At 64.1% G+C, this 55,634-nt stretch carries 55 protein-coding genes and 1 tRNA gene (1 of these 56 running past the window's edge); 21 read left to right on the top strand and 35 right to left on the bottom strand.

Features of this window, described 5'->3' with window-relative positions:
- Both AAC071_RS05505 and AAC071_RS05500 read left to right on the top strand, forming a co-directional pair.
- Positions 1-661, top strand: partial view of a sulfotransferase domain-containing protein gene (locus AAC071_RS05505; RefSeq protein ID WP_339830759.1) — the 3' portion only. It extends 209 nt beyond the left edge of the window; 661 of the gene's 870 nt are visible here — the last part of the coding sequence; its start codon lies off the left edge, out of view; the stop codon is at positions 659-661.
- An 8-nt stretch (positions 662-669) separates the two neighbouring features.
- The gene (locus tag AAC071_RS05500) at positions 670-1,509 is read left to right on the top strand and encodes a sulfotransferase domain-containing protein (RefSeq protein WP_339830758.1); all 840 of its coding nucleotides are present in this window, start codon (positions 670-672) and stop codon (positions 1,507-1,509) included.
- A 3-nt stretch (positions 1,510-1,512) separates the two neighbouring features.
- Here AAC071_RS05500 and AAC071_RS05495 read toward each other — a convergent pair whose 3' ends face one another.
- Positions 1,513-2,160 (bottom strand): thiamine phosphate synthase, encoded by a 648-nt coding sequence (locus AAC071_RS05495; RefSeq protein WP_339830757.1) that lies wholly within the window; start codon positions 2,158-2,160, stop codon positions 1,513-1,515.
- Positions 2,161-2,192: 32 nt separating this feature from the next.
- Here AAC071_RS05495 and AAC071_RS05490 point away from each other — a divergent pair, with 32 nt between their 5' ends.
- Positions 2,193-2,879 carry a YggS family pyridoxal phosphate-dependent enzyme gene (locus tag AAC071_RS05490; protein WP_339830756.1) on the top strand — a complete coding sequence of 229 codons (687 nt, stop codon included), beginning with the start codon at positions 2,193-2,195 and terminating at the stop codon, positions 2,877-2,879.
- Here AAC071_RS05490 and AAC071_RS05485 read toward each other — a convergent pair.
- Both AAC071_RS05485 and AAC071_RS05480 read right to left on the bottom strand, forming a co-directional pair.
- Positions 2,876-3,412 carry a L,D-transpeptidase family protein gene (locus AAC071_RS05485; RefSeq protein ID WP_339830754.1) on the bottom strand — a complete coding sequence of 179 codons (537 nt, stop codon included), beginning with the start codon at positions 3,410-3,412 and terminating at the stop codon, positions 2,876-2,878. The two genes, AAC071_RS05490 and AAC071_RS05485, sit on opposite strands and share 4 nt — an antisense overlap.
- A 45-nt stretch (positions 3,413-3,457) precedes the next feature.
- Positions 3,458-4,186 carry a hypothetical protein gene (locus tag AAC071_RS05480; RefSeq protein WP_339830753.1) on the bottom strand — a complete coding sequence of 243 codons (729 nt, stop codon included), beginning with the start codon at positions 4,184-4,186 and terminating at the stop codon, positions 3,458-3,460.
- Here AAC071_RS05480 and AAC071_RS05475 point away from each other — a divergent pair.
- Genes AAC071_RS05475 through AAC071_RS05465 form a run of 3 tightly spaced genes read left to right on the top strand, consistent with a single transcriptional unit; the run spans position 4,185 to position 7,410 of the window.
- The gene (locus AAC071_RS05475; protein WP_339830752.1) at positions 4,185-6,317 is read left to right on the top strand and encodes a sulfotransferase; all 2,133 of its coding nucleotides are present in this window, start codon (positions 4,185-4,187) and stop codon (positions 6,315-6,317) included. The genes AAC071_RS05480 and AAC071_RS05475 overlap by 2 nt on opposite strands.
- Positions 6,318-6,324: 7 nt before the next feature.
- Positions 6,325-7,011 carry a response regulator transcription factor gene (locus tag AAC071_RS05470; RefSeq protein WP_339830751.1) on the top strand — a complete coding sequence of 229 codons (687 nt, stop codon included), beginning with the start codon at positions 6,325-6,327 and terminating at the stop codon, positions 7,009-7,011.
- A gap of 24 nt (positions 7,012-7,035) precedes the next feature.
- Positions 7,036-7,410 (top strand): nuclear transport factor 2 family protein, encoded by a 375-nt coding sequence (locus tag AAC071_RS05465; RefSeq protein ID WP_339830750.1) that lies wholly within the window; start codon positions 7,036-7,038, stop codon positions 7,408-7,410.
- On the opposite strand, the gene AAC071_RS05460 is transcribed toward AAC071_RS05465, so the two are convergent.
- Positions 7,407-7,868 (bottom strand): thioesterase family protein, encoded by a 462-nt coding sequence (locus tag AAC071_RS05460; protein ID WP_339830748.1) that lies wholly within the window; start codon positions 7,866-7,868, stop codon positions 7,407-7,409. The genes AAC071_RS05465 and AAC071_RS05460 overlap by 4 nt on opposite strands.
- Positions 7,869-7,967: 99 nt before the next feature.
- Between AAC071_RS05460 and AAC071_RS05455 the strand changes: the two genes are divergently transcribed.
- Entirely contained in the window at positions 7,968-8,462 is a 495-nt protein-coding gene (locus AAC071_RS05455) for a cyclic nucleotide-binding domain-containing protein (protein WP_339830747.1), read from the top strand.
- A complete protein-coding gene (locus AAC071_RS05450; protein ID WP_339830745.1) occupies positions 8,455-8,934 on the top strand; it encodes a PaaI family thioesterase in 480 nt (159 codons plus the stop codon). The genes AAC071_RS05455 and AAC071_RS05450 overlap by 8 nt, the downstream gene beginning before the upstream one ends.
- Here AAC071_RS05450 and AAC071_RS05445 read toward each other — a convergent pair.
- The 5 genes from AAC071_RS05445 to AAC071_RS05425 form a co-directional block, all read right to left on the bottom strand.
- Complete coding sequence (locus tag AAC071_RS05445; protein WP_339830744.1) at positions 8,925-9,548, bottom strand: TetR/AcrR family transcriptional regulator; 624 nt, start codon at positions 9,546-9,548, stop codon at positions 8,925-8,927. The two genes, AAC071_RS05450 and AAC071_RS05445, sit on opposite strands and share 10 nt — an antisense overlap.
- Before the next feature lie 248 nt (positions 9,549-9,796).
- Positions 9,797-10,603: an exodeoxyribonuclease III gene (locus tag AAC071_RS05440; protein WP_339830743.1), complete on the bottom strand. Its 807-nt coding sequence runs from the start codon at positions 10,601-10,603 to the stop codon at positions 9,797-9,799.
- A gap of 31 nt (positions 10,604-10,634) precedes the next feature.
- On the bottom strand, positions 10,635-11,273 hold the full coding sequence (locus tag AAC071_RS05435) for a hypothetical protein (protein ID WP_339830741.1): 639 nt from the start codon (positions 11,271-11,273) through the stop codon (positions 10,635-10,637).
- A gap of 453 nt (positions 11,274-11,726) precedes the next feature.
- Positions 11,727-13,109 (bottom strand): aspartate aminotransferase family protein, encoded by a 1,383-nt coding sequence (locus AAC071_RS05430; protein ID WP_339830739.1) that lies wholly within the window; start codon positions 13,107-13,109, stop codon positions 11,727-11,729.
- A 204-nt stretch (positions 13,110-13,313) separates the two neighbouring features.
- A complete protein-coding gene (locus tag AAC071_RS05425; RefSeq protein ID WP_339830737.1) occupies positions 13,314-13,892 on the bottom strand; it encodes a TetR/AcrR family transcriptional regulator in 579 nt (192 codons plus the stop codon).
- 90 nt (positions 13,893-13,982) lie between these two features.
- Here AAC071_RS05425 and AAC071_RS05420 point away from each other — a divergent pair, with 90 nt between their 5' ends.
- Positions 13,983-14,897 carry a sterol desaturase family protein gene (locus AAC071_RS05420; RefSeq protein ID WP_339830735.1) on the top strand — a complete coding sequence of 305 codons (915 nt, stop codon included), beginning with the start codon at positions 13,983-13,985 and terminating at the stop codon, positions 14,895-14,897.
- A gap of 232 nt (positions 14,898-15,129) precedes the next feature.
- Here the strand turns inward: AAC071_RS05420 and AAC071_RS05415 are convergent, their stop codons facing one another.
- The 10 genes from AAC071_RS05415 to AAC071_RS05370 all read right to left on the bottom strand — a co-directional run bounded on the left by AAC071_RS05415 (position 15,130) and on the right by AAC071_RS05370 (position 27,615).
- A complete protein-coding gene (locus tag AAC071_RS05415; protein WP_339830734.1) occupies positions 15,130-15,258 on the bottom strand; it encodes a hypothetical protein in 129 nt (42 codons plus the stop codon).
- 5 nt (positions 15,259-15,263) lie between these two features.
- Positions 15,264-16,646 (bottom strand): glutamine synthetase family protein, encoded by a 1,383-nt coding sequence (locus tag AAC071_RS05410; RefSeq protein ID WP_339830732.1) that lies wholly within the window; start codon positions 16,644-16,646, stop codon positions 15,264-15,266.
- Positions 16,582-17,439 carry a gamma-glutamyl-gamma-aminobutyrate hydrolase family protein gene (locus AAC071_RS05405; RefSeq protein ID WP_339830731.1) on the bottom strand — a complete coding sequence of 286 codons (858 nt, stop codon included), beginning with the start codon at positions 17,437-17,439 and terminating at the stop codon, positions 16,582-16,584. The genes AAC071_RS05410 and AAC071_RS05405 overlap by 65 nt, the downstream gene beginning before the upstream one ends.
- Positions 17,440-17,560: 121 nt before the next feature.
- Positions 17,561-18,253, bottom strand: coding sequence for an outer-membrane lipoprotein carrier protein LolA (locus tag AAC071_RS05400; RefSeq protein WP_339830729.1), 693 nt, complete (start codon positions 18,251-18,253; stop codon positions 17,561-17,563).
- 110 nt (positions 18,254-18,363) lie between these two features.
- Entirely contained in the window at positions 18,364-20,928 is a 2,565-nt protein-coding gene (locus AAC071_RS05395; protein WP_339830727.1) for a DNA translocase FtsK 4TM domain-containing protein, read from the bottom strand.
- A gap of 113 nt (positions 20,929-21,041) precedes the next feature.
- Entirely contained in the window at positions 21,042-22,271 is a 1,230-nt protein-coding gene (locus AAC071_RS05390; RefSeq protein ID WP_339830726.1) for an aminotransferase class I/II-fold pyridoxal phosphate-dependent enzyme, read from the bottom strand.
- A 234-nt stretch (positions 22,272-22,505) separates the two neighbouring features.
- Positions 22,506-23,756, bottom strand: a complete 1,251-nt coding sequence (locus tag AAC071_RS05385) for an ammonium transporter (RefSeq protein ID WP_339830725.1) — start codon at positions 23,754-23,756, stop codon at positions 22,506-22,508.
- 420 nt (positions 23,757-24,176) lie between these two features.
- Positions 24,177-25,520: an ammonium transporter gene (locus AAC071_RS05380; RefSeq protein WP_339830723.1), complete on the bottom strand. Its 1,344-nt coding sequence runs from the start codon at positions 25,518-25,520 to the stop codon at positions 24,177-24,179.
- Positions 25,521-25,585: 65 nt separating this feature from the next.
- A complete protein-coding gene (locus tag AAC071_RS05375; RefSeq protein WP_339830722.1) occupies positions 25,586-25,924 on the bottom strand; it encodes a P-II family nitrogen regulator in 339 nt (112 codons plus the stop codon).
- Between the two features lie 353 nt (positions 25,925-26,277).
- Positions 26,278-27,615, bottom strand: coding sequence for an ammonium transporter (locus tag AAC071_RS05370; RefSeq protein ID WP_339830721.1), 1,338 nt, complete (start codon positions 27,613-27,615; stop codon positions 26,278-26,280).
- A 445-nt stretch (positions 27,616-28,060) separates the two neighbouring features.
- Between AAC071_RS05370 and AAC071_RS05365 the strand changes: the two genes are divergently transcribed.
- Positions 28,061-30,268 carry a PQQ-dependent dehydrogenase, methanol/ethanol family gene (locus AAC071_RS05365; RefSeq protein WP_339830720.1) on the top strand — a complete coding sequence of 736 codons (2,208 nt, stop codon included), beginning with the start codon at positions 28,061-28,063 and terminating at the stop codon, positions 30,266-30,268.
- Between the two features lie 53 nt (positions 30,269-30,321).
- On the opposite strand, the gene AAC071_RS05360 is transcribed toward AAC071_RS05365, so the two are convergent.
- Complete coding sequence (locus AAC071_RS05360; RefSeq protein ID WP_339830719.1) at positions 30,322-31,710, bottom strand: amidase; 1,389 nt, start codon at positions 31,708-31,710, stop codon at positions 30,322-30,324.
- A 14-nt stretch (positions 31,711-31,724) separates the two neighbouring features.
- The gene (locus AAC071_RS05355; RefSeq protein ID WP_339830718.1) at positions 31,725-32,978 is read right to left on the bottom strand and encodes a cytochrome P450; all 1,254 of its coding nucleotides are present in this window, start codon (positions 32,976-32,978) and stop codon (positions 31,725-31,727) included.
- A gap of 104 nt (positions 32,979-33,082) precedes the next feature.
- On the opposite strand from AAC071_RS05355, the gene AAC071_RS05350 reads away from it, so the two are divergent.
- Positions 33,083-34,312 (top strand): FAD-dependent monooxygenase, encoded by a 1,230-nt coding sequence (locus tag AAC071_RS05350; protein ID WP_339830717.1) that lies wholly within the window; start codon positions 33,083-33,085, stop codon positions 34,310-34,312.
- On the opposite strand, the gene AAC071_RS05345 is transcribed toward AAC071_RS05350, so the two are convergent.
- The 4 genes from AAC071_RS05345 to trxA are packed head-to-tail and all read right to left on the bottom strand — an operon-like array spanning position 34,313 to position 36,511.
- The gene (locus AAC071_RS05345) at positions 34,313-34,690 is read right to left on the bottom strand and encodes a DUF971 domain-containing protein (protein WP_339830716.1); all 378 of its coding nucleotides are present in this window, start codon (positions 34,688-34,690) and stop codon (positions 34,313-34,315) included. It lies immediately after the preceding gene.
- Positions 34,683-34,895 (bottom strand): Trm112 family protein, encoded by a 213-nt coding sequence (locus AAC071_RS05340; RefSeq protein ID WP_339830714.1) that lies wholly within the window; start codon positions 34,893-34,895, stop codon positions 34,683-34,685. Before AAC071_RS05340 ends, AAC071_RS05345 begins: the two co-directional genes overlap by 8 nt.
- Before the next feature lie 19 nt (positions 34,896-34,914).
- On the bottom strand, positions 34,915-35,598 hold the full coding sequence (locus AAC071_RS05335; RefSeq protein WP_339830713.1) for an LON peptidase substrate-binding domain-containing protein: 684 nt from the start codon (positions 35,596-35,598) through the stop codon (positions 34,915-34,917).
- 7 nt (positions 35,599-35,605) lie between these two features.
- A complete protein-coding gene (trxA, locus tag AAC071_RS05330) occupies positions 35,606-36,511 on the bottom strand; it encodes a thioredoxin (protein WP_339830712.1) in 906 nt (301 codons plus the stop codon).
- Between the two features lie 184 nt (positions 36,512-36,695).
- Between trxA and AAC071_RS05325 the strand changes: the two genes are divergently transcribed.
- A complete protein-coding gene (locus AAC071_RS05325) occupies positions 36,696-37,106 on the top strand; it encodes a DUF4345 domain-containing protein (RefSeq protein ID WP_339830710.1) in 411 nt (136 codons plus the stop codon).
- On the opposite strand, the gene AAC071_RS05320 is transcribed toward AAC071_RS05325, so the two are convergent.
- Positions 37,103-37,642, bottom strand: a complete 540-nt coding sequence (locus AAC071_RS05320; RefSeq protein WP_339830709.1) for a prolyl-tRNA synthetase associated domain-containing protein — start codon at positions 37,640-37,642, stop codon at positions 37,103-37,105. The two genes, AAC071_RS05325 and AAC071_RS05320, sit on opposite strands and share 4 nt — an antisense overlap.
- A gap of 154 nt (positions 37,643-37,796) precedes the next feature.
- Between AAC071_RS05320 and AAC071_RS05315 the strand changes: the two genes are divergently transcribed.
- From AAC071_RS05315 to AAC071_RS05295, 5 genes are all read left to right on the top strand, one after another.
- Positions 37,797-37,871, top strand: a tRNA-Gly gene (locus AAC071_RS05315).
- Between the two features lie 66 nt (positions 37,872-37,937).
- On the top strand, positions 37,938-38,435 hold the full coding sequence (locus tag AAC071_RS05310) for a YchJ family protein (protein WP_339830708.1): 498 nt from the start codon (positions 37,938-37,940) through the stop codon (positions 38,433-38,435).
- A 97-nt stretch (positions 38,436-38,532) separates the two neighbouring features.
- Positions 38,533-40,008, top strand: coding sequence for an MFS transporter (locus tag AAC071_RS05305; protein WP_339830707.1), 1,476 nt, complete (start codon positions 38,533-38,535; stop codon positions 40,006-40,008).
- A 5-nt stretch (positions 40,009-40,013) separates the two neighbouring features.
- Entirely contained in the window at positions 40,014-41,429 is a 1,416-nt protein-coding gene (locus AAC071_RS05300) for an MFS transporter (protein ID WP_339830965.1), read from the top strand.
- Positions 41,430-41,504: 75 nt separating this feature from the next.
- The gene (locus AAC071_RS05295; protein ID WP_339830706.1) at positions 41,505-42,188 is read left to right on the top strand and encodes a TylF/MycF/NovP-related O-methyltransferase; all 684 of its coding nucleotides are present in this window, start codon (positions 41,505-41,507) and stop codon (positions 42,186-42,188) included.
- A gap of 12 nt (positions 42,189-42,200) precedes the next feature.
- Here AAC071_RS05295 and purH read toward each other — a convergent pair whose 3' ends face one another.
- Positions 42,201-43,814, bottom strand: coding sequence for a bifunctional phosphoribosylaminoimidazolecarboxamide formyltransferase/IMP cyclohydrolase (purH, locus tag AAC071_RS05290; RefSeq protein WP_339830704.1), 1,614 nt, complete (start codon positions 43,812-43,814; stop codon positions 42,201-42,203).
- A 175-nt stretch (positions 43,815-43,989) separates the two neighbouring features.
- Here purH and AAC071_RS05285 point away from each other — a divergent pair, with 175 nt between their 5' ends.
- On the top strand, positions 43,990-44,397 hold the full coding sequence (locus tag AAC071_RS05285) for a PaaI family thioesterase (RefSeq protein WP_339830703.1): 408 nt from the start codon (positions 43,990-43,992) through the stop codon (positions 44,395-44,397).
- Here AAC071_RS05285 and AAC071_RS05280 read toward each other — a convergent pair.
- Together AAC071_RS05280 and rpe are read right to left on the bottom strand one after the other, a co-directional pair.
- On the bottom strand, positions 44,394-46,271 hold the full coding sequence (locus AAC071_RS05280; RefSeq protein ID WP_339830702.1) for a heparinase II/III family protein: 1,878 nt from the start codon (positions 46,269-46,271) through the stop codon (positions 44,394-44,396). The genes AAC071_RS05285 and AAC071_RS05280 overlap by 4 nt on opposite strands.
- Positions 46,272-46,310: 39 nt before the next feature.
- Positions 46,311-46,973, bottom strand: coding sequence for a ribulose-phosphate 3-epimerase (rpe, locus tag AAC071_RS05275; RefSeq protein ID WP_339830700.1), 663 nt, complete (start codon positions 46,971-46,973; stop codon positions 46,311-46,313).
- Between the two features lie 143 nt (positions 46,974-47,116).
- Between rpe and AAC071_RS05270 the strand changes: the two genes are divergently transcribed.
- Positions 47,117-47,893 (top strand): FkbM family methyltransferase, encoded by a 777-nt coding sequence (locus AAC071_RS05270; protein WP_339830699.1) that lies wholly within the window; start codon positions 47,117-47,119, stop codon positions 47,891-47,893.
- A gap of 4 nt (positions 47,894-47,897) precedes the next feature.
- On the opposite strand, the gene AAC071_RS05265 is transcribed toward AAC071_RS05270, so the two are convergent.
- The 3 genes from AAC071_RS05265 to htpX all read right to left on the bottom strand — a co-directional run bounded on the left by AAC071_RS05265 (position 47,898) and on the right by htpX (position 50,986).
- On the bottom strand, positions 47,898-48,644 hold the full coding sequence (locus AAC071_RS05265; RefSeq protein WP_339830698.1) for a class I SAM-dependent methyltransferase: 747 nt from the start codon (positions 48,642-48,644) through the stop codon (positions 47,898-47,900).
- Between the two features lie 90 nt (positions 48,645-48,734).
- On the bottom strand, positions 48,735-50,072 hold the full coding sequence (locus tag AAC071_RS05260; protein WP_339830697.1) for a transcription antitermination factor NusB: 1,338 nt from the start codon (positions 50,070-50,072) through the stop codon (positions 48,735-48,737).
- 53 nt (positions 50,073-50,125) lie between these two features.
- Positions 50,126-50,986 (bottom strand): zinc metalloprotease HtpX, encoded by an 861-nt coding sequence (htpX, locus tag AAC071_RS05255; protein WP_339830696.1) that lies wholly within the window; start codon positions 50,984-50,986, stop codon positions 50,126-50,128.
- Positions 50,987-51,089: 103 nt separating this feature from the next.
- Between htpX and AAC071_RS05250 the strand changes: the two genes are divergently transcribed.
- The gene (locus AAC071_RS05250; protein ID WP_339830695.1) at positions 51,090-51,296 is read left to right on the top strand and encodes a DUF1674 domain-containing protein; all 207 of its coding nucleotides are present in this window, start codon (positions 51,090-51,092) and stop codon (positions 51,294-51,296) included.
- Between the two features lie 99 nt (positions 51,297-51,395).
- On the top strand, positions 51,396-51,953 hold the full coding sequence (locus tag AAC071_RS05245; protein WP_339830694.1) for a thermonuclease family protein: 558 nt from the start codon (positions 51,396-51,398) through the stop codon (positions 51,951-51,953).
- Positions 51,954-52,118: 165 nt separating this feature from the next.
- On the opposite strand, the gene AAC071_RS05240 is transcribed toward AAC071_RS05245, so the two are convergent.
- The 3 genes from AAC071_RS05240 to acs form a co-directional block, all read right to left on the bottom strand.
- The gene (locus tag AAC071_RS05240) at positions 52,119-52,529 is read right to left on the bottom strand and encodes a hypothetical protein (RefSeq protein ID WP_339830693.1); all 411 of its coding nucleotides are present in this window, start codon (positions 52,527-52,529) and stop codon (positions 52,119-52,121) included.
- Positions 52,526-53,221, bottom strand: a complete 696-nt coding sequence (locus tag AAC071_RS05235; RefSeq protein WP_339830692.1) for a hypothetical protein — start codon at positions 53,219-53,221, stop codon at positions 52,526-52,528. The genes AAC071_RS05240 and AAC071_RS05235 overlap by 4 nt, the downstream gene beginning before the upstream one ends.
- 145 nt (positions 53,222-53,366) lie before the next feature.
- Complete coding sequence (gene acs, locus AAC071_RS05230) at positions 53,367-55,310, bottom strand: acetate--CoA ligase (protein ID WP_339830690.1); 1,944 nt, start codon at positions 55,308-55,310, stop codon at positions 53,367-53,369.
- Between the last annotated feature and the right edge of the window lie 324 nt (positions 55,311-55,634).

Genomic DNA, 55,634 nt, shown 5'->3' with positions numbered 1-55,634 from the left:
GCGGCCGCTGGCCCAGGCGCGCATGGCGGCATCGGTCCGCAATTCGATCTTCGTCAAGAGCCACAATTATTACGGGCCCTGGTTCGATGTCCCGCTTCACAATGCGGCCGTCGCGGCGGGTGCGGTGTATATCCTGCGCAATCCGCTCGATGTTGCGCCCTCGCTTGCCCATCACTATGGCGAATCGCTGGAATGGGCCATCGATTTGATGGCGAAGCCCGGCGCGGGCACCAGGCTGAGCGTCCGGCATGTGCCCGAGGTCTACGACACCTGGTCGAACCATGTACTGAGCTGGACGGCGAAGGCCAATCCGAAACTGCTGGTGCTGCGCTATGAGGATCTGCTGATCAAGCCGGCGGAAAGCTTCGGCACGCTTGCGCGGTTTCTCGGGCTTGCGGCCGGGGAGGAAAAACTCGCACGTGCGATCCGCCATTCCTCCTTCGAGGTCCTGAAATCGCAGGAGGCCGAGCGCGGCTTCCGGGAACGACCTGCAAATGCCAAATCGTTTTTCCGTGAGGGCCGTGCCGAGCAATGGCGCGATGTGCTGACGCCGGATCAGGTTCGCCGCATCGTTGCCGATCATCATGTGCAGATGGCGCGCTTCGACTACATTCCCGAGGATTACCGGGACGGTGTGTCGACTGACAAGCGCGACGGATAGGTCATGACATGGGTGCATTGATCTGGCTCGCCTCCTATCCCAAATCGGGCAACACCTGGTTGCGGAGTTTTCTGTGCAATCTGCTGATCGACGCTCCCGAGCCGGCTGACATCAACAAGCTCGCCAATTTCTGCCTCGGCGAATCCCTGCGCCGGTGGTACGAACCCCATGCGACGGCGCCGCTCGAAACGTTGAGCGCTGCCGAGTTGGCGCGGTTGCGTCCGGCCGGGCAGTCCGACATGACCCGGGCTTTCGCCGATTCCGTTTTCGTGAAAACACACAACCATCTCGGATCCTGGGCGGGCACGCCGTTGCACAACATGGCAGTGACGGCCGGAGCAATTTATGTGCTGCGCAACCCGCTCGACGTTGTCGTTTCCGCGCATCACCACTTCAACCTCTCGATCGACGAGACCATTGCGATGATGGGGCGTTCAAGCGCGGGTACGCTGCTTTCCGCGACCAATGTTCCCGAGATCTATACGGACTGGTCCGGACATGTTCGCAGCTGGACGGCGCAGCCGAATCCTCAACTGCTTGTCCTGCGCTACGAGGATCTCGCCGCCGATCCGGTCAGGAATTTCGGAACCGTTGCCTCGTTTCTCGGATTGCGGGTTTCCGGCGAACGGCTGCAGCGCGCCATTGCGCATTCATCGTTTGCGGCATTGAAGAAACAGGAAGAGGAACGCGGTTTTCTCGAACGTCCTGATGCGGCGCCGGCGTTCTTTCGTGAGGGCCGCGCCGAGCAGTGGCGCGATGCGCTGACGTCCGAACAAGTCAAGCGTATCGTTGCCGGTCATCGTGTCCAGATGCAACGCTTCGGCTATATCCCGGTGGACTACGCCTGACGGTCAGTCGAGCAGAAAGCCGATCCCCGCCACGCCGTCTATGCCCGTGCCGGAAAGGCGGCGGACATCGCGCGTGTCGGTGATGCCGCCCAGCGCGTAGCAGGCAAGTCCAAGGGCATGAGCAAGCCGGGCAAGGCGGGCGAGCCGCACCGGACCGAGCGGTCTTGCCCCTCGATGGCTCAGTGTCGGCAGAACCGGCGAGATCAGAACGGCATCGACGCCAATCCGGGCCGCCCGGCGGATGGCTATTTCGGAATGCGCAGCCGCTGTAACGGCCACGTGAACGCTCCGGCGAGAGCGGCCGAGCTGGCGCTCCGGCAGATGCCGTCCGACGGCATCCAACCGAAGTGCGCATGCCGGCTCACCTGCGATCAGCAACAGACAATTTCTTGCCCGGGCGCGTGCGGCGAGCCTGCGCAGATTCGTGGCCGTTGGCTCCGCGCCATAAGCGCGCCAGATCAAGGCCGATCCCTCCGGCAGGGCGTCGAGTGCCCTGTCCGGATCTGGCAGACGCGAAGCGTCGGTCATGCCGATCAACACGATGCCGTTCCTCCGGCCCGATAACCGCCGTGCGGCATCCCGCATCGCGCGCGCCTTCGCTGCTCCGCTCCCCTTGCCGTTGGCGCTGCCTGCCACTAGCTTCGCTCCCATCCGCTGCCTTTCCGACGCGCAGGCCTGAGACTATGACAACGATCGCCTCCGACGCCACCACGCCTGCCGCCCGCCTTGCCGATATTCGTTCGCGGATCGCCGAGGCGGCGCGTGAGGCCGGGCGCGCGCCGCAAGAAGTAACGCTGGTTGCGGTGTCGAAGACGTTCGACCAAGCGGCCATATTGCCGCTTGTCGAGGCCGGCCAGCGTGTCTTCGGCGAGAACCGTGTTCAGGAGGCGGCCGCCAAATGGCCCATGCTAAAGGAACGGTTTGCCGATATCGAACTCCATCTGATCGGGCCGTTGCAAAGCAACAAGCTCGAGGATGCGCTGGCGCTGTTCGATGTCATGCATACGCTCGACCGGGAGAAGCTCGCGCTGGCGCTGGTCAAGGTGCGTGAGCGCGGTGTGCGGCTGCCCCGTCTTTTCGTTCAGGTGAATACCGGCGAAGAGCCGCAGAAGGCCGGCATCAAGCCGGCCGAGGTCGCGTCGTTTCTTGCCCGGTGCCGGAATGAATGGCAGCTCGTCATTGATGGTTTGATGTGCATACCGCCGCTTGACGAAGAGCCGGCGCTTCATTTCGCGCTGCTTGGAAAGCTCGCACGGGAGAATGGCCTCGCAAACCTGTCGATGGGGATGAGTGGCGATTTCGAGAAGGCGATTGCGCTGGGTGCAACGCATGTGCGTGTCGGCAGCGCCCTGTTCGGTGCGCGCACCTAAGGCACACCGATCCGCATTTTCGTCTGCGGTGTACAGCGCGACAGAACTTTCAGCATGTCGGCAAGCCGCAACGCAACGCAGCCTTCCGTCGGTTGCAGGACGCCGTTCTTCTCGTTGGCGATATGAAAGAAGATCGCGCTGCCGGCACCCGGACGCGGCGGGTCGTCATTGTGGCCGAGCACGACGAGGAGATCGTAGAGAGAGTCTTCGCGCCACATCGTTTCGGCGCTTGCCGGATAGGGCAGGCGCACCGGACGGTTGTAGGCCGGATCGCCCGGCGCATCGCACCAGCCGTCACCTTGCGCAATCGGACGGATCGGCAGGCCCGTGGCCGGCGGGGACAAGCGGTCGGGCCGGTACCACAGCTGCCGAAGCGGAAAAAGACCGATCGGCGTGGCGCCGTCGCCCTCGCGCTTGTCGTCACGCAATCCGCTGCGCCCCAGCGCACAGGGAAAATCCCACGCGCCGAAAATCAGGCGGCCGCGTGTTTCGCCCGGATTTGCTGTGACTTCGATATCTGCGGATCGGGTCATTACCGGATCAGGTTAGGCGGCGACCGCGCCGCTGACCAGCCCGGTTCAAGGTGCGTGCTTCAGCGCCTGATACTTGTCGAGTGCCTGGTTCATGGCGCTCAGAATATCGGCAGGTGTGGCCGCAGGCTCTTCGTCGTCGACCGGACCCTCCATGTCGAGGCTCATCTGCGGCGCGATGCTGCTCAGGCCCTTTTCGATGGGCGCGGGATCGTCGAACGAGCCGATCAGAGCGGCGAAGGCCTCCGGGCTCAGTTGCGGCATGCCCGCCGCTGCGGCAACCGAAGCCGGTGCGGGGTTTTCGGCGACGATCGAAGCCGTCTCCTCGGCCTTTGCATTGGCGCGCGCCGCCGCCAGCACAGCCGCGCCGGCGCCATCATCGGTACTGACGGTGCGGAGCGCTGTGTCGCTTGCCGCGTCTTCCGGCGTGAAAAGAGACGCATAGAGGCGATCGCCGACGCCTCGCTCGCCGTTGCCGCCGGCAATTGCCATGCTGGCAAGCGTTGCGGCCAGGCCGATCGGTCCGCCATAAAGCGTGCCACCCGCAATCCGGGCCTGTGGGCTGATCCTGTCGCCGGTCAGGCCCCGATAGATTTCGGAAATGACCGGAATGTGCTGAAGCGGGTTCAGCGTGTCGATAAGGTCGTTGAAGCTCAATCCCTCGCCTTCCGGCGTGTGCCCTTCGCGCCGTGCCGCGCGCAGCTCGGCAAAAGCGGCGGTGGCCATGTTGTGCTTGCCGGCGGTGGGCGGCACATGGTGGGTGAGGGCGTCTGTCATGGCGTTCCCGACGCAAATGACGGGCCAGAATGAAAAGCGCGGAAAGGTGCCGTTTCCAAAGCCTGACCGGACGCTGTGCGCGCCGCGCGACCGGCAAGATTTGCCGGGCCGGCGGCGGCGCGCGCATTGGTTACCGCGCCGAGCTATGGCAAACTCCGGCCCGCGCGCCCCGGTCGTGGGCGCAAGCTGTTTCGGGACGATGCGTATGACGAAAAAGCCCCCCTTTTCCGGGCCGAGCAAGACCCCTACATTCGCGCCGCAGGGCGGTTCGCGGCCGACGGTCGGATTGCCGCGCGCGGCCTTTGGCGGGGGGGCGCCGACCGTCGGGATTCCAGGGGGCGGACAGGCGGGCGGATTCCGGCCCGGTGCCGCAGGTTCCCGGCCCGGCGGACAGCCGGCGGCGGAGGACCTCGTGCGGCTTCTGCAACTGGGTGGCGCACATCTCGCGGCCGGCCGCCTCGATCATGCGGGTCGTGCGGCGGCACATGTGCTGAAGGTCGATCCGAAGAATCCCGATGCGCTTCATCTCCTCGGCCTGGTCGCGCTTGGCAAGGGCGATGCCGCGAATGCCGAGAAGCTGATCGCGGCGGCGGCCGCGATGATGCCCCATCATGTGAATGTCTGGGTCAATCTCGGCAATGCGCAGCGCGATCAGGGCAAGACCGACGAGGCCCTGATCACTTATGCGCAGGCGTTGGCGGTCGATCCTAATTACGCAGAAGTCTATCTTCAGCGCGGCATTCTCTACAAATCCAATTCGGCACTGACCGAAGCTGCTGTGGATTTTGACAAACTGATAGAATTGCGCGGAGATGAACCCGCACCATATCTGAGAGCGGCTGAGACAGCGGCAAATCGGGGTCAGTACAAGACAGCGATCAAATATTGCGAGACGGCGCTGGAAAAACTAAGTCCCGCGCCCGTGGCAATTCTTGTTTTTCTAGCATCGACGCATGAGATGCTTTCAAATCTCGACCAAGCCATTTCCATTGCAGAGCGGGCGCTTGAAATCGAACCTATGAATTTGTCGGCCTTTCATATGCTGACCAAAGCAAAGCGCCGGATGTACAAGGGAAAAAAAGACGTTCTGGCTCAGTTGCGGCAACAGCTCGAATCGCTCGAATTTTCAAGCATGGCGCCGGGCGATGCCCGGTTGTTCTACTCCGAGTTGGCACAGCTCTGCGACGCGCTGGGCGATCTACCCGCCGCTTTTAACTACTTTCGACTTCAAAATGAGAAAACCTCCGAGTTGTCGATGCTTGAGAAAAGGGATCTCGGTAAATTTATGAGGGATGTTGGTACCTTAATCGATATCACTACTGCAGATTCTATAAAGTCATGGCGCACATTGGCGCCACGAAACATTGAACCATGCCACAAGGCGGCACCGGTTTTTCTGGTTGGCTTTCCAAGGTCGGGGACAACGCTGCTTGATCAAATTCTCGACGCGCATCCCGATGTACAAGTGTTTGAAGAACTACCACTTCTCCGTTCGGTCCGTTTGTCGCTCGATGACTATCCGCGCTCCCTTGCCACAATGAATGAGGAGGAACGCGAAAGGGCGCGTCAGGTTTACTGGGCGTCTCTGCGCAAGGAAGGCGCCGACTTGGAAGGCAAGACGGTCGTCAATAAAATGCCGCTAGATATGATTCATGCAGGCTTGATCCATCGTGTATTCCCAGAAGCGCGCATCCTGTTTGCGCTACGCCATCCGGCGGATTGTGTTCTTTCCTGTTTCATGCAGGACTTCGTGCCGAATGGAGCCATGGTCAACTTCTTGACGCTTGACGGTTCGGCCCGGTTTTATGACCAAGTCATGACGCTCTGGGTAAAGTATCGGGCGCTGCTGCCGCTGAATGTGCATGAGGTGCGTTATGAACGTCTCATCGCCGATCTGCGCGGCGAAGTCGGATCTGCGCTCGAATTTCTCGAGTTACCATGGCATGAGGCAGTCAGCGATCCGGCCACGCATGCCTTGGCGCGTGGTACGATCCGGACGCCCTCCTATTCGCAAGTGACGCAGCCTATCTATTCAACTGCGGCCGACCGCTGGCGGCGATATGAAAAGCATATGCAACCCGTCATGCCTTTGCTCGAGGCACATATCAAGCGCTTCGGCTATCCCGTCTGATGGAACCATGAGCACGACAAAGAAGATTCTCGTAGTCGACGACGACGATGCGCTGCGCACGGCGCTGGTCGAGCAACTTGATCTCCATGAAGAGTTTTCCTGCATCATGGCGCCCACCGCGTCCGCGGGGCTTGATCGCATTCGCGCGGACCATGTCGATCTGGTGCTGCTCGATGTCGGGTTGCCCGACATGGATGGCCGCGAGCTCTGCCGGCTGATGCGCAAGGCAGGCGTCAAGGCGCCGATCATCATGCTGACCGGAGCGGATACTGACTCCGACACGATCCTCGGTCTCGATGCCGGCGCCAACGACTATGTCACCAAGCCGTTCCGCTTCGGTGTCCTGCTGGCGCGCATCCGGGCGCATCTGCGCAGCCATGAACAGAGCGAGGATGCCGTCTTCAAGATCGGCCCCTACTCCTTCCGTCCCAGCGCCAAGCTGCTGGTCGACGAACAGGAAAAGAAGGTCCGGTTGACCGAAAAGGAAACCGCCATACTCAAATATCTCTACCGGGCCGGTGCCAAGGTCGTCGGACGCGATGTGCTGCTGGCCGAAGTCTGGGGATACAATTCCGGTGTTACCACGCATACGCTTGAGACGCATATCTATCGCTTGCGGCAGAAGATCGAAAAGGATCCATCGAATGCCGAAATTCTGGTGACGGAAACCGGCGGCTACCGGCTGGTGCCGTGATGCATGAATGGTGAGAGGGCGGGCATGGACGACGACAAGTTCGATGTGGCGGCACGGTTCTTCCATGCGGTCGAAACGGGGAATATCGACGAGGTTGCGCGCATTTATGCACCGCAGGCACGCATCTGGCACAATTTCAGCCGGCGCGTGCAGACGGTCGAAGAGAACCTCAAGGTGCTGCGATGGATGGACCGCAAGCTTCCGGGCCGGCGTTACGAGGTGACGCGGCGGCTTTCCATTCCGGGCGGCTTCATGCAGCAGCATGTCGTGCGCGGGACGCTGGCCGACGGGACGGATTTTGCCATGCCGGCCTGCGTGGTCTGCCTTGTCGAAGACGGCCGCATCACCTCGCTTGAGGAGTATCTCGATCCGGCGCAGGCGGCCGTACTTTCGGCCTAGTCGCCCTCGACGCGGGCGGTCGGCCGGTAGGCGACGATGAATTGCGGCGGCATGCGGGTCGCGCGTCCCGACTCGATGTCGATGCAGACGAAATCCGACAAGCCGCGGAGCAGGGTCTTCCCCGTTTCGGCATTGACCATCTGGAAACGGCGACGCAGGCGAAGCCGCCCGTCATTTCCGGTAATCCAGGTGGCAACGAGAACGCGCTCGCCCGCGTGGCTGGCAACCAGATACTCAAGTTCATGGCGGCGGACCACCATGCCGCGATTGAGGCGCTTGTAGGCTGCGAAGTCGAGACCGAGCGCCTTTGAATGCTCCCATGCCGCTTTTGCCATCCAGGTCAGATAGACGACATTGTTTGTGTGCTGAAAATCGTCAATATGTTGCGGCTCGACGGTCACTTCATGGATGAAGGGGTCGGGCCAGTCCCAGTCGATTTGCGGCATCGGCAGTTCCATGACATGCGCTCCATTGCGGCGTCGGGACTTCTTAACCGTGCCGCGCGCCGAGCGCAAATGGGGTTGGGATTGCGGCGCCGCCTCCATTATGCTCCTGCCATGAGCCTCGAGCCCGCCATTGCCATGCTGAAGCGTACCGGCCTTTTCGCCGGCATCGACGCGGTGCGACTCGAAGTGATGGCCTTTACCTGCGAGCGACGCGAATATGCGCCCGGGGCCACGCTTTTCGAGGCCGGCGACGAGGCCGATTGCGCCCTTCTGATACTCGATGGCGAAGCTGCCATGCTGGCGTACGACGCCCACGGTGCGGCGCAGGCGCTTCGGCTTGAAAGCGGCGACCTTGTCGGCGAGACGGCCTTGTTCGAACCGCAGCAGCGATTGACGACGGTGCGTGCCGTTTCGTCGTTGCAGGTGCTGCGGATCGGCCGCGACATGTTCCAGCGGTTGATGGGCGAGTTTCCCGAGCTCGCGGGGGCGGTTGCCGCGCGGCTGGCCGCGCGGCTCTCGACGCTTGGTGACGAGCTTGTGGCGCTTGGCGTCAGACTTGATGAGATCCGGAACGAGACGAGGAAGGACAGAAACTTCGATGAGTGAGACCAAGGCAGATGTGAAGCGGGACTGGCCGCCCAATATCCAGGCGGTGTTCAAGCGGATGGCGCCTGCCAGCCGTTATCTCGGTCTCGAGATTCTCGATGCCGATCGCGAAGCGCGCGTGGTGAATGTGGCGTTCAATGCCGGGCCGGAGCTCTGCAACATGTGGGGGGGCATCCAGGGCGGCATGGTTGCGGCGATGCTCGACGATGTGATGAGTCTTGCCGTTGGCCTCGATCTCGAATGGGGCCAGATTTCGCCGACGCTGGAGCTCAAGGTTTCGATGCTCACACCGGCGCGGCCAGGACGTATTCTCGGAACCGGCCGCGTCATCAAGCGCGGCAAGTCGGTCGGATTCATCGAGGGCGAGCTGACATCGGAAGACGGCAAGCTGATCGCAACCGCCAGCTCGACCGCAACTTTCGTGACGCTGAAGAAGAAGGAAGCGCCGGCAAGCAAGGATGCTCAGGCATAGGCCTTTCTGGTGAAGAAGGTCCGCGCTTCCGGCGTCAGATGCGTGTCGAAGAGTGCGAAGTGATGACGAATGCCGGCATTGAGCGCGGCCTTGTCGAGCTTGACGACACGGCGGGTCTCGCGCAGGAAGCTCGGCCAGTAGCGGATCACCATCCAGACATTGTCGGCCAACGCCATCAGTTCGTCGGCCGGCATGTCAAGATGGCCGGCTTCGATCATCTGGCGGAAGAAGCGTACCAGCATGGTCGTCGTCATTTCATAGATGCGGTGAACGCGTTCCTCGAGTTCAGGCGAGGTGCGGCCGTATTCGGCCTGGTCGCGATAGAGAAACTGATAGGTCCAGACTTCCTCGAAGACCATGCGATTGAAGAGCGCGTAACTCTCCAGCACCGTCTCGGGTGTCGACTGGATGGCGAGGCGACTGTCGATCAGCACGAACAGCGCCAACTGGTGCGCGCGCACGAGATCGCGCTTGGTGCGGAAGTGATACCAGAGGTTGCCTTCCGAAATGCCGACCTCTTCGGAAATGCGCGCCGTCGTGACGGCATCGTAGCCGTTTTCATTGAAGAGACGCAGGCTTGCGGCAAGGATCCGGTCCTTGGTCTTTGACGCCATCTGGCCGTTCCTCGCTCTTTTTGTCATCGAATTGTCACGTAACTGTCACATATGGACGTAGCGGCGGGCTTGTCCCCGGGGCGAGGCTGCCCTCTTGCCAGAATAGGGTCAATACCCTAATGTAGGGCATCTACCCTAAAAAAAGACCGATGCGAGAGAGTCCCCAATTTTCCTCGCAAGATCGGCAACGGTAGGAACCCCAGGAGCGGGCGGCGGCGAGGCCTTCACCCCGAGGCTGGCCCCCCCAGCTAGAGCCTCAGCGTCGCGATGACCGGCGCATGATCCGACGCCCGCTCCCACCCCCGCGCTTCCTTCAGAACCTTCATCGATGTCGGTGCATCGGCCAGCGCCGGCGTGACCCAAATGTGATCGAGGCGGCGGCCGCGATCGGCGGCAAGCCAGTCCTTGGCACGGTAGCTCCACCAGGAATAGAGCTTCTCGGTGTCGGGCACGAAGCGGCGCATCACGTCGACCCAGTCATGGGAGGCATAGAGCGCGTTCATCAGATCGACCTCGACCGGCGTGTGGCTGACGACCTTCAGCAGCTGCTTGTGCGACCAGACGTCGTGCTCGAGCGGCGCGATATTGAGATCGCCAACCAGCACCATGCGGTTCTTCGACTTGGTCCTGTGGCCTTCATAGAGCCGCGTCATCTCGCGGACGAAGTCGAGCTTGTGGGCGAATTTCTCGTTGATATCGGGATCGGGTTCGTCGCCACCGGCCGGCACGTAATAATTGTGTACGCGCATACCGCCCGGCAGGTCGAGATCTACCGAAAGGTGGCGGCTGTCGCCCTTGCCGCAGAACTCGCGCGCCTCGATCTTCCTGAAGGGGATGCGGCTCGCAATGGCGACGCCGTGATAGCCCTTCTGGCCGTTGATCGCGACATGCTCGTAGCCGGCTTTGCGGATCGCCTTCAACGGAAAGGCGTCGTTGACGCACTTGATTTCCTGCAGGCAGAGCACATCGGGCTTCTCCTGCTTCAACAGGCGTTCGACAAGTTCGATCCGCAGGCGGATGGAGTTGATGTTCCAGGTGGCGATCTTGAAATTCACGTGGGCTTTGTCCGATCTGGCAGGTGGATGTTCAGAAGATGTTGAGCGTCAGGCCGGCGATGCCAATGGGCCAGCGGCCGCGCGCAAAAAGCGAGAACTTGCGCCGGAAGGGATGATCGCTCTCGGCCTCGACGATCAGTGCCAGCGCTGCGCCATGTGCCGCATGAAGGGCGGCACCGGCGGCGGCGTTCAGCAGTTCCTCGTCCTCGACTTCCCAGAAGGCGGCGGCATCGCGGACCGCGCTGCCGATGCGTTCTCCGAGCAGCGCCGAAACATGGGTCATCGCGATCGAAAGTCCATCCTCGCTGAGACGCTCAAGTGCTTCCGCCGACAATGCGGCGCGCAGACCCTCCTCGGCTTCCCAATGCACAGGATCGAAGTCGAGCGTCGCGGCCGCGTCGGCGGCTTCGGCCCAGTCGCGCAGGCGGGCGACCTCGGCATCGGGAAAGCCCAGGCCGTCGAGCCAGGAACGGGCCAGGGCGCGCGTTTCGGCGTCGAGCGGGCGGCCAATCTTCGAGAACCACGGCATGTTGACCGCTTCCTCGGCAAAGGCACGCAAGCCGGCCAGAATCGGAATCTCCGCCTCGAGCCGCGTCAGCTCGGCGTCGGAAATCGTCAGATGCGGTTCGCCGGAATCGTCGAAGGAGCGCGACATGAGATGATCTGCCATGGGTGGGAGCGGCGCGAGTCGCGCCGACCGGGAGCATATCCGGATTGAGAGGCAGGGACAAAAGCTGCTCCCTGATCCTCTGTTACAGGAATGGCGGGGCGCAAAAAAGTTGCGCCCCGCCGGGGGGAGGCAGGGCGCAACCGCGCTGTTCGCGCGTATGGCGCCGGGAGGGGAAGAACCGGCGCTAAAGGGGCTCTGAGCACCGCGCCGGGTGAGCGGGGGCAGTCCACCCGGGCGGCTTTAAAGCTCGGCCCTCATACAAAGCTAAATAGGATCGCGCCGGGCCGGCTTCAATACGGCTTGTCTAGATTCGTAAACCGCAAACCCGGACCGTAGAACGGTTCAAAAGAAGCCTGAAAACAAGGGCTTGGCAGTAAAAGCGTCCGGCCCTGGCAGCGGGCCCGATGCGGCCGTTTGCCGCACCGGGTGTCCCGCCGGGTCTTGCGCGATGCCTCAGACGAGCCCCAGATCGCGCGCCGTCAGATCGATGCAGCGACGGGCGAGGGCGAAGAGTTCGTCCATTTCGCTTTCGGTAATCGTCAGCGGCGGGCTCAGCACCATGGTGTCGCCGATGGCGCGCATGATCAGCCCTTCGGCAAAGCAGTGGTTGCGGCACTGGGCGCCGACGGTGCCGAGATCGGGATATTTCTCGCGGGTCTTCTTGTTCTTGACCAGCTCGATCGCGCCGAGCAGGCCGACGCCCCGTGTCTGGCCGACCAGCGGATGATCGGCCAGCTCGGCGAGTTTCTTCTGGAAATGCGCGCCGGTCGTGCCGCCCGCCTTCTCGACCAGCTTTTCCTTCTGGATGATCTCGAGATTGGCCAGCGCCACCGCGGCGGCGACCGGATGGCCGGAATAGGTGAAGCCGTGCGACCACTCATCGTCGGAATTGAAGACGGTATCGCCAACGCGCTTGCCGAGGCCGACCGCAGCGATCGGCTGGTAGCCGGACGACAGGCCCTTGGCCATGTTGATCATGTCGGGTTCGATGCCGAAAGTATCGGAGCCGAACCATTGTCCGGTGCGGCCAAAGCCGCAGATGACTTCGTCGACATGCAGCAGCACATCGTATTTGCGGCAGATCCGCTGGATCTCGGGCCAGTAATTGGCCGGCGGAATGATCAGGCCACCGGCTCCCTGGATGGGTTCGGCGACGAAGGCCGCAACATTCTCGGCGCCCAGTTCGAGAATCTTCTCCTCAAGACTGCGCGCCGTGATCAGACCGTGTTCCTCGGGCGTGCGTTCGCCGCCTTCGGCAAACCAGTCCGGGCATTCGACATGCACGAAACCCGGCAGCGGCAGATCGGCCTGCGGATGCATATGGGTCAGTCCCGACAGCGAGGCGGCCACCATGGTGACGCCGTGATAGGCCTTCTTGCGGGCGATGAAGATCTTCTTGTTCGGCTTGCCCTGCAGGTTCCAGAAATAGCGGATGATCTTGACCGCGCTGTCATTGCCTTCCGAACCTGAATTGGCGAAGAAGAAACGGTCGATGCCTTTCGGACAGACATCGGCCAGTTTCTGCGACAGCTCGGCGACATAGGGGTTCGTCGTCTGGAAGAAATTGTTGTAGTAGGACAATTCCTTCAGCGCCTTGTAGCCGGCTTCCGCCAGTTCCTCGCGGCCATAACCGACCTGCACGCACCAGAGGCCGGCCATTCCGTCGATCAGGCGCTTGCCTTCCGAGTCGTAGAGATAGACGCCCTCGGCGCGGGTGATGACGCGCGCACCCTTGCCGGCGAGCTCCTTGTGCGTCGTGAAGGGGTGGAGATGATGGGCGGCATCCATCTCCTGCCAGCGTCTGGTCTGGTTTGAAATTGCGGCGGTTTGCGACATGACTTCTGCTCCGTATCCGAACGGTTGAAAAATACCGGTTGGGGCGGGCGGCACAGCCCGCGGGCGGAGCGAATCTAGGGGTTGTACCCGATGCGCGCGCAGAGGATCAGCAGTTCCTGCTTGGTTTTCGGCCAGACGAGAAATTGGACAGGGCTCAACATAGGGAAAAGCTAACCCAATCCGCCGATCCGGCCAAGCAAGGCGCTAGCGCCCGATCAGGCTTTCCAGGTGCCGTATGAGCGTTTCGCGGGCCCGTGCCCGGTTCTGCTTCGTCGGGCTGATGGCGGCCTCGAGACCGAGGCCGTTTACGAGGCCGACAAGGCGCTCGGCCTCGTGGGCGGCATCCGCAGACGGCGCGATGTCGCAGATCAAGGGCCGGATCGAGGCACGCCACTCGTTGTGCCGGGCATCGTTTTCCCGGGCCAGCGTATTGTCCGCCGCCGCCGCTGCCCAGAAGGCGATCCATATCTTCCATTCCCGCAAACGGGCTTCATCGAGGGGCAGCGTTTCCTCCAGCATCCGCAGGAGCCTCTGGCGGGGTGGGCCGTCGGCATCCCGCGCCACGGCCATGCGGGCGGCGGCGGCGGCGTAGACGGCCCGCAACGCCGCCAGGACAAGTTCTTCGCGATCGGCGAAGTAATGGGTCAGGCGCCCGGTCGTGCAGCCCGCGGCAGTGGCGATCTTGCGCATGGTCAGACCGTCGAGACCTTCCCCGGCAATCACTTCCCAGCTTGCTTCCACAATTTCCCGGCGGCGGGCGTCGTGATCGACGATTTTCGGCATGGCGCAAATCTATCCCGGATTTCTTCTTTACACAACGTTTGTTCTGTAATAATTCTTTGCATAACAAGTGTTGGGTGAAAGGTGCGGGTCATGCATGAATTTCTGGAAGGGCTGCTGCATATCCGGGACGTGGACCAGATCTGGTTCCTGCTCGGGCTGATCGGTGTCGATGTCGGTCTGACCTGGCTGCTGCGAAAGAAATATTACGAGGTGGCGGATTCAGCCTGCTCGGTCGTCATGGCGCTTCTCTATGCGGCGACCATCGCGCTTTCGGCCGCGACGGTGCTGGCGGCGCTCTACTGGCTCCACCAGTTTGCCCTGTTCGACATCGACTGGGCGGGCAGCGCGTGGCTCATTCTCGCCGCCTTCGTCTTCATCGATTTTCTCTTCTACTGGTATCACCGCGCGATCCACGAGGTCCGTTTCGGCTGGGCCGCGCATGTCAACCATCACTCCAGCCAGTATTTCAATGTCGGCACGGCGTTGCGTGCGTCCTTCGTCGAAGCCTGGCTCGAACCGCTGCTTTTCATTCCCGTGGTTCTGGCCGGTATCGATCCGGTAATGGCGATCGCGCTGCTGTCGATCAACCATCTCTATCAGTACTGGCTGCACACGCGGCACATCGGCAGGCTCGGTCCGCTCGAATGGGTGATGAACACGCCGTCGCATCATCGCGTTCACCACGGCTCGAACCTGCAATATTGCGACAAGAACTACGCCGGCACCTTCATCGTCTGGGACCGGCTGTTCGGCACGTTCGAAAGGGAAGTCGAAGAGCCGGTGTTCGGCATTCGCCATCAACTCGAAACGCGCAATCCGGCGAAGGCGATCTTCCATGAATGGGTCGCGATCGCGCGCGACCTGCGCAAGGCGCGGAGCTTGCGCGACGCGATGGGCTATCTCTTCGCCGCGCCCGGCTGGGCGCCCGACGGCAAGGGCGAGACGACGCGCGCCATGCAGGCCGAGATGAAGCGGCAGCAACTGGCGGCGAAGGTGGCGGGCTGAGCGGTCAGACGTTCAAGAGCAGGCGCGTGCTTGGCGAGGTGCATTCAGGCCGCGGCCGTGATGCGTCGCTGCTCATGGCGACCGCGTTACCCGAACGCGAGCAAAGAAACCAGAATAACCGCCAGCGCCACAGGAACGAGGATCAACAGGATCGCAAATCCGTGTTGAGACCGGTCGAATTGCTTCCATGCCAAGGCCGGCGCGGCGATGCACAAGACCGGTAAAGTGAGTATCAGGGTACTTTGAACCATGCCGGCTCGCCCGCCATGCCGGATGTGGCCAATGCCGCAGCGACCGCGTACAGGGCCGGCAGGAAGATCGTCAGGTCTATGACAGTGCCGGTCCAGAGTAGCGCACGCATCACTCTCACACATTCAGCAGCAGATGCTCGCGCTCCCAGGCGGAGATCACCTGCTGATAGGCTTCGTGTTCGGTCAGCTTGACGTCCATGTAGACCTGCACGAAATCCTGGCCAAGCACTTCCTTCAGTTCGGACGCCGTGCGCAGATTGTCCAGCGCGTCGAGGAGATGGCGCGGCAGCGCATAGCGTTTGCTGTCATAGGCGTTGCCGGTCATCTCCTTGGTCGGCTTCAGGTCGTTGATCATGCCGATGTAACCGCAGGCCAGCGAGGTGGCGATCGCCAGATAGGGATTGGCGTCGGCGCCCGGCACGCGGTTCTCGATGCGGCGGCCGTTGCGCTTGGCTTCGGGCACGCGCAGGCCGACCGTGCGGTTCTCGTGGCCCCAATGGGTGTTGATGGGGGCGGCGTGGTCGCGGACGATGCGGCGGTAGGAATTGACGTTGGGCGCGATCAGCGCCATCGCGTCGGGCAGGAATTTCTGCAGGCCGGCGATATAGGCGAGGAAGAGCTTCGTGTCCTTGCCGGCCTTGGTCGCGAAGAGATTGTCGCCGGATTCGTTGTCGACGATCGACTGGTGGATATGCATCGCGCTGCCGGGCTCGCCCTCATAGGGCTTGGCCATGAAGGTCGCATAGATGCCGTGACGGAGTGCGGCCTGGCGCATGGTGCGCTTGAAGAGGAAGGCCTGATCGGCGATTTCGAGCGGATCGCCGTGATCGAAATTGATCTCGACCTGGGCGGCGCCCGACTCGTGAATCAGCGTGTCGATGTCGAGATCCTGCGCCTCGCAGAAATCGTACATGTCCTCGAAGATCGGATCGAATTCATTGACCGCGTCGATGCCGTAGGACTGACGTGCCGTTTCCTGCCGGCCATTGGCGCCGACCGGCGGCTCCAGCGGATAGTCGGGGTCGATGTTCTTGGCGGCGAGGTAGAACTCGATTTCGGGCGCGACGACCGGCTGCCAACCCTTCTCGTCGAACAGTTTCAGGACACGCTTCAGCACGTTGCGCGGCGCGATCGGCACCGGACGACCGTCCCGGTAATTGGCATCGCAGATAATCTGCGCCGTTGGCTCGTCATACCAGGGAACGACGCGCACGGTCGCGGGATCGGGGTCGAGAATGATGTCGGGCTCGATATCGCCCAGGAAGTCGCTGTCGACATAATCCCCGGTCACGGTCTGTCCGAAGATCGATTCCGGCAGCTTCAGCGAGCGTTCGTTGAGGCCGGTGACAAACTTCCGTGTCGGGATGATCTTGCCGCGCGCGATGCCGGCCATGTCCGAGACCATGCATTCGACTTCGGTGATGCGGCGGTCCTTAAGCCACTTGATCAGGTCTTCCGTGTTCCCGACCTTCTCCGTCTTCTCCTCGCCCATCGCCATGGGGCACCTTGCTTTCCTGTGTCGCCGTATTGCCTGCGGCTGCTTCGCGCACCGCATCTCCAAATGCCCGGAAGAGTTTCTGCGAGACCGGGTTCTCCCAGTAGCGCCATTCCGGGTGCCATTGCACCCCGAGCGCGAAAGCCTTCGCGCCGGTTACGCGCATCGCCTCGATCGTGCCGTCAGGGGCGCGACCCTCGACGGTCAGGCCGGCGCCGAGCCGCGCGATGCCCTGTCCGTGCAGCGAGTTGACCTCGACCGCCGGCGCTCCGAGCAGGCGTTCGAAGACGCCGCCCGGCGTCAATGTCACCCGGTGCGCCGGGCCATACTGGATTTCAAGCGGATCGTCCTTTGCCTCGCGATGGTCGAGGCGCGGTGCGAAGCCCGGCTCGCCGGGCTCCTCCTGCAGATGCTGATGCAGCGTGCCGCCAAAGGCGACGTTCAATTCCTGGAAGCCGCGACAGACGCAGAAGAGCGGCACGGCGCGCGCGACGCAGGCGCGAATGAGATCGAGCGTCAGGGCGTCGCGCTGGCGGTCGAGCAACACGCCCTCGCGCGGCGGCGAGCCGCCATAAATCTCGGGATGAACATTCGAATGGGAGCCGGTCAGGAAAACGCCGTCGCAGAGCGCGAAGATTTCCTCGAGATCGGCGGCGGTGTCGAGGGGCGCGCGCGGCACCGGCAGCAGCACGGGCTGGCAATCAGCGCCGCCATCCACGGCTGCGATATATTTTTCGCCGACGGCATGGAAGGGATGCGGCCCGAGCATCTTGACGTCGCAAGGCACGCCGATCACAGGGCGCCGCCGCGCAGGGCTGGGAAATTTTCGGGTCATGCCTGTTCAAATTACCATGCTGCCCCCATGCATGGTCAAGGCGCTGCATCCTGCCGCTGTCGAGTATATTCGACGGAAGGCCCTATCGCTTGCCGCCCACGGCCGGGCGTTGCTCGTCGCGCAGGGTAAAGAGCGCATTGTCGGCGCGAATGCCCGACTGGACATTGCGCAAGGCCACTGTCGTTTGCAGGCCCTGGGCATCGGTCACGACCCATTGGCGCAACTGCATGTTGGGCTGGTCGAAAATCAGCGTGATCTGGCCGGGGGCCTCGCCGGCCCGGTCGGCCAGGGTGATCAGCAGGGCGCCGGGCTGGCTCTCGACCTTGAGAACCCGGGCGCTGTTTGCGAGATCGACATCGGCGGCCAGAAAGAGGCTCAGCGGCGTCGAGGCGATCGGGTAGCGCTGTGCCGGCGAGGCACTGTCCTTGACCGCGACCCAGGTGCCGTCGGCCACCACCAGGAGATTGTCCGGCGGCTGATATTCGAAACGCAGACGGCCGGGACGGCGCAGATAGAACTTGCCCTCCGAAACCGAGCCATCGGGCCCGAGCTGCAGGAAGTCGCCCTGCATATTCTCCAGGGCCGCCAGATAGGCGCTTGCGGCGGCCAGTGCGGCCGCGTCGTCCTGCGTCGCGGCTCCCGGCGGCACCGATGTTTCGGCGCGTGCGGTTCCGCCGGCGCTGGCAAAAGCCACGATCAGCATGCCGATACCGATGGCGGCTGCCGCGAACAGCATGCCCTGGCGGCGGCGCCGGTTCTGGTCAAAGTTTCTCATGGCGATCAACATGGGCAACCTTTGTGGCGAAATCTGGAGGCTGGTTGGGCGTTTTGGCGACGTTGTCTTGCCGGAATCCTAACGGCAGGGCCGTGCGCTTGCGTCTGAAATCAACGTTCGCCGACCAGAACCTCGCGCTTTCCCTGATGATTGGGCGGGCTGACCACGCCCTGTTCTTCCATAAGCTCGATCAGGCGCGCGGCACGATTGTAGCCGATCTGCAGGCGGCGCTGGATGTAGCTTGTCGAGGCCCGCTTGTCGCGCGCCACGATGGCAACCGCCTTGTCATAGAGATCGTCGCCCGAGCCGGGACTGTCGAAGGCAAAGGGATCGCCGCTCTCCTCGTCCTCGGCGGTGATGGCCTCCAGGTACTCGGGGACGCCCTGCTTCTTCAGGAAGGTCACGATCTTCTCGACCTCCTCGTCCGACACGAAGGGACCGTGCACGCGGCTGATGCGGCCGCCGCCGGCCATGTAGAGCATGTCGCCCTGACCGAGCAGCTGTTCGGCGCCCTGTTCGCCCAGGATCGTGCGGCTGTCGATCTTCGAGGTGACCTGGAAGGAAATGCGGGTCGGGAAGTTCGCCTTGATGGTGCCGGTGATGACGTCAACGCTCGGACGCTGCGTCGCGGTGATGATGTGGATGCCTGCGGCGCGTGCCATCTGCGCCAGACGCTGCACGGCAGCCTCGATCTCCTTGCCGGCGACCATCATCAGGTCGGCCATTTCGTCGACGATGACGACGATGAAGGGCATGGGCGCGAGGTCCATTTCCTCTTCCTCGTAGATCGCCTCGCCGGTTTCGCGATCGAAGCCGGTCTGCACGGTGCGTACCAGCACCTCGCCGCGGGCATTGGCTTCCGTGACACGGGTGTTGTAGCCGTCGATATTCCGTACACCAACTTTCGACATCTTGCGGTAGCGGTCTTCCATTTCCTTGACGACCCATTTCAGCGCGACGACGGCCTTCTTGGGTTCGGTGACGACGGGCGCAAGGAGATGGGGAATGCCGTCATAGACGCTGAGTTCCAGCATCTTGGGGTCGATCATGATCAGCTTGCACTGATCGGGCGAGAGCCGGTAGAGCAGCGACAGGATCATCGTGTTGATGCCGACCGACTTGCCGGAGCCGGTCGTGCCGGCGATCAGCAGATGCGGCATGCGGGCGAGATCGGACAGGACCGGCTCGCCGCCGATATTCTTGCCGAGCGCCAGCGTCAGCTTCGAACTCGAATTCTCGTAGTCGCGCGTTTCGAGCAGTTCGCGCAGATAGACCATTTCGCGGCGCGCATTGGGCAGTTCGATGCCGATGACATTGCGGCCGGGCACGACGGCGACGCGGGTCGAGACGGCGCTCATCGAGCGGGCGATGTCATCGGCCAGCGAGATCACGCGGGAGGACTTGATGCCGGGTGCGGGTTCGAGTTCGTAGAGCGTGACGACCGGGCCGGGGCGTACCGAGATGATCTCGCCGCGAATACCGAAATCGTCGAGCACGGATTCGAGGAGGCGGGCATTCGCCTGCAGCGCCTCGTCGGTCAGCTTGGCGGTCATGGCCGGCGGCTTCGGTCTTGCGAGCAGGCTGAGCGGGGGCAATTGATAGTCGCCGGCCGGTTCCAGCGGCAGTTTCGGCTGCGCTTCACGCGCGGCGCGGTTCGACGGCCTTGCCGGTTTGACATCGCTGCGCGCCACGCGCGGGCCGGGACGGTTGGCCGGCCGCGGTTCGAGACGTTCCCCGATGGCCTGCGCATCGCGTGTCTGACGGCGGCGGGCGCGCCGCTCGGCAGCCGTTTCGCCGGCATTGCGCTGACCGAAGCCGCCGAGGTGGCCGGCGCGAGCCGCCTCGATTTCTTCCGGCGTCAACGGTGCGTAATCGCCCTGGCGCAACAGACGGTCGCGCCAGTCGGTCAGGCGGTCGCCGATTTCCCAGGCGAGGATGCGCAGACGGCTCGGCTCGACATCGGGGCGGTGCGGGCGGAGGGGCGTCTCGTCCCTTGTGTCCGCGCGGCGGCGCGGCCGCGCGCCCGATGTGTAGCGCCGCTCTTCCCCGGCGTCGATGTCGGCCTTGCGCAGGTTGCGCAGCCAGTGCGCGGCGGCCTTCAGATCGGCGAAGGAAATATCGGCGGCGAACAGGATCAGCAAAAGCGCGACCGGCGCCGTCAGCAGCGCGGTCAGTGTCCAGGCCAGCGCGTCGACCGTGAAAGGCGAAAAGAGCGAGAAGCCGAGTGCGGCCAGGCCGTCGCCCAGCAATCCGCCAAGACCGAGCGCCAGCGGCCAGAAGGCAAAGCGCGGCATCGCACTGAGCGCCATGGCGGCAAAGAGCGTGGCGGCCAGCCAGGCAGCAACGCGGAAGACCAGCAGATTCGTGCCGCGATGCGCAAAGGCGCGCGCGCCCCAGACGAAGCAGGGCAGCAACAGAAGCAGGCAGGCCAGACCCAGCGCGTTCAGGAGAATGTCGGCGACATAGGCGCCGGGCAGGCCCATCCAGTTGCCGGGCGGGCGCGTCGTCGCGTTATTGAGGCTCGGATCGTCGATCGACCAGCTCAGCACGGCCAGCAAGCCGAAGGCGCCGAGCGTCAGCAAAAGCACGCCGACGCCTTCGAAGACACGGCGCGCCAGAAAAGCGCGCAACGCCGGCGGGAGATAGGCGAGCGGGTTGACGAGCCAGCTCCTCACGCGCTGCATCCTCCGATGGCCCCTCGGGGCGTCCTGCCGCCGGGAGCCGTTTCCCGGAGGCGTCCTGCTTTTCTTCGCTGCGGGTTTGCGGCCGGCCCGCGTCAGGGCACCGATCACAACACCTCCGCCATGCGGACCAGCGCCTCTTCGGTTTCGGCGAGACCGTCGACCAGCGCCACGCGAATATAGGCGGCCCCCGGATTTCCCGGCGGACCGTAGGGCGAATCTTCGCGCGAGAGATAGGCGCCCGGCAACACTTTCACGCCGGCCTGCACCCAAAGGTCGCGCGCGGCGCGTTCGCCGTCGCCGACATCGAGCCAGAGAAAGAAACCGCCGGCCGGCCGGTAGAAGCCGAAGCGATTGCCCAGCACGCGTTCGGCGGCATCGATCTTGGCACGATAAAGATCGCGATTGGCGGCGGCATGGGCGTCGTCGGCCCAGCAGGCGGCGGAGGCCGCCATCAGCGGCAAAGGCACTTGCGGGGCGGCGATGTTGCGGAAATTGCGAAAGCGGGCCATCAGCATGCGGCCGCCGGCGCAAAAGCCCGAACGCAGGCCCGGCAGGCTCGAGCGCTTGGAGAGCGAATGGAAGACGATCAGATCGGCAAAGGGGTCGGGCTCGTCCTTGCCGGCGGCCAGCGCCGCCTGCAGGGCGCCGGCCGGGGCTTCGCGGTCATAGATGTCGGCATAGCATTCGTCGATCGCCAGCACGATGCCATGGCGGCGAGCGAGGCGGATCAGGGCGGTCAGCCAGTCGAGACTCGCAACCGCGCCTTGCGGGTTGGCCGGCGAGCAGAAATAGATCATGGCGGTGCGGGCCAGAAGTTCTTCCGGCAGGGCCTCGAAATCGGGCATGAAGCCGGTTTCGCGGGTCGCCGCGACATAGACCGGCTCGGCGCCGGCGGCCAGCGCGGCCGCCGCATAGCATTGATAGAAGGGGTTGGGCATCAGGATGGCCGGCCGTTGCCCGCGCTTTTGCGGCGGCGTTGCCACCAGCGCAATATTGAAGAGTGCTTCGCGGGTGCCGTTGACCGGCAGAATCCGGGTTTCGGGATCGAGCGCCCGATCCTTGCCGATCTCATCGGCGAGCCCATAGCGCCGGCCGAGCCAGCCGGCGGCGGCGGCGCGGAATTCGGCGGTGCCGACAATCGGCGGATATTTGCCGAAAAGCCCCGCATGGCGGTTGATTTCGTCGAGTACGAAGGGCGGAAAGGCGTGTTGCGGCTCGCCCAGGGACATGACCAGCGGCGGCTTGCCGGGCGCCAGACCCTCGATCAGCGCGTTGAGGCGCGGGAAGGGGCTGTCCGGCAGGCGGTCGAAACGGGAGGCGGCACTGTCCGTCATGTATCTCGCGCGGGGTTCGGCCCGGATCTGCAGGAAATCGGCGGGTTCCGATGGTTAAGCTTCGTGAGCTGGCGCGATCTTAGCGGTGGCAGTCAGGTGGGTCCAGTGCTGCCGAAGGTTGCAACCGGTGGAAAAAGCTGTGGAATTCCCGCGCCTTATCCACACAATTGCAAGCAAATCATTAACCATTGATTAATGATCCGGGGCGGCGTTGCGCCGCCCCGGATTGTGGCGTCAGCGAACCGGTATTTCCGATTCCGGATTGGCGCCGATGCTGTGGATCGAGAGATCGGCGCCGCGATGCTCTTCTTCCTGGGTCAGGCGAATGCCGATGATCAGTTTCAGCCCGCCATAGACCACGAAGCCCAGCGCGGCCGCATAGACCGCCCCGGCCAGCGAGCCGACAAGCTGGCTCATGAAGCTGACACCGCCGAGCCCGCCCAGTTCGGCCATGCCGAAGATGCCGGCCGCCAGACCGCCCCAGAGACCGCACAGCCCGTGCAGCGGCCAGACGCCCAGCACGTCGTCGATGCGCAGGCGGCGCTGGCAGAAGTCGAACATGACCACGAAAAGCGCACCGGCGACGCCGCCGACAATCAGCGAGCCGACCGGATGCATGATGTCCGAACCGGCGCAGACGGCGACGAGGCCGGCCAGCGCGCCGTTGTGAATGAAGCCCGGATCGTTCTTGCCAATGACGAGGGATGCCAGGATGCCGCCTGCCATGGCCAGCACCGAGTTCATTGCGACAAGGCCGGAGACGCCTTCGAGCGACTGGGCCGAGACCACGTTGAAGCCGAACCAGCCGATGCAGAGAAGCCAGGAACCGAGCGCCAGCCAGGGGATCGAGGAGGGCGGGAAGCCGATCAGCTTTCCTTCCTTGGTATAGCGGCCGGCGCGGCGGCCCAGCATGATGACGGCAGCAAAGGCCAGCCAGCCGCCGACGGCGTGAACGACGATCGAACCGGCGAAGTCGTGGAAGGGCGCGCCGAAGGCCGTTTCGAGCCAGTCCTGGAAGCCCCAATTGCCGTTCCAGACCAGGCCTTCATAGAAGGGATAGACCAGGCCGACGATGATGGCGGTCGCCATGGCCTGCGGCCAGAAGCGGGCGCGCTCGGCAATACCGCCCGAAATGATCGCCGGAATGGCGGCGGCGAAGGTCAGCAGGAAGAAGAACTTGACCAGATCGACGCCTTGCGGGCCGTAGCTTGCGCCCTCGGTGGCGCCGCTCAGTTCGGCGGCGCTGACCAGGAAGTCGACGCCATAGGCAACGCTGTAGCCGATGAAGAAGTAGCTGACCGTCGAGACCGCGAAGTCGGCCAGGATCTTGACCAGCGCGTTGACCTGGTTCTTGTGACGCACGGTGCCGACTTCGAGAAAGGCGAAGCCCGAATGCATCGCAAAGACCAGAATGGCGCCCATCAGAATGAAAAAGACGTCGCCGCCTGCGCCGAGACCGGCGCCGGTGCTTTCGATCGGATCCATGAGGGATCTCCCTGTTCGTTGCCACCAGATGTCCGGGCAAGCTCCCCCTGCCGGACCTGTTCTTCAGCGTCCTGCCCAATCAAGAGGCATGCCATGGTGATGACGTTTTGGAAGGCAGCGGCAATCAAGGGTTTCGTGGCATGGCGGCGGCTGAAGGCGGCGCAAGGCGCCTAGTGTTTGACCACGGTTTCGAGGCAGACGGCCCAATTCCTGTGCAGACTCGAGCCTGAACAGAAATTGGGCGGTCGCGCGGCCGGTCGTCTGGGCGGGGCCGGACAAAAATGGAGCCCGGGAGGGGGGACCTTCCGGGCTCCAAGGTTGGCCACCGGCGCCCCGATCTGGTGGCAGAGGACGCCGGCGGCTGCGGGAGGAGAGCGGAGGCCCGAGGGGAGGGCCTCCGCGCCCATGATTGCGGACGCCCTAGCGGGCGGCGAACTCGGGATAGGCCTCGACGCCGATCTCGGCCTTGTCCATGCCCATCATTTCCTCCTCCTCGCTGGCCCGGATGCCGATGGTGACGCGCAGTGCCAGCCAGAGGATCAGGCTCGTCAGGGCGACGAAGAGGCCGATCGATACGACACCTGTGGCCTGGACGGCGAAGCTGGTGTCGGCATTGGTCAGCGGCACGGCCATCGTGCCCCAGATGCCGGCGAAGAGATGGACCGGAATGGCGCCCACCACGTCGTCGATATGGAGCTTGTCGAGGAGCGGCACCGTCAGCACGACGATGATGCCGCCCACCGCGCCGATGCAAAGCGCCCAGCCGAGCGTCGGGGCCAGCGGTTCGGCCGTGATCGAGACCAGCCCGGCCAGCGCGCCGTTGAGGGCCATGGTGACGTCGACCTTCTTGTAGAGGAGCTGCGTCATCGCCATCGCCGCCACCACGCCGCCAGCGGCCGCGATGTTGGTGTTGATGAAGATGGTCGCAACGGCATTGGCGTCCGCCACGGTGCCCAGCGCGAGCTGCGAGGCGCCGTTGAAGCCGAACCAGCCCAGCCAGAGGATGAAGGTGCCAAGCGTTGCCAGCGGCATCGAGGAGCCGGGCATCGGGTTGATGCCGCCGCCCTTGACGTATTTGCCGAGACGCGGGCCCAGGATGATCGCGCCCATCAGCGCGGCCCAGCCGCCCGTCGAGTGCACGATGGTCGAGCCGGCGAAGTCGGAGAAGCCCATTTCGCTGAGCCAGCCGCCGCCCCACTGCCAGGCGCCCTGGATCGGGTAGATGAAGCCGGTCAGGAAGACAGTGAAGATCAGGAAGGGCCAGAGACGGATGCGCTCGGCCAGCGTGCCCGAGACGATCGACGCGGCGGTCGCGACGAAGACCATCTGGAAGTACCAGTCGGAGGCCGAGGAATAGCCCGTGCCGTCATCGGCAACGCCGCCCGAATCATCGACGCCCCACAGTCCCAGCGAGCCGATATAGCCGCCATCGACGCCGTCATACATCAGGTTGTAGCCGACAAGATAGTAGAGGATGCCGGCGATCGAATAGAGACTGATGTTCTTCGTGCACTGCATGGCGACGTTCTTTGAGCGCACCAGGCCCGCTTCGAGCATGGTGAAGCCTGCCGCCATCCACATGACGAGGAAGCCGCCGATCAGAAACAGCAATGTGTTGAAAATATAAGCCGTTTCCGGCGCGCTCAAAGCAAAGGCTTCTTCCGCGACCTCTTCGGCTTCCTGCGCCAGCGCGGGAACGGTCAGGGCCAGCACTGCGAGCCCCACCGTGCCTGCCAGGCGTGTGTATCGTCCAATCTTGTTCATCGTTCCTCTCTCTTTCGAGGGTTGCCGTCCCCGTTGCCGCGAAGGTTCATCAATCCGCATAGGGATCAAATAGCTTCCGCGTCCGTTTCGCCGGTACGAATACGCAGCACCTGCTCCACGGAAATCACAAAAATCTTGCCGTCGCCGATCTGTCCGGTCTTGGCCGCGCCGCTGATGGTCGACACGACCGCATCGGCCTGGTCGGTCGCCACCACGACCTCGATCTTCAGCTTCGGCAGAAAGTTCACGGCGTATTCAGCGCCGCGGTAGATTTCGGTCTGACCCTTCTGACGGCCGTAACCCTTGACTTCCGTCACTGTCAGTCCCTGGACTCCGATCGCGGTCAGCGCTTCGCGAACCTCGTCCAGCTTGAATGGCTTGATGATCGCCATAACGAGCTTCATTTGAGTTTCCTCTTTGTCTGGCTGCCGGATCGCCTCTTGCTTCCGGCGCGTTGCTGGTCCTGTCCCCTGCCGAAACGCGCTCGCGCAACGGCCGCATGAGCGCGGACAGCCTCTACCAATCAAGAAACGTGCCGCGCGTGCGAAGATCGAAAAAGCGCCGGACTCCGGCCGATTTCCGGTTGCCGGTCCGACGCGAACCCCCGGATGCCCGCGCTTCAGCCTGTCGTTGCACAATTTGTGTGCAGCGTGTTTGCAGAAAAGTCAGTCTACGGATCGATCCGCATGACCCGGACGACGGGATGCAAAAAAGGGCGCTCCGTGAGGAGCGCCCTTTCCGCAACGATACCGGCCGATTACTGGATCACTTCGCCGTGCAGGCTGATGTCGAGGCCGTCGATTTCCTCCTGCGGCGTCACGCGCAGGCCGAAGAAGATCTTCGTCACCATCAAGAGAACAAAGGTGCCGAGACCGCAATAGACGATTGTCGCGACAACGCCCTTGATCTGAATACCGACCTGCGCCCAGTTGCCTTCGAGGCCGCCCAGCGGTGCGTCGCCGCCGGTGATCGCCACCGTGGCGAATACGCCGGTCAGGATCGCGCCGACAATGCCACCAACTGCATGCACGCCGAAGACGTCGAGCGCGTCATCATAGCCGATGGCGCGCTTGATGCTGGTCGAGGCGATGAAGCAGATCACACCGGATGCGAGACCGATCCAGAGGGCGCCTATCGGATCGACGAAACCGGCGGCCGGCGTGATGGCGACGAGGCCCGCGATCGCGCCCGTGGCGAGACCGAGCAGAGTCGGTTTCCGGTGCACGATCCATTCGGCGAACATCCAGCCAAGCACGGCCGTTGCGGTCGCGATCTGCGTGACGGCCATCGCCATGCCGGCGCGGCCATCGGCGGCCAGTTGCGAGCCGGCATTGAAACCGAACCAACCGACCCAGAGCAACGCTGCACCGACCATCGTCAGCACCACATTATGCGGCGCCATGTTTTCCATGCCGAAGCCCTTGCGCGGGCCGAGTACCAGACAGGCGACGAGACCGGCGATGCCGGCATTGATGTGCACCACAGTGCCGCCGGCAAAATCGAGCACACCGTCCTCACCGAGGAAGCCGCCACCCCAGACCCAATGGCAGATCGGCGCATAGATGAAGATCACCCACAGCGTCATGAAGACCAGCATGCTGGAGAATTTCATGCGGTCGGCGAAGGCGCCGACGATCAGTGCCGGGGTGATGATCGCAAAGGTCATCTGAAAGGTCATGAAAACGCTTTCGGGGATCGTGCCCGAGAGCGCATCGACGGTCAGACCCGACAGAAATAGATTGTCCAGGCCGCCGACCCAGGCGTTCATCGAGCCGCCGTCGCTGAAGGCCAGCGAATAGCCGACCACCATCCAGACGACCGACATCAAGGCTGCGATCGCAAAGACCTGCGCCGCCATGGCGACGACATTCTTCTTGCGAACCATGCCGCCGTAAAACAGCGCGAGACCCGGAATGGTCATCATCAGGACCAGTGCCGTGGCCGTGATCATCCATGCCGTGTCGCCGGCACTCAGCTCGGCGATCTCTTCCTGTGCGAGGGCGCTGCCGGCCGTTGCGGCCAGAGCCAGGGCGCCGGTTGCAGCGGCAAGCGTGCCCCGGCGGAGAAGCCCCCATGTTTCAGATCTGTCGCTCATTCGTCTCTCCATGTGCCGCCGGTGGGTTCTGCCCCCGGGCTTGTTGGGCGCGGCGCGCCGCCCGTCTCCCCGGCGAGCGGTCTTCCGGTGCCTGGACATCTTGTTCTCAAGAAGCGTGCCGGTTGGGTCTGATGGCCTATCCAATTGATTCCATTCATATAAAATCCGATGCTGCCGATACTCGGTCGGCAGAGCATCGCCAAACTGCGTAACAAACATGCATCTCGCAAAATCAGCCTGTTTTTTGTGCAGTTTAGGTTTTCCGTTGTACTTGCGATCACCGACCGGCCCGAATTCATGCTGTTTTTCAAAGGCTGGGGTGGTTTCGCGCCGTCGGGGGTTCGGCTAAGCTTTCGCCACAAAAAGGGGAGTTCAACTCCGCATAGAGAAGGTTGGCTGCGGCCCAAGCGGCGGCACGCAGCCCGGAAAAAGGGACGGGGAGGTCATGGCGGATCTGGCGAAGAGCTGGCCGGTGGCGGTAAACGCTGCGGCGGGTGTGGTGCTGGCCGGTTTTATCGGCTGGCAGTTTATTTCGAGCGGCAGCGAGGAATCGGCGCCGCCGGTGGCCGAAGCTCCGGTCGTCGAAATCCCGATCGAGGCGGAAGCCCCGCGCGGGCTTGCCGATATCGACGGCGCGCGCATTGCCGCGGCCGATGCCGAACCCGGCAACTGGCTGGCGCATGGCCGCACCTATGAAGAGCAACGCTTCTCGCCACTCGACCAGATCAATGACGGCAATATCGGCGAACTGGCGCTGGCCTGGTCGCTCGACACCGCGACGACACGTGGCCTCGAGGCGACGCCGATCGTCGTCGACGGCATCATGTATCTCTCGCTCAACTGGGGCATCACCATCGCCGTCGATGCCAAGTCCGGCAGCGAACTCTGGCGCTTCGATCCGGAAGTGCCCGGCGAGTGGGGCCGCTACGGTTGCTGCGATGTGGTCAATCGCGGCGTGGCAGTCTGGAAGGGGCGCGTCTATACGGCCAGTTTCGATGGCCGGCTCTTTGCGCTCGATGCCAGCGACGGTTCGGTCGTCTGGGAGGTCAACACGATTCCCGGTCCGCCTTACACGATCACCGGTGCGCCGCGTGTCTTCAACGACAAGGTCGTGATCGGCAATGGCGGTGCGGAGTATGGCGTGCGCGGCTATATCACCGCCTATGACACCGAAACCGGCGAACAGGCCTGGCGTTTCTATACGGTACCGGGCGATCCGGCACTGCCGCTCGAACATCCCGAACTCGAAGCCGCGTTGCCGACCTGGAAGGGCGGCGAGTGGTGGAAGATCGGCGGCGGCGGCACAGCTTGGGATTCGATGGTCTATGAACCCGAAAGCAACACGCTTTATGTCGGCACCGGTAATGGTTCGCCCTGGACGCGCGAAATCCGTTCCCCGGGTGGCGGCGACAATCTCTACCTCTCATCAATCCTGGCGCTTGATGCCGATACCGGCCGCATGAAGTGGTATTACCAGACAACGCCCGGCGACAATTGGGACTACACCGCGACGCAGCCGCTGATGCTTGCCGATATCGAGATCGACGGCCGCCTGCGCAATGTCATCATGCAGGCACCCAAGAACGGCTTCTTCTATGTGCTCGACCGCAACACCGGCGAGCTAATCTCGGCCAATCCGTTCTCGACGACGACATGGGCCAGCCATGTCGATCTCGAAACCGGTCGGCCGGTCGAGACCGGCGAGGGCGAATTCGGCGAGGCGACGGCGTTCGTTCTGCCGTCTGCCAATGGCGCGCATAACTGGCATCCGATGGCATTCCATCCGGGCACGGGTCTTGTCTACATTCCGACGCAGGACATTGCCGGCATCTATTCGCTCAGCGAGCAGTGGAAAACGGAGGGTGCGTTCACGCCCAAGGAGAACTGGTGGAACACCGGCATGGACTGGACCGCCTATATCGACGCCATCACGGCACTGCCGGAGATCCCGATGGAGAAGGGTTATCTCAAAGCATGGGATCCGGTGACCGGCGAGGCGCGATGGCAGGCCGAGTATCCGGCGCCGCTGAATGGCGGCGTGCTGGCGACCGCCGGCAATCTGGTGTTTCAAGGAACGGCTGACGGCTATCTCCATGCCTACAAGGCCGATACGGGCGAGCGTGTCTGGTCGCAACACATCCAGACCGGCATCGTCGCCGCGCCCGTCACCTATACGGTCGATGGCGAGCAATATGTCGCCGTACTGGCGGGCTGGGGTGGCGTCAACATCGTCTCCGGCGATGCGCGTACTTCGGCTGCCGCCAAATACGGCAATGAGGGCCGGCTGATCTCCTTCAAGATCGGCGGCGGGGCCGAGCTGCCGCAGCTCGCATTGCGCGACCAGTCGATCCCGGAATGGCCGGCGTTGACGGCCAGCGAAGAGGTGGTGCGGCAGGGCGAGATTGCCTATACGCAATATTGCATGCTCTGCCACGGCGCCCTTGCCATCAGTCCTGGCGTCACGCCCGATCTCCGGCGCATGAACGAGAGCGTTCGCGAGCATTTCCAGGACATCGTGCGCGGCGGCCTGCTGTCGGCCAATGGCATGGCGAGCTTTGCCGATCTTGTCAGCGAGGAGGATGTCGATGCGATCCTCTCCTATATCCAGAAGCGGGCGCTCGAAGACAAGGCGCGTGCGGAACCGACCAACTGACGGCGCCGCCTTGCTGCAACAACAAACCCCGGAGAAAAATCTCCGGGGTTTTTTCATTCGCGCAATATGCGCTCGACGGCCAATGCGAGGCGCAGGAGTTTTTCCTCCATAAACGGTTGAGCCTGCAGCATCAATCCGACCGGGAGGCCCAGCTGATCGTAGCCGGCCGGGAGGGTCACCGCACAAAGACCGAGCTGGTTGCCGATCGTGGCATTGCGCAGCGCCATGCGGTTGGCCCGGAAATACGCATCGCCGCCCGCTTCCAGTGCGGCGATGGGGGGCGGCGAAATGGCGATGGATGGCAGCAACACCGCATCGACGCCCGCGGTTGCGGCAAGATAGCGGGCCCGGATCTCGGCGCGTTTCAGGTCGGCGGCGACAATGTCGGTAGCGGCGATACTTGCGCCCGCCATTACACGCTCATAGACCGGGGGATAGATCCCGGCCTTGTTGGCAGCAAGCATGTCGCCCCATTGTGCATGGGCTTCGGCGACGAGGCGGCTTGTCTTCGGGCTCCAGGCGAGCGCGTCGATCTCGTCGAGTTCGGGCAATCCGTGTTCGACGATGCGCGCACCGCCATGCAGGAGCCGGCGAATGGCGGCCTCAAGCGCCGCCGCAATGCCGTCGTCGAGCTGCGACCAGGCGATCCCGCCCGGCAGCCAGAAGGTTGCACGCGTCAGATCAAAGGCCTCCAGGCTGCGGGTCTGACGTCCTTCGAGCAGCGACAGCAGCGCTGCCGCGTCCTCGACATTCCTTGCCAGCGGACCCACCGTATCGAATGTCGGCGAGAGCGGCACGGTGCCGGCAAGCGGCAGGCGGCCGGTCGTCGTCTTCAGGCCGACAAGGCCGTTCCAGGCAGCGGGGATGCGCACCGAGCCGCCCGTATCGGTGCCGATGGCAGCGGCCGCGAGCCCGCGTGCAACCGACACGCCGGCCCCCGCCGACGAACCGCCCGGCACGCGTTCGATCCTTTCGTCATGCGCATTCGCGGGCGTCCCGAAATTCGGATTGATGCCGAGGCCCGAGAAAGCAAGCTCGGTCATGGTTGTCTTGCCGAGACAGACGGCGCCCGCGCGGGTTGCCCGTGCCAGAACTTCGGCATCGCGTTCGGGCATGCGGTTCTTCAGCGGCAGCGAACCCGCCGCTGTCGCCTCGCCGGCCGTATCGAACAGGTCCTTCCAGGAAAGCGGCACGCCGTCCAGCGCATGGCGGCGCAAGCCGCTTTTGGCGCGCGCGGCAGCGGCATCGGCCTCGGCGCGGGCGCGGGCCTCGAGCAGGCGCACATAAATTCGGTGCGCGGGGTCGGCGGCGTTGGCACGCGCCAGAAAATCGTCCGTCACCTCGCGCGGATCGGCGCTGCCGCTCTCGAACAGCCGGCCGAGTTCAAGCGCGCTCATCCGGTGCCAGTCGGCATGGCCGTGGTCCGCAGCGCTCGTACTCAAGCCGGAATCTCCTTTTATTTCAGCCGGACAGGCAGGATCTCGAAGCCGCGGAAGGAGGGCAGATGGCGCCGCCGCCCGGGTTTGCTGCCGCTTGTCATATCCGGAAAACGGGCGACAAGCATGGCAATGCCGATCTGCGCTTCGAGGCGGGCCAGTGGCGCGCCGAGGCACATGCGGGTACCGCAGCCAAAGGCGTGATGATGCGTGTCCTGCCGTTCGATATCGAATTTGTGCGGCTCGGGATAGACGGCCGGATCGTGGTTGGCCGCAGCCAGCGAGGTCGACAGCGACCGGCCGGCCTCGACCGGACAACCGCCGATCGTCATGTCGTGATGCGGCAGACGACCGGAGTCGGTCACCGGCGTGTCGTAGCGCAGCATTTCCTCGACCGCATTGACGATCAGATCGGGATTGTCGCGCAGCTTCGCCAGCTGGCCGGGATGTTCGATCAGCGCATGAACGCCATTGCCGATCAGATCGGTCGTCGTCACATTGCCGGCCGTCAGCAGCAATGTGCACATGCTGACGATCTCGTCATTGTCGAGGCTGCTTCCTTCCGCCTCCGCGCGGATCAGGTCGGAGATCAGATCGTTCCCCAGTGCTGCGCGGCGCCGGGCAATCATCTCGCGGAAGAAGCTGCGCATTGCCTCGCTCGAGACGTGTATCCGCGTTTTCGTTTCTTCGCTTGCGATCGGATCGAAGCCCAGCACCACATCGTCGGACCAGCGCTTGAAATCGTCGCGGCGGTCGAGCGGCACGCCGAGCATTTCGGCGATCACCATGGTCGGCAATGGACCCGCAAATGCCGCAATCAGGTCGACTTCGTCAGCGCCGTCCATTTCGTCGAGCAGTTCCCCGGCGATCGCGGCGATGCGCCCGCGCATGGTTTCGATGGCACGCGGGTTGAATGCCTGGCTCACCAGCCCTCGCAGACGCCGGTGATCCGGTTCGTCGGAAAAGAGCATGGACGGGTCGAAGGCGTCTTCGGTCTCCACCGACGCGCCGGTGATCAGACGGATATAGGAATCGGGCAGGGCATGGCGCGGGTCGACATGCAGGGTCTTGTCGCGCAGAACGGCGCGCACATCATCGTGCCGGGTCAGGAAGATGCGGCCCAGCTCCCGGTCGCGATGCACCGGGTCATGGCTGCGCATTTCATCGAGCACCCGGTAGAGGTCCTCGCGATAGGCCTCGTCGAGAGCCGTCAGGCCGATGCCCGTCCGGATCGGTGTGGCGTCAGCCGCGGCGGCGGCGTCCTTGCCTGTCATCGGCGTCTCCCATTTCTTGTTGTTCGGGAAAGACTAGACGCCCGGAGGGCCCTGCGTCCATCCGGCGCTTGCCATATCGGCGCCGAAGACCGATCTTCCCTCTCATGAACGGGACAATCGACAGCGATGTGCTGATTGTCGGCGGCGGCCTTGCCGGCCTGCCGCTGGCGCTGGCCTGCGCACAGGGCGGCCTCAGCGTCACCGTGGTCGATGCGCTCGATCCGGCGCGGGTGACGGATGCCGGTTTTGACGGCCGTGTTTCGGCTATCGCCTTTGCCTCCTGCCGGATGCTGGAGCAGCTTGGCGTCGTCGCGCATCTCGGCGGGCAGATGCAGCCGATCAACGACATCATGGTGTCGGACGGACGGGTGCGCGAGGGCGCCTCGCCGCTGTTCCTGCATTTCGACCACAAGGAGATCGGCGACGAGCCGCTCGGCAATCTGATCGAGAACCGTCATATTCGCATCGCGCTTGGCAAGGCGATCGAAAGCGAGGCACGGGTGCGGCTGATCGCGCCCGATGCGGTCAGGCAGGTCGCGTATGGCGCACATGTCACGGCGACGCTGGCCAGCGGCAACAAGGTCACGGCCCGGCTCTGCTTCGCCGCCGACGGCCGCGGATCGCCCACGCGCGAGGCGGCGGGCATCCGCACTGTCGGCTGGGATTACGGTCAGACCGGCATCGTCTGCACCGTCGAGCACGAATTGCCGCATGAGGGCGTGGCGCAGGAATATTTCCTCCCCGGCGGACCTTTTGCGATCCTGCCCATGGTCGGCAACCGGGCCTCGCTGGTCTGGACCGAAAAGACGGCCGATGCGAAAGCCATTCTGGCGCTCGACGATGCGGGTTTCGCCGAAGAGATGCGCGCCCGCTTCGGCGACTATCTCGGTCAATGTGCGCCGGTCGGCCCGCGCTGGTCCTATCCGTTGACGCTGCAACTGGCGCGCGACTATGTCCGTCCGCGCCTTGCGCTGGTCGGCGATGCCGCACATGGCATCCACCCGATCGCGGGGCAGGGACTCAATCTCGGGCTGCGCGATGTTGCGGCGGCGGCCGAGGTCGTCGTCGATGCCGCCCGGCTCGGTCTCGATATCGGTGCGCTCGACGTGCTGGAGCGCTACCAGCGCTGGCGGCGTTTCGACAATGTGGCGCTGTCGCTGCTGATGGACGGTCTCAACCGGCTCTTTTCCAACGACATCGGCCCGCTGCGTCTTGCCCGGGATCTCGGGCTCGGGATCGTCAACGAGCTGCCGCCGCTGCGGCGCTTCTTCATGCGCCATGCCGGCGGTGCCGTCGGCGATCTGCCACGGCTCCTGAAGGGCGAGGCGGTCTGATCAGTCGCGGCTCAATCCCTGCCGCTCCAGTGCGGTCAGATAGTCGGTCCAGATCTTCTCGCGGTCGCGGCCGAGGCGGTAGAGCGTCTCCCAGGTGAAGAGACCGGTGTCGTGGCCGTCGTCGAAAAGAATGCGGATGGCGTAGTTGCCCACAGGTTCGAGCCCGGTGATGGCGACGCCGGCCTTGCCCGGCACGGTCTTCTTCTGGCCGCTGCCGTGCCCCTGCACTTCGGCCGAGGGGCTCTCGACACGCAGATATTCCGCCTCCAGACGAAAGCGCGCGCCGTCGTCGAAGGCAATTTCGATCAGGCGTTCCGATTTTCTGAGCTTGATGTCGGTCGGCCAGGGTGCCGTGCCGGGCGTCGGGGCTTCAGGCATCGTCCAGCGACCGGGCCTCGTCGACCAGCATGATCGGAATGCCGTCGCGGATCGGGAAGGCGAGACGTGCCTTCTCCGAGATCAGTTCCTGCTTCTCGCGATCGTAGCGCAGCGTCGTCTTGGTCACCGGACAGACCAGGATTTCCAGCAGCTTCGGATCGACCTCCATCCGGGTCGCGCGCGCATTTTCCTTACTGTCGGTCATGTTTCCTGTTTCCGTCCTGCTATTGCACGGTTGCATCGCCCGGCGAGAGTTCACGCAAGGCTTTCTCGGTCAGGGCAATCAGCATCTGGTTGCGGTCCTCGAGCGTCTGTGCCTCGAGCAGCGCCTGTTTCTCGCGCGGTCCGTAGGGGCTGATGGTGCAGAGCGAGTTGACCAGCGATTCATTCGACGACAGCTTGATGGCGCGCCAATCGGCCTGCAGCCCATGCGTGTCGAGATATTCCTTCAGGATTTCGAGCAGACGATCGCGGGAGACCTCGTCCTGTCCGTATCCCGGCGTCAGATCGTCGGCGAAGGGATCGCAGTCGATCTCGAACTGCCGGTAGGGCGTCATCGCGGGCAGTTCGGCGACAAGGCGAAAGCGGCAGATGCCGGTCAGGGTGATGACCATGCGTCCGTCATCGGTTTCGGCGAAGGAGGTGATGCGGCCGGCACAACCGATGGTGCAGAGCGGCGGCTTCCTGCCTTCGATCTGCGAGGCAATGATCGCTTCGTCGCCATCGGGCTGTACCATGCCGATGATGCGGTCGCCGCGAATGGCATCGTCGATCATCTTCAGATAGCGCGGTTCGAAGATGTTGAGCGGCAATTGTCCGCGCGGCAGCAGGATCGCGCCCGCAAGCGGAAAGACCGGGATGGTTCCCGGCAGGTCCGCGGTCGTCCGGTATCGCTCGGTGGGCCCCATATCCTGCCTAGCTGAACAGAATGGAGGAAAGGCGGCGGCGTCCGCTCAGCGTTGCCTCGTCTTTCGGTCCATAGGCTTCGAAGAATTCGACGAGTTGCTTGCGTGCAGCCTCATCGTTCCATTTGCGGTCGTATTCGACGATGATCAGCAGTTCCTCCACGGCGCGCTCGCGTTCGCCGGCCGCATTCAGCGCCAGGGCGAGATCGAAACGCGCCTGATGATCCTTCGGATTGGCTTCGAGCCGCGCGATCAGTTCCGATACGTCGCCAAGCTCGGCCGCCTTTTCGGCCAGCGACAGCGCTGCTTCGGCTGCGGTGAAGGCCGGGTCGTTCTTTCCATCGGGTCGGACCAGCGCCAGTGTCTGGCGGGCCCGGTCGAGATCGCCGGCCTCGATATAGCAGCGCGCCAGCCCGCCGACGGCGGCCGGATGGCCGGGCTCTTCCTGGACGGCCTGTGCGAAACCCTGCGCCGCGCGCGACAGGTCGCCGGCCGCCAGTGCTGCCTGCGCCATTTCGATCAACTCCTCGGCCGGCGAAGGAGCGAGGCCGCCGGCCAGCTTTTCGATGAAGGACTTGACCTGGCTCTCGGGCATCGCGCCCATGAAGCCGTCCACCGGCTGTCCGTTCTTGAAGGCGAAGACGGCCGGGATCGACTGGACGCGCAATTGCTGCGCAACTTCGGGGTGATCGTCGATGTTCATCTTGACCAGTTTCACCGCGCCGCGTGCCGCCAGCACCGCCTTTTCGAGGATCGGGGTCAGCTGCTTGCAGGGGCCGCACCATGGCGCCCAGAAGTCGACGATCACCGGGACATCGCGCGAGGCGTCGAGCACGTCGCGGGCGAATGTCTGGGTGGTGGTGTCGACGATCAGGCTGTCTGCGGCGGCATTGCCTTGTCCGATGATCGGTTCCATGGGCGGTCCGGGCCTTCTTTTCTGGTTCTGCCGCATAAGATGGAGCGGCGGCGTTTCGAAACAATGGTTTAGCGGTCGGACGCAGGGGGCGCAAGAAAGCGTCGATTTTTCGCGTCAGGGGATGCAATGCACCCCGGCCTTCCCATTTATGGGTCTGCATGCGGCAATCAAATGGGGGATTCCGATGTCCATGACCGCGTTCCGCGCCGTTCTTGTCCTGTGCGGCGTCTTGATCGTCTTTCTCGGACTCAATGTGGCGCTGGGCGGCATTCCGACCATGGGCTGGCTCGACGAGCGGCCCTTCCTCCTGGTTACCGATGAGGAGCAATACCGGATGATCGACAATCACGTCCGGTTCTTTGGCGGGCTCTTCGCGGCGGCCGGACTTTTCCTGATTTTCGCCGCCAGCAACCCCGTTCGCTTCACGCAAGGGATATTGCTGGTCCTCGCGGCGATCTTCATCGGCGGCATGGCGCGCTTTTCGGCGCCCGACCCGTCGGTCGTCTTGGCGGCCGAGATCGTCAATTCGCTGGCGGCAGAGCTGGTGCTGATGCCGCTGCTCGCCGTCTGGCTGTTGCGGCTCGGCCGGATCTAGCCTGCGGCTTCGACGAGATCGAGGATCACCGGCCTGTGGCCCGTGATTTCGAGGAACGCCATGAAGTCGGCGCGGGAAAGCGCCGTCGTCGCGGTGTTTTCGAGCGGATGGTAGTTGAGCCGCTCGTGATCGAGCATCGGCGCGTCGAGTACCACGGTCACCTGTTCCTGGCGGTCGTTGACCAGCGCGAAAGGCGTCACCGAGCCGGGGCGCACGCCCAGAACCTCGTCCATCAGATCGGCGCTGGCAAAGGAAAGCCGGGCGCTGCCCAGCGGTTTCGAAAGGCTGTTGAGCTTCAGCTCGCGCTCCTCCAGCGTCACGATCAGCCAGAGGCGGCCCTTTCTGTCCTTCAGAAACAGGTTCTTGCAGAAGCCGCCGGCGCGCGCCGCTTCCGGCCAGGCGGCGCGATGCGCCTGCGCCTCCTCGACCGTATGGAGCGCCGGATGGGTCCGGGTTTCATGGGCAATGCCCTGTGCCTCGAGCCAGGCGAGAAAGCCGGCGCTGGTGGTCAGTTTCGGGGTCGCTTCGTCATGCATGGCTCCTGATTGGCATGGGCGGGACGACGGTGCAAGCGCCGGCAGCGGGCGGATTTCCGGCAGAAAACAAGGGCCTTGCATTGGTTCTGGCGATAGGCCATAAAACCGCCCTCACAGGCGGGCGGCTGTCTTCAGGCGCCCGGTTGATCCGGATGCGGGCGTAGCTCAGGGGTAGAGCACAACCTTGCCAAGGTTGGGGTCGTGAGTTCGAATCTCATCGCCCGCTCCAGATTTACGAAGCCGCCGCAAGGCGGCTTTTTCTTTGGCCGCAGGGCCGCCAGGAAGGGTGCACTTCATGATCTCCGGTTCGGCTGCCTGCCCCTGCGGCTCGGGTCTTGTCTTTTCGGCCTGCTGCGAGCCTTGCCTCACGGGCGCCAAGCTGCCGTCCACGCCCGAGGCGCTGATGCGTTCGCGCTATTCGGCCTTTGCGACCGGCAATATTGACTATCTGGAAGAAACCCTGCTGCCGGGCACGCGTGAAGATTTCGACCGCAAGGGGGCGGCCGACTGGGCGGCGGCCAGCGAATGGACCGGCCTTGAAATCCGTCACACGCAGGGCGGCGGCCCGGGCGAGGCGGAAGGCGTCGTCGAATTCGTCGCTCATTACACGCAAGCCGGCGACAAGCGGCTTCACCATGAAACCAGCAGCTTCCGGCGTCACGACGGCCGCTGGTACTATGTCGACGGCATCATGGGCGCGCGGCCGCGCCATGTCGAAAAGATCGGCCGCAACGATCCCTGCAGCTGCGGGTCAGGCAAGAAATACAAGAAATGCTGCGGCATGGCCGCCTGATCCGGCGGCTTCCAAGGTCCGGCCAATCATGCTCCACTTGCGCAAACGAAATCGGTTCGCGGTGTCGCGGGACCGGGCATAAGAGGGGGGCGGAGCGTTGGATTCCCACAACCGTGCAGCAGACGACGAGCCCTTGCGCATTCAGGTGCCGGGCCAGGTCAGCGCGCAGCTCCTGTCGGCCACGGGTGCCGATGCCGCAAACGGGCTCGGGCAATGGAGCTGGGCCGTCTTCGAATGGGCGCGCAACCCATACGTCATTCTGATCACGATCTATATCTTTTCTCCTTACTTCTCGAACGTCGTGGTCGGCGATCCGGTGCGCGGCCAGGCGATCTGGGGCAACATCAACGGCGTCGCCGGTTTCTTCATCGCCTGTCTCGGCCCCGTCCTCGGCGCCATCGCCGATACGGGCGGGCGGCGCAAGCCCTGGATCGCCTTCTTTGTCGCGCTGATGGTGCCGGCGATCTTCGCGCTCTGGTGGGCGATGCCCGGCGGCGAGGGGCTTTCGATCCTGACCATCGCGGTGCTGATCGTGCTGATCGCGGTCGCCTTCGAATTTTCCGCCGTCTTTCACAACTCGATGCTGCCGGCGGTCGCGCCGCATGAACGGATCGGCTTTCTGTCGGGCCTCGGCCTTGCGCTCGGCAATGCCGGCGCGCTGCTCATTCTCTGTTTCATGCTCTGGGCCTTCGTGCTGCCCGGCGTCGTCGGCTGGGGCTTCGTGCCCGCGGCGCCGCTTTTCGGCATCGAAGCGGCCGCTCATGAGAACAGCCGCATCTCGGGCCCCATCGTCGCGGTCTGGATGTTCCTCTTCACGCTGCCGTTGCTGCTCTGGACGCCGGATGTCTCGGGTTCGGGGGTTCCGGTCGGCACGGCGATCCGGCGCGGCATCGGCTCCGTCGTCGGCACGGTCAAGAAGCTCAGGCATTACCGGAATATCGCCATCTATCTGGCGGCGCGCATGTTCTATAATGACGGCAAGACCGCAGTGCTGATTTTCGGCGGCGTCTATGCGGCCGGCGTTTTCAAATGGGATGTGCTGACGCTGACGGTCTACGGCATCGTGTTGTCGGTCTTTGCGGTAGCGGGCGGCATTTTCGGCGGCTGGCTCGACGACAGGTTCGGTTCGAAGCGCGCGATCATCGTTTCGATCGGCGGGACCTGTGTCGGTCTGGTGCTGGCGATCTCGATGACACCGACCGAAATGTTCTTCTTCATCCCGCACGATCCGGCAACCGCGCCGCCGGTCTGGAACCTGCCCTTCTTCGCGACGCTGCCGGAACTGATGTATCTGATCGTCGTGCTCATCGTCGCGATCTGCATCACGGCGGCCTATGCCAACAGCCGCACCATGCTGGCGCGCATTGCGCCGGTCTCCAAGATGTCGGAATTCTTCGGCATCTATGCGCTGTCGGGCACCGCGACGGCGTTTCTCGGGCCGTTGCTGGTCGGTGTTGCGACGCATGTGTTCCAGAGTCAGCGCATCGGCTTTGCCTCGATCCTTCTGCTGCTCGGGCTCGGCCTTGCCGGCATGTTCTTCGTCAAGGAAGAACGCGCGGAGGCGGTGGATTGAACGCGGTGATCGAGGGCGCGGTGCCGGAATTGCAGCCGCCGCATGATACGGGCGGGCCCGAACCCGCCTCCAATATCGCGCAGGGCGCCTGGGTTCTCTATGAATGGGCGAACCAGACTTATTTCTCGCTCATCACCATCTTTCTCTTTCCGCCTTTCTTCACGCAGGTACTGGCCGCCAACCCGATCGAGGGTCAGGCCTATTGGGGCTATGTGCAGGCAGCGGCCGGCATTTCGATTGCGCTTTTGAGCCCGCTGCTCGGCGCGATGGCGGATGCGGCGGGGCCGCGCAAACCCTGGATCGTCGTCACCACGCTGATTTGCGCGGCGGGCTGCTTCGCACTCTGGTTCGCGGTGCCGGGAACGCCGCTGCTCCCGGTCATGATCGCGCTTGTCGTCGCCGCCATCGGCATGGAATTCACGATCATCTTCGCCAATGCCATGCTGCCGACCATCGCGTCGGACCGGCGGATCGGTCTGCTCTCAGGCATCGGCATCGGCGTCGGCCAGCTTGCCGCGATCGTCGCGCTTGTGCTGGTGCTGATCCTGCTGCAATTGCCGGGTGAGGTGGAGGCCTCCTTCATTCCTTCCGAGCCGATATTCGGCCTCTCGAAGGAAGCCCATGAAACCGACCGCATCATCGGGCCGATCTCGGGCCTCTGGTTTGCCGTCTTCATGCTGCCGCTGCTGTTTCTCGTGCCGGACCAGAGGAGCCGCGGCCTCGGCCGCATGCAGGCGGCGCGTGAAGGATTGCAGCGTCTCGTCGCGACACTGCGCGCCGTGCGCCATTTCCGCAATGTCGCGCTCTATCTGTTCGCGCGCATGCTTTTTTATGACGGCATGACGGCGATCTTCGTTTTCGGCGGCATTCTCGCCGCCGGGATTTTCGGCTGGGGCGCGATGGAGATGGCGGTCTACGGCATCTGGGTGACGCTCTTTGCCGCTTTCGGCGCTTTCGTGGGCGGCTGGGTCGATCTGAAGATCGGCTCGAAGCGGACGCTGGTCTGGGCGCTGCTCGGCGTGATCGGAACTTTCCTCATGCTGCTGTCCTTCGACCGGGACAGGATCTTCTATGTGATCGAGGTGCAGGTGGCGGCGGATGCGGGCGCCTTCACCACGCTGCCGCAGCAGCTCTTTCTGCTCACCGTCGGTCTCTTCGGGCTGTCCGTCGGGCCCGTGATCGCGTCGAGCCGGACCATGATGGCGCGGATCAGCCCGCGTGAAATGATGACGGAGTTCTTCGGCCTCTTCGCGCTGGTCGGCAAGGCGACGGCCTGGGTCGCGCCGCTCTTTATCGGTATCGTGACAACGATGACGCAGAACCAGCGCTTCGGCCTGATGGTCGTCGTGCCGCTGATCCTTGCCGGGCTGATCGGCCTTCTCTTTGTCCGGGAGGAGCGCTCGTCGGCGGTTCTCCACTAGCGCCGTTGCGCTTTCGGGCCTGTCCGTTTATCCACTGGTTCAAGTTACTCGCTGCGCATTCGGGGGTACGTGCTCATGGCCAAGAAATCATTCTCGGAACGGCTGGTCCGTCGCTTCTACTACAAGTATTTCGCCCGCAATATTCTCTATGAACTGCAGATGCGCGCGCGGGCACAATCGGCCGATTATGCCGAGGCGCAGATGGGCGATGCGGTGATCTTCGAAGATGCGACCAAGATGCTGAAATATTGCGTCAAGAACGCGCCCGCGGGTGCCGTGCTCGAATTCGGCGTTGCCGATGGCGGTTCGATCGCCGAGATTGCTGCGGTCCACAAAGGCACCGTGCACGGCTTCGACAGTTTCGAGGGCCTGCCCGAAGACTGGTCCGGGCACACGGAAGCGGCCGGCACCTTCGATCGCGGCGGTTCGTTGCCCAAGGTCCCGAAGAATGTCGAATTGCACAAGGGCTGGTTCAGCGACACGATCCCGGTCTGGAAGGATGCGCATGCCGACAAGGTCGGCTTTCTGCACATGGATTGCGACATCTATTCCTCGACACGTGACGTGCTGGCCTTGATGAAGGACCGGCTGCAGGTCGGCACGATCATCAAGTTCGACGAATATTTCAACTATCCCAACTGGCAGAAACACGAGTTCCGCGCCTGGAAGGAATTCGTCGAGGCGCATGGCGTCGAATATCGCTACATCGCCTTCACGGCGCTGCATGGTCGCGTCGCGGTCGAGATCACGAAGCTCTGAGCCTTGATGGCCTCAATGCCGGAAGTGACGCATCCCGGTCATCACCATGGCGAGGCCCTTGTCATCGGCTGCGGCGATCACCTCATCGTCGCGCATCGAGCCGCCGGGCTGGATGATGGCCGTGGCGCCGGCTTCGGCGGCCGAAAGCAATCCGTCCGCGAAGGGAAAGAAGGCGTCGGAGGCGACGACCGAGCCGATGGTGGCCGGTGTCTTCTCGCCGGCGGCGTCGGCCGCGTCCTGCGCCTTGCGCGCGGCGATGCGGGCTGAATCGACGCGGCTCATCTGGCCGGCGCCGATGCCGACGGTGGCGCCGTCCTTCACATAGATGATCGCATTCGACTTGACGTGCTTGCAGACACGGAAGGCGAATTTGAGGTCGATCATTTCCTGCGGTGTCGGCGCGCGCTTCGTGACGACCTTGAGATCCAGCGCGTCGACGCGGCCATTGTCGCGTGACTGCACCAGCATGCCGCCGGCGACCGCCTTGAAATTGAGGCCGGGGGTACCCGCGTCCGGCAGTCCGCCGGTGATCAGCAGACGCAGATTCTTCTTTGCGCCGATGATGCGGCGCGCGTCCTCGTCGGCATCGGGCGCGATGATTACCTCGGTGAAGATGCGTGCGATCTCTTCGGCCGTCTCGCCGTCGAGCGGACGGTTCGATGCGATGATGCCGCCAAAGGCCGAAACCGGATCGCAGGCCAGCGCCTTGCGGTAGGCGTCGGCCAGCGTCGTGCCGGTTGCGACGCCGCAGGGATTGGCGTGCTTGATGATGGCAATGGCAGGCGCGATGCCGGGATCGAATTCGGCGACGAGTTCGAAGGCCGCGTCGGTATCGTTGATGTTGTTGTAGGACAGTTCCTTGCCCTGCAGCTGCACCGCGTTCGAGACGCCGGGGCGGTTCTCGCCGGTCACGTAGAAGCTGGCGACCTGATGCGGGTTCTCGCCATAGCGCAGCGTCTGTTTCAGGCTGCCGCCAAAGGCGCGGTAGGCGGGCGCCGTTTCGCCCAGCGCATCGGCGAACCAGTTCGAGATCGCGGCGTCATAGGCGGCGGTGCGCGCATAGGCCTTCTGGGCGAGGCGCGAGCGCAGCGCCAGCGAGGTGCCGCCCCTGGCACTGATCTCGTCGATGACCGCGCCATAATCGCGCGCATCGACGATCACGCCGACATAGGCGTGGTTCTTGGCCGCGGCGCGGATCATCGCCGGGCCGCCGATATCGATGTTCTCGACGCATTCGTCGTAAGCCGCGCCCTTCGCGACCGTCGCCTCGAAAGGGTAGAGATTGACGACCAGCAGGTCGATGGCGCCGATCCCGTGTTCCTTCATTGCGGCGGCATGGGCCGCATCGTCGCGCACCGCCAGCAGACCGCCATGTACTTTTGGATGCAGTGTTTTCACCCGCCCGTCCATCATTTCGGGGAAGCCCGTCAGATCCGCCACGTCCTTCACCGGCAGGGCCGCATCCTTGATCGCCTTTGCGGTGCCGCCGGTCGAGACCAGTTCGACGCCCGCCCCGTGCAGCGCCCGGGCGAAGTCGATCAGCCCGGTCTTGTCGGAAACCGAAAGCAGGGCGCGGCGGACGCGCTGGATGTCGGCGGCGGCGGGATGGGGTTTTGCGGCGGTCATGGGAGGTTCCGGTCAGGAGGTCGGGGATGGCGGGGCGATAGCACGAAACGGCCGGGTGCGCCAAGGCGGCGGCCGCAATTTGGCTCCATCGGCATTACCTCAGTGGTTATCGGAACTGGCCCGCCGCCGGGCTAGGTTTGCGTGAAACGCCCTCCAGCCTGCAAGGACCGCCCGCATGAGCCAGCCGATGGATATTTCCGATCTGCCCTTCGCCAACCTGCTCGGGATCGAAATTGTCGAGGCAAAACCGGAGCTTGTGGTGGCAAGGCTGGCGGTGCGCAAGGCGCTCTGCACCATTCCCGACATCCTGCATGGCGGCGCCATCATGTCCCTTGCCGATACGGTCGGCGCGGTCGCGACGGTGCTGAACCTGCCCCAGGGTGCCTCGACCACGACGGTCGAGAGCAAGAGCAATTTCCTCGCCCCCGTGCCGCTCGGCGATGTCGCGACGGCCAGTTGCGAGCCCTTCCACAGGGGCGGGCGGCTGATGGTCTGGCAGACGAAAATCACGCGGGGCGACGGCCGCCTCTGTGCCGTCGTCACCCAGAGTCAGATCGTGATGAAACCGGAAAAGAAAGCCTAGAGATCCGGCAGTTCCGGCACCTCGGCATCGGCCTCGCGGACGCGGCCGGCATTGCGGGTCGACAGCCTGCGCCAGGCCCAGTTGATCCGTGCCTCGCCGCGAAACACCTTGCCGGTCACCACCACCTGGTCGGCGCGGCGCGTCGTGTCGCCGGAACCGAGATAGACGCTTTCCTCGATCGCGATCTCGCATTCGCCGCCTGCCGTGCGGGCGCGGAACTGCCAGCCATCGCCATTGGAGAGCATCACCAGCACGTTCGAGCGGTCATGCGCCAGCGAGGCCTTGGCGTCGGGATGGAGATGGAAGCGGATCGCGAAGCCGGGATCGGCGGGCGGGCGCGTCCAGTAGCCGCGCTGCCAGGGCAGGGCACGCAGCGGCGGCGCTTCCTCCAGCATGTCCTCGCCGCGCAGATCCTCGCCGGTCGCCGACAGGAACAGGCGGCGGCGGTGCAGCAGGCCGAAATTGCCGGCATAGCCGTCATGGGTCATGTCGAGCCAGGTGCCGGCCTCGTTCTCGTTGCGGCGGCTCTCGACCCGGCGCGGCCCGTCCATGATGCGGGCGCCCAGCAAGGCGCGCGAAAGCCGTCCGCGCAGCATCCGCGCCGAGGAGGTGTCGGCCAGCACCAGCGTCGAATGGGCCGCGGTGGCGCGGCTGGCCGCCTCCCAGTCCGGCCCCAGCACCTTGGTCGCGCCGCAATTGACGACCATGCGGGCGCGGCCGACGCTCATCTCGAAGGAGAGGCAGCCGGCATGGGCCTCGTGGCTGAAGGGGCCGGGCGGCGGTTTGCCGGCATCGACGACAAGGCCGGTCGGGCCGGCGGCCAGGCGCTGATAGCCCGAATGCGGCGCATAGCCGAAGGGGCGGCCCTTGGCGTCGTCGCGTTCCAGCGCCGCGTCGATCGCGCCTTCCGGGCCTTCGGTCGAGCCGTTGAAGAGCGCCAGCCGGCCGTCGCCATGGCGGAAGAAGCGCAGCATCGGCGTCATCCGGTCGATCGCGTCGCGGATCGGCTTGGGGACCTCTATGCGGCGCGTCGTCAGCGCCTCGCGCAGCGACAGCAGGTCGAGCAGGATCGACAATTGCGCCGAGGGGTTGCGGCTGACATGGCCGCCATCGGGCAGGATCTGGCGGTCGAGTTCGCGGCAGAGAAGTCGGGTGCCCTTCTTCAGGCGCTTGTGGCCTTCCGACAGGCAGAGGCCCGAAAAGGCCAGGCCGATCGCGGCCACGATGCGCGGTTCGCCGGCCGGCGCCATGGCGGCCACGCGGGCCAGGTGGCGGGCCTGGCGGGCCATGTTGCGCAGCAGCGTCGAACGATAGACCAGTTCGCTGCCATCGATGATCAGCGCGCCATTGGCCACCCATGAGGTCAGGCGGCGGCCGATCACCTGCGGCCGCCAGGCGATGGGGTGCCATTCGCCCTCGGTCGCGATCCAGTCGGCGACCAGCTTCTGGGCATAGGCGCGCGCCGCATCGCCGGTGCCGGCCGCATGGGCGGTGGTGAAATGGCGCAGCCAGGAAAAGCCGTGCAGCTCCTCGGCCCAGCGCTCGCTGGGCGGATCGGCGGCGAAGGGCGAGGAGGCGCCGGGCGCGCGCAGCTGGCCGCCCGGCAGGAACCACAAGCCCTGAAACAGCGCATCGGCCTTCGAGGTGCGGCCGGGCCGGAGATCGAGCGGATAGAGCACCATGTGATCGGGCATCGGCCCGCGCAGCGTCTGGCCATAGGCCCAGGTCCCGAAGGCACGGGCGAGCACGGCGTCGCGGATGCGGAGGGCGGCGGCGGCGGCCAGATCGATGGCGCGATTGCCCGAGGCCGCGCCGGCGCGTGCCAGCGCCTGCGTCTTGCTCTCCCGGTCGGTCTTCGCGCCTTCACCGGTCATGGACCAACGGCCGCCTCCGGACAGGGGTTCGGGCGCGCTTCAGCGCGCGCCACGCAATGTCGCGATGTTCCGTGCATAGGCCGACGGGCCGCCCTTGAAGGTCGCCGTGCCGGCCACCAGCACATTGGCGCCGGCGGCGATGGCGCGCGGCGCGGTCTCGAAATTGATCCCGCCATCGACCTCGAGATCGACCGTGTGACCCGACGCATCGATCCGTTTACGGATGGTTTCGATGCGCGGCAGCTGGCTCTCGATGAAGCTCTGTCCGCCGAAGCCCGGATTGACCGACATCACCAGCACCAGGTCGATGTCGCCGATGAGCGGCCAGAGCATTTCGAGCGGCGTGCCGGGATTGAGCGAGAGGCCGGGTTTGCAGCCGGCCGCCCGGATCGCCTGGATCGTGCGATGGGGATGCGGGCCCGCTTCGGGATGAAAGGTGATGATGTCGGCGCCGGCGCTGGCGAAAGCGTCGATATAGGGATCGACCGGCGCAATCATCAGATGCACGTCGAAGACCTTGTCGGAATGCGGGCGCAGCGCCTTCACCACATCGGGGCCGATGGTGATGTTGGGCACGAAATGCCCGTCCATCACGTCGACATGGATGTAGTCGGCGCCGGCCTCGGTGATGGCGCGCACCTCCTCGCCGAGGCGGGCGAAGTCGGAGGCCAGAATCGAGGGGGCAATCTTGATGCCGCTCATGGGGAGACTCTCGCATGGCCGCCATTCGGCGGAGATGGCGTGATGCCGCAGTTTCGGCTTCTGAATCCAGTGATTAACAGCTAGATTCCCGGGGCGCAAGAATGAGCGGACTTGAGCGCCTGCCGAGTCCAAAAGGGGGATCCTTGACGTCGTCATCCCGGCAGCCCGGTCCGAGGCTGAGTTTCCGCCAGCGGCTGACCTGGGCCGCGCATTTCTTCAAGGCGCTGGCCTATCAGTATCACCGCGATTTCGGCGAACGGGTGGCCGGGCTGATCCCGTCCGATGCCGTGATCGTCGATGTCGGCGCGCATTCGGGTCAGTTCGCCAAGCTGTTTGCCCGGCTGGCGCCGAAGGGCCGGGTCTATGCCTTCGAACCCGGCGCCTATGCGCTGTCGATCCTGCGGCCCGTGCTGCGGCTGCGCGGCTTCCGCAATGTCGTGGTGGTGCCGCTCGGCCTTTCCGACCGGCCCGGCAGCGAGACCCTCAGCCTGCCGCTCAAGAAGCGCGGCTCGGTCGGTTTCGGGCTGGCCCATATCGGCGCCGAGATCAGCGGGCGGACGACCATCGAACAGCAGATCGCGCTGACCACGCTCGATGCCTTCGCGGCCGAACAGGGGCTCGCGCGGCTCGATTTCATCAAGGTCGATATCGAGGGCTGGGAACCGCATTTCCTGCGCGGCGCGGCCGCGACGCTGGCGCGCTTCCGGCCGGTGGTGATGATCGAGGTGGCGCAGCCGGCGCTCGAACGGGCCGGCGCCGCGCCGGAGGAGATCTTCGCCGCGCTGGCGCCGCTCGACTACCGAATCTTCAAGACGCGCGAACACGATGCCTACCGGATGCAGCCGGTGAGCGGTTTCGAGGGGTCGGCCGATTATCTCTTCGTGCCGGTCGAAATGGCCGGCCGCGTCGCCGAAGGCTGACGGTTCAGCGCTTGCGCGCCAGCACCTTCAGCGCGGGCTTCAGGCTCCAGACGAAACGGATCACGTCGAAGCCGTGCCGGTCGAGAAAGCGCGTCATCGAATCCTTCGTGAAATAAAGAATGTGATGCGGCGGGAAGACCTGGTCCCAGTCGGGAAAGTTCGCCGGCACGCGCCAATGGCCGGCATCGGGCGTGGTGAGATAGAGCAATGCGCCGGGCGCGAGGCGCGGCGCGAGCGCCTCGAAATAGGCATGCGGGTCGGGAATGTGTTCGATCACCTCGGTCGAGAAGGCGAAGTCGAACATGCCCCATTCGGGCGGCAGGCTTTCGATGGGGCCGGCATGATATTTCCCGCCGGGGAAAATCCGCTTGGCGCCGCCGACGCTTGCCGGATCGATGTCGATGCCATGCGCGTCGAGGCCGAGTTCGCGGGCGGCTTCCACCGTCGTTCCGATGTTGCAGCCGAGATCGATGAAGCGATTGCCTTTCGCCAGATGCATGTAGCGTTTCAGGCGCTTGCGCGAGCGGGCGACTTTCTTCCTCGCCTTCCTGGTGTAGCTGATGCTCGGCCCGTAATTGTCGTAGATCGCGGCGACGTCGGCGCCGGTCGGCATCGGATGGACGAAGCCGAAGCCGCATTCCGTGCAGCGAAATATGTGGTGGCCCTTGTGCGCGCCGAGGGCCGTGAATTGCGTGCCGCCGCAGATCATGCATGTCTCGGGCGTCACGGGGCTGGCGGTACTGTCGGACAAGTCGTTCGATCCTCGGAATGGGGCGCGGGCCAGACTGCCCATCGCTGCCCGTGCCGTCAATTGGAAAGCCCCCCTTTCGGCCGGGCAGGTTCAGCCGCGCCGCGTCAGCCGCGCCGCATAGAAGCCGTCGAGCCCGCCGCGCCCGTCCAGATGCGAAGGCAGGGTGCGCAGGTCGCCGGCTTCTGTCAGCCATCCGGCCGCGCCGGCGATCTCGTCTGCCGCGATCGGTTGACGCGCGAAGTCGGGCCGCGCCGCCAGAAAGGCCTCAATGCGTTCGACGCCTTCTTCCGGTTCCAGCGAACAGGTGCAATAGACGAGCGTGCCGCCCGGCGCCAGCAGCTCGGCCGCGCGCGCGATCAGGCGCGCCTGCAGCACGATCAGCTTGTCGCGGTCGGCCGGCGATTTCAGATGCAGCACATCGGGATGGCGCCGCGCCGTGCCGGTCGCCGAACAGGGCGCATCGAGCAGGATCCGCTCCCAGGTCCGGCCCGGCGCATATTCGGCCGCATCGGCGACAACGCTCTCGGCTTCGAGGCCGAGCCGGGCGAGATTCTCCTTCAGCCGTTCGAGGCGCGGCGCCGAGCGGTCGAGCGCCGTCACGCGCGCGCCGCGCGCGGCCAGTTCGGCCGTCTTGCCGCCCGGCGCGGCGCAGAGATCGAGCACGTCGCGGCCCGCCACATCGCCGAGCAGCAGCGCCGGCAGCGCGGCGGCCGCGTCCTGCACCCACCAGGCGCCGTCGGCAAAACCCGGCAATTCCTCGATGCGGCCGGCGCCCGCAAGGCGCAGCGTCCCGGTCGGCAGCAGTTCGGCGCCCAGCGTCTCTGCCCAATGCGCACGCTCGCTGTCGCGCTTGACCGAAAGGTCGAGCGGCGGATCGGCATAATGGGCGCGGATGATCGCTCGCGTCGTCGCTTCGCCATAAGCGGCACACCAGCTCGTCCAGAGCCAGTCCGGCGTGTCGAGATGTTCCGTGTCGAGATTATCGATCAGCGCGGCGCCCTCGCGCGACAGCCGGCGCAGCACCGCATTGACCAGCGCCTTGAAATGCCGCGCCGCGCCGTCGCGGGCGGCGGCCTCCACCGCCATCGACACGGCGGCATGCGGCGCGACGCCGAGAAACAGCATCTCGGCCGCGCCGGCGCGCAGGATGTTCTGCGTCGCGCCGGCGCGCTTGGGCAATTCCCTGTCGAGCAGCCTGCCGATCGCATGGTCGATGGTGCCGAGGCGGCGCAGGGTGGTGGCGGCGATCTGGCGGGCAAAGGCGCGGTCGCGCGGGCTCGCCGCGGCCAGATGCCCGGTCGCCATTTCCACGGTGATCGCTTCGTCGAGCGGGCGCCGGCGCGTCAGCACCGCGCCCAGCAGCTCGGCGGCGCCGCGCCTTGCGGCGAGGCCCGGCGCAACGGTATTGGCGGCGGGAATATCGTTCATGGGGCGAGGTTAGAGCACAGGCCCCGCGTCAACACAAAGCGGAAGGCCGGCGCTCAGCCCTGCGCCCTGCCGGCGGCCATCGCCTGCGCCAGCTTGCGCAGTTCGGCAACGCGGTTGCCGGTTGCCGGATGGGTCGAGAACAGATTGTCGCGGCCCTCGCCGTTCAGCGGATTGATGATGAACATATGCGCCGTCGCCGGATTGCTTTCGGCGCCGGCATTGCGGGTGCGCCGCGCCGCGCCCTCGATGCGCTCCAGCGCCGAGGCGAGCCAGAGCGGGTTGCCGGAAATCTCGGCGCCGCCGCGGTCGGCGCCATATTCGCGCGTGCGGCTGATCGCCATCTGTACCAGTGCGGCCGCCATCGGCGCCAGGATCGCCAGCGCCAGCACGCCGATGAAGCCGCCCGGCGCATTGCGGTTGCCGCCGAAGAAGAGCGCGAAATTGGCCAGCATCGAAATCGCGCCGGCAATCGTCGCCGTCACCGTCATGGTCAGCGTGTCGCGGTTCTTGATGTGGGCCAGTTCATGCGCCATCACGCCGGCCAGTTCCTCGGGCGTCAGCATTTCGATCAACCCGCTGGTCGCCGCCACCGCCGCATGTTCGGGATCGCGGCCGGTTGCGAAGGCGTTGGGCTGCGGCGAATCGACGATATAGGTCGCCGGCATCGGGATGCCGGCATTCTGCGCCAGCCGCGCGACGATGCGGTAATAATTCGGCGCCGTCGTCTCGTCGACGCGGCGCGCCTTGTACATGCGCAGCACGATCTTGTCGGAATTCCAGTAGGCGAAGAAGTTCATGCCCGCCGCGACGACAAAGGCAATCGCCGCGCCGCCGGCGCCGCCGATCAGATAGCCGATCCCCATGAAAAGCGCCGTCAATGCGGCGAGCAGCATGAAGGTCTTGACCGTGTTCATTTCGCGTCCTGTTCTCATCGCGCCCGCGTCTGGCGTGCGCCTCGTTCCGTCTCTATATGTAGTGCAACACGCCCCGCTTCAAGAAAGACCGGAACCGCCGCCGATGACCGAGAGTGACCTGCCGCCCGATGCGCCGCCCTGCAAGCCGTTGACGCCGGCGGCAAAGCGCGCGCTGGCCGAGGCCGAGGCGCGGCGCAAGGCGGCGGCCGCAGCCGAAGCCGCCCGCCCGCGCGAGATCGGCGGCCGCGAGGGCCCCGAGCCGACGCGCTACGGCGACTGGGAGAAGAAGGGCATTCTCAGCGATTTCTGAGCGGCCGAAGATGCCGGCCGGGCGGCCGCGCCGGCTTGCCTTGCGACGCAAATAAGATTATATTCCTAAAACCGTGAATTCAGTCCCCCCGGGTGGCGTATGCGTATCCCCGTCCTGATCCTGGCGCTTGTCGCCCTGCTGTCGCCGGCTCATGCGACGGGGCGGCTGGCGGGGCCGGTCGAGGCCGAGGTGCTGCGCGTCATCGATGGCGATTCGCTGGTGGTCAGGGCCCGCATCTGGCTCGGCCAGACGGTCGAGACGCATGTCCGGCTGACCGGCATCGACACGCCGGAACTCAAGGGCAAATGCGACAGGGAACGGGAGAAGGCCCAGGCCGCCCGCGCGGCGCTGATCGGCTTGCTGGGCGAGGGCCCGGTCGCGCTTTCCGACATCGAAACCGACAAGTTCGGCGGCCGTGTGCGGGCGCGGGTGGCAAGCGCCACGCACCCGGATGTCGCGCAGGCGATGATCGCGACGGGCCATGCGCGCGCCTATGACGGCGGCCGGCGCGCCGGCTGGTGCGACGTCGCCGCCCTGCCGGCGGGCCGGAACTCAGAACAGCAGATAGATCAGGATGATGATCGGGATCGGCACGCCGACCGCCCAGAGCAGGATGCCGCGCATCTGAAACTTCCTCTCGCAACGCCCCGGCCCTGAAAAGACATAGGGCGGACAAGGTGGAAGTCGATGGGGGATTCGGCCTTATTGTCGGCAAGGCACGGCGCAACGAAACCTGTCGGCAAATGGCGATCCGATCGACATATCCGGTGGACGTGTAGATTTTTCGCCAATTCTTCGACATGTCGCTACGAGCGGCATGAGTTAGAACGGCAGCTGCCTTATACGAGCTGTCCTGCTCATGGGTAACTCATAGAGTGCTGAACCGCCGACCAGACGCGACAAGTCCTCAATGTCAGGCCATCGCCATATTAGAAAAGACGCACATTGGTGCATGGGTGTCTTTTGATACGAGGGATGCAAGACAAATCCCATCAATCCAGACGTTCTGAAGGCCGTTCTCTCAGCCTTGTTTTTCCTGATTCGGCCATCACCGGTTACGACGATCCAAATGATATTGTCCTTGGACAGATACTCTATCCATTCAAGATCGGTTGCGTGGCGTCCACAGGGCAAATCTTTGATATGGACTGCTTCATGCCCCAAGTGTTCCACAAACCCGTTGAGGGTTGAGGCAAGAGTCGGTGAAGTGCAGTTATCGAAAAATATCTTCAAGCGGCCCGCGTTTGCTCGAGTTGACGTTGGAAATCCAATGCACGCCGAACTGAAGCCTGCGGCACACTCCAAACACGGGCAACTGAGTCTATTGAGCCCTCGGCCTCCACAGCTTTCGCAAGAATCGAAGTTGGTACGCTTGTTTCCGCCTCAATTGGCGCGCCGAAAGATTTATCGGGATCCAGAACAATTCGGCCAGTCTTACCGAGCGGCCACCATCTCACTGGAACCCCGTCTTCAAACTCAATGTTCTTGAGACTGGGCTCGATCACTTCTCTGAATGCAAACTGGCTCTTGAACAAATCGATCAGGCGATCGGAGCCCTCCTCGTCCAGAACCTGCAAGAACACTGTCCGGCCATCAGTCCGGAATCGCGTGGTAGACAGGGGCCGCTCTTCACCGATTAGCTCTCGTGCGATTTCAATGGCACGCCTTACTTTTTGGGCGCTGAGTTTGCGCTGGATAAAAGCATCGGCGACCCTCACCTCCATCAAATCCCGGAATCCTAGATAGACTTCGTCATCGCTCAGATCGATCTGTGGCGCCCAAAGGCGCGCGTATTGCTTTCCGTGGGACGTATGGCCTCGCAGCCAACGCACAATTTTTCCACTTGGCACGCCTATTAAGCGTGATGCCTCGGCGGGCGTATAAAGGCCAACACCTACGAGAGAGCTTGGTGCTTGCGTGGACATTTTGCGCCGCTCTCCTATAAGTTGGTGTAAAAACAACGGCTTATATGGTGGCGCACTGATTGTGAATGCACGAACGTCAGCCGGTCGGCCCATTGAATCAGAGCTGGCCTGACTATGCCACTACAAATGGGGCAGGGAGGATATCTCACCCCGCGCGGTTCTGCCTATTGTCCACCAAATCCGTCACCACGCCGGGGTCGGCCAGCGTCGAGGTGTCGCCGAGATTGGAGAAATCGTCCTCGGCGATCTTCCTGAGGATACGCCGCATGATCTTGCCCGAACGCGTCTTGGGCAGACCCGGCGCGAACTGGATCAGGTCGGGCGAGGCGATCGGGCCGATTTCCTTGCGGACCCATTGGACCAGCTCCTTGCGCAGGGCTTCGGATGCGGGCTCGCCGGCATTCAGCGTCACATAGGCATAGATGCCCTGGCCCTTGATGTCGTGCGGATAGCCGACCACGGCCGCTTCGGCGACTTTCGGATGCGCGACCAGCGCGCTTTCGACTTCGGCGGTCCCCATGCGGTGGCCCGAGACGTTCAAGACGTCGTCGACGCGGCCGGTGATCCAGTAATAGCCGTCCTCGTCGCGGCGGCAGCCGTCGCCGGTGAAGTAGCGGCCGGGATACTGGATGAAATAGGTCTCGACGAAGCGCTGATGATCGCCATAGACGCTGCGCATCTGGCCCGGCCATGAATCGTCGATGCAGAGATTGCCGGTCGTCGCGCCTTCCTGCACGTTCCCCTCGGCATCGACGATGACCGGCTGCACGCCGAAAAAGGGCCGCGTCGCCGAGCCGGGCTTCAGCGCCGTCGCGCCGGGCAGCGGCGAAATCAGAATGCCGCCGGTCTCGGTCTGCCACCAGGTGTCGACGATCGGACAGCGCCCGTCGCCGACCACGCGGTGATACCAGAGCCAGGCTTCGGGGTTGATCGGCTCGCCGACCGAGCCCAGCAGCCTGAGCGATTTGCGGCTGGTCTTCTTCACCGGTTCCTCGCCCTCGCGCATCAGCGCGCGCAGCGCCGTCGGCGCGGTGTAGAAGATGTTGACATTGTGCTTGTCGATCACCTGCCAGCAGCGCGAGGCGTCGGGATAGTTCGGCACGCCCTCGAACATCAGCGTCGTCGCGCCATTGGCCAGCGGGCCGTAGAGAATATAGCTGTGGCCGGTCACCCAGCCGACATCGGCCGTGCACCAGTAGATGTCGCCATCGTGATAATCGAAGACATATTGATGCGTCATCGACGCATAGACCATGTAGCCGCCGGTCGTGTGCAACACGCCTTTCGGTTTTCCGGTGCTGCCGCTGGTGTAGAGAATGAAGAGCGGATCTTCGGCGCCCATTTCCTCGGGCGCGCAGGTCGCCGGCACCCTGGCCGCTTCCTCGCCATACCAGACGTCGCGCCCGGCCGTCATGCCGACATCGCCGCCGGTATGCCTGACGACGATCACCGAGCGGACGCCGGGACATTTCGTCAGCGCCTCGTCGGTATTGGCCTTCAGCGGAATCTTCCGGCCGCCGCGCACGCCCTCGTCGGCCGTGATGACGCAGTTGGAATCGCAATCGACGATGCGGCCGGCCAGCGCGTCGGGCGAGAAGCCGCCGAAGACCACCGAATGAATGGCGCCGATGCGCGCGCAGGCCAGCATCGCGTAAGCCGCTTCGGGGATCATCGGCATATAGATCGTCACGCGGTCGCCGCGCTTGACGCCCTGCGCCTTCAGCACGTTCGCAAAGCGGCAGACCGCGTCATGCAGTTCGCGATAGGTGATCGACTTGTGGTCCTTCGGATCGTCGCCTTCCCAGATGATCGCCACCTGGTCGCCGCGCTTTTCGAGATGGCGGTCGATGCAGTTGGCGCTGGCATTCAGCGTGCCGTCCTCGAACCATCTGATCGAGACGTTGTGCGTGTCGAAGCTGGTGTTCTTGATCTTCGTATAGGGCTTGATCCAGTCGATGCGCAGGCCCTCGCGGCGCCAGAAATTTTCCGGGTCGTTGACGCTCGCCTTGTACATCTCCTTGTATTTCGCATCGTCGATCAGCGCGCGCTTCTGCCATTCGGCGGGCACGGGGAAAATCTCGTCGGACATCGGGGCCTCCCATCAAGACGCGGCGTTTCTGGTTGCCGGCATTATGTCGGGCACGGCACGGGGGGACAAGGCGCGCGTATCTCTCAGGTCTTTGTTCGAGGCCCACCCTCCCCCTTTTTGGGCAGAGCAACCGCACCTGATGCTTGAGCCCGTTCTTTCGCCAACCATTCAGTGTCATCCCGGCACTTGTTGCCGGGACCCAATCCACGTCGATGCTTGTTGCGGAGCTTGTTGGTGCTTCGGTGTGGCGTCGATGAAGTGCCCCATTGTTTCTGCTGAGGGAACCAATGGGTCCCTGTGTGTTGGGGATGTGTCAGGATGGGT

Source organism: uncultured Parvibaculum sp., from assembly GCF_963975745.1.
GTDB lineage: Bacteria > Pseudomonadota > Alphaproteobacteria > Parvibaculales > Parvibaculaceae > Parvibaculum.
The sequence above is the reverse complement of the archived record's forward strand: the minus strand, read 5'-3'. Positions and strand labels throughout refer to the sequence as shown.

Coding starts and splice junctions, on each gene's coding strand:
- AAC071_RS05500 (WP_339830758.1), top strand. CDS start 670: ATGGGTGCATTGATCTGGCTCGCCTCCTATCCCAAATCGGGCAACACC.
- AAC071_RS05495 (WP_339830757.1), bottom strand. CDS start 2,160: ATGGGAGCGAAGCTAGTGGCAGGCAGCGCCAACGGCAAGGGGAGCGGA.
- AAC071_RS05490 (WP_339830756.1), top strand. CDS start 2,193: ATGACAACGATCGCCTCCGACGCCACCACGCCTGCCGCCCGCCTTGCC.
- AAC071_RS05485 (WP_339830754.1), bottom strand. CDS start 3,412: ATGACCCGATCCGCAGATATCGAAGTCACAGCAAATCCGGGCGAAACA.
- AAC071_RS05475 (WP_339830752.1), top strand. CDS start 4,185: ATGGCGTTCCCGACGCAAATGACGGGCCAGAATGAAAAGCGCGGAAAG.
- AAC071_RS05480 (WP_339830753.1), bottom strand. CDS start 4,186: ATGACAGACGCCCTCACCCACCATGTGCCGCCCACCGCCGGCAAGCAC.
- AAC071_RS05470 (WP_339830751.1), top strand. CDS start 6,325: ATGAGCACGACAAAGAAGATTCTCGTAGTCGACGACGACGATGCGCTG.
- AAC071_RS05465 (WP_339830750.1), top strand. CDS start 7,036: ATGGACGACGACAAGTTCGATGTGGCGGCACGGTTCTTCCATGCGGTC.
- AAC071_RS05460 (WP_339830748.1), bottom strand. CDS start 7,868: ATGGAACTGCCGATGCCGCAAATCGACTGGGACTGGCCCGACCCCTTC.
- AAC071_RS05455 (WP_339830747.1), top strand. CDS start 7,968: ATGAGCCTCGAGCCCGCCATTGCCATGCTGAAGCGTACCGGCCTTTTC.
- AAC071_RS05450 (WP_339830745.1), top strand. CDS start 8,455: ATGAGTGAGACCAAGGCAGATGTGAAGCGGGACTGGCCGCCCAATATC.
- AAC071_RS05445 (WP_339830744.1), bottom strand. CDS start 9,548: ATGGCGTCAAAGACCAAGGACCGGATCCTTGCCGCAAGCCTGCGTCTC.
- AAC071_RS05435 (WP_339830741.1), bottom strand. CDS start 11,273: ATGGCAGATCATCTCATGTCGCGCTCCTTCGACGATTCCGGCGAACCG.
- AAC071_RS05430 (WP_339830739.1), bottom strand. CDS start 13,109: ATGTCGCAAACCGCCGCAATTTCAAACCAGACCAGACGCTGGCAGGAG.
- AAC071_RS05425 (WP_339830737.1), bottom strand. CDS start 13,892: ATGCCGAAAATCGTCGATCACGACGCCCGCCGCCGGGAAATTGTGGAA.
- AAC071_RS05420 (WP_339830735.1), top strand. CDS start 13,983: ATGCATGAATTTCTGGAAGGGCTGCTGCATATCCGGGACGTGGACCAG.
- AAC071_RS05415 (WP_339830734.1), bottom strand. CDS start 15,258: ATGCGTGCGCTACTCTGGACCGGCACTGTCATAGACCTGACGATCTTC.
- AAC071_RS05410 (WP_339830732.1), bottom strand. CDS start 16,646: ATGGCGATGGGCGAGGAGAAGACGGAGAAGGTCGGGAACACGGAAGAC.
- AAC071_RS05400 (WP_339830729.1), bottom strand. CDS start 18,253: ATGAGAAACTTTGACCAGAACCGGCGCCGCCGCCAGGGCATGCTGTTC.
- AAC071_RS05390 (WP_339830726.1), bottom strand. CDS start 22,271: ATGACGGACAGTGCCGCCTCCCGTTTCGACCGCCTGCCGGACAGCCCC.
- AAC071_RS05385 (WP_339830725.1), bottom strand. CDS start 23,756: ATGGATCCGATCGAAAGCACCGGCGCCGGTCTCGGCGCAGGCGGCGAC.
- AAC071_RS05380 (WP_339830723.1), bottom strand. CDS start 25,520: ATGAACAAGATTGGACGATACACACGCCTGGCAGGCACGGTGGGGCTC.
- AAC071_RS05375 (WP_339830722.1), bottom strand. CDS start 25,924: ATGAAGCTCGTTATGGCGATCATCAAGCCATTCAAGCTGGACGAGGTT.
- AAC071_RS05370 (WP_339830721.1), bottom strand. CDS start 27,615: ATGAGCGACAGATCTGAAACATGGGGGCTTCTCCGCCGGGGCACGCTT.
- AAC071_RS05365 (WP_339830720.1), top strand. CDS start 28,061: ATGGCGGATCTGGCGAAGAGCTGGCCGGTGGCGGTAAACGCTGCGGCG.
- AAC071_RS05355 (WP_339830718.1), bottom strand. CDS start 32,978: ATGACAGGCAAGGACGCCGCCGCCGCGGCTGACGCCACACCGATCCGG.
- AAC071_RS05350 (WP_339830717.1), top strand. CDS start 33,083: ATGAACGGGACAATCGACAGCGATGTGCTGATTGTCGGCGGCGGCCTT.
- AAC071_RS05345 (WP_339830716.1), bottom strand. CDS start 34,690: ATGCCTGAAGCCCCGACGCCCGGCACGGCACCCTGGCCGACCGACATC.
- AAC071_RS05340 (WP_339830714.1), bottom strand. CDS start 34,895: ATGACCGACAGTAAGGAAAATGCGCGCGCGACCCGGATGGAGGTCGAT.
- AAC071_RS05335 (WP_339830713.1), bottom strand. CDS start 35,598: ATGGGGCCCACCGAGCGATACCGGACGACCGCGGACCTGCCGGGAACC.
- trxA (WP_339830712.1), bottom strand. CDS start 36,511: ATGGAACCGATCATCGGACAAGGCAATGCCGCCGCAGACAGCCTGATC.
- AAC071_RS05325 (WP_339830710.1), top strand. CDS start 36,696: ATGTCCATGACCGCGTTCCGCGCCGTTCTTGTCCTGTGCGGCGTCTTG.
- AAC071_RS05320 (WP_339830709.1), bottom strand. CDS start 37,642: ATGCATGACGAAGCGACCCCGAAACTGACCACCAGCGCCGGCTTTCTC.
- AAC071_RS05310 (WP_339830708.1), top strand. CDS start 37,938: ATGATCTCCGGTTCGGCTGCCTGCCCCTGCGGCTCGGGTCTTGTCTTT.
- AAC071_RS05295 (WP_339830706.1), top strand. CDS start 41,505: ATGGCCAAGAAATCATTCTCGGAACGGCTGGTCCGTCGCTTCTACTAC.
- purH (WP_339830704.1), bottom strand. CDS start 43,814: ATGACCGCCGCAAAACCCCATCCCGCCGCCGCCGACATCCAGCGCGTC.
- AAC071_RS05285 (WP_339830703.1), top strand. CDS start 43,990: ATGAGCCAGCCGATGGATATTTCCGATCTGCCCTTCGCCAACCTGCTC.
- AAC071_RS05280 (WP_339830702.1), bottom strand. CDS start 46,271: ATGACCGGTGAAGGCGCGAAGACCGACCGGGAGAGCAAGACGCAGGCG.
- rpe (WP_339830700.1), bottom strand. CDS start 46,973: ATGAGCGGCATCAAGATTGCCCCCTCGATTCTGGCCTCCGACTTCGCC.
- AAC071_RS05260 (WP_339830697.1), bottom strand. CDS start 50,072: ATGAACGATATTCCCGCCGCCAATACCGTTGCGCCGGGCCTCGCCGCA.
- htpX (WP_339830696.1), bottom strand. CDS start 50,986: ATGAACACGGTCAAGACCTTCATGCTGCTCGCCGCATTGACGGCGCTT.
- AAC071_RS05250 (WP_339830695.1), top strand. CDS start 51,090: ATGACCGAGAGTGACCTGCCGCCCGATGCGCCGCCCTGCAAGCCGTTG.
- AAC071_RS05245 (WP_339830694.1), top strand. CDS start 51,396: ATGCGTATCCCCGTCCTGATCCTGGCGCTTGTCGCCCTGCTGTCGCCG.
- AAC071_RS05235 (WP_339830692.1), bottom strand. CDS start 53,221: ATGTCCACGCAAGCACCAAGCTCTCTCGTAGGTGTTGGCCTTTATACG.
- acs (WP_339830690.1), bottom strand. CDS start 55,310: ATGTCCGACGAGATTTTCCCCGTGCCCGCCGAATGGCAGAAGCGCGCG.